54 protein-coding genes and 3 riboswitches (2 of these 57 only partly in view) are annotated in these 57,671 nt (G+C 47.9%); of the genes, 20 read left to right on the forward strand and 34 right to left on the reverse strand.

What is annotated here, in order from left to right; all coding sequences use genetic code 11:
* The 3 genes in view from KNP91_RS10980 to KNP91_RS10990 are tightly spaced (at most 39 nt apart) and all read right to left on the reverse strand, a layout consistent with a single transcriptional unit that may run on beyond the window.
* On the reverse strand, positions 1–122 hold the start of the coding sequence (locus KNP91_RS10980; RefSeq protein WP_214850088.1) for an ABC transporter permease subunit. It extends 685 nt beyond the left edge of the window; the window shows 122 of its 807 coding nt (coding positions 1–122); it begins with the start codon at positions 120–122; its stop codon lies off the left edge, out of view.
* The gene (locus tag KNP91_RS10985; protein WP_214850091.1) at positions 119–1,000 is read right to left on the reverse strand and encodes an ABC transporter ATP-binding protein; all 882 of its coding nucleotides are present in this window, start codon (positions 998–1,000) and stop codon (positions 119–121) included. Before KNP91_RS10985 ends, KNP91_RS10980 begins: the two co-directional genes overlap by 4 nt.
* 39 nt (positions 1,001–1,039) lie before the next feature.
* Positions 1,040–1,672, reverse strand: a complete 633-nt coding sequence (locus KNP91_RS10990; RefSeq protein WP_114596725.1) for a methyltransferase — start codon at positions 1,670–1,672, stop codon at positions 1,040–1,042.
* 85 nt (positions 1,673–1,757) lie between these two features.
* On the opposite strand from KNP91_RS10990, the gene KNP91_RS10995 reads away from it, so the two are divergent.
* From KNP91_RS10995 to KNP91_RS11010, 3 genes are all read left to right on the forward strand, one after another.
* Complete coding sequence (locus tag KNP91_RS10995; RefSeq protein ID WP_214850094.1) at positions 1,758–2,090, forward strand: heme oxygenase; 333 nt, start codon at positions 1,758–1,760, stop codon at positions 2,088–2,090.
* A gap of 148 nt (positions 2,091–2,238) precedes the next feature.
* Entirely contained in the window at positions 2,239–2,979 is a 741-nt protein-coding gene (locus KNP91_RS11000) for a uracil-DNA glycosylase family protein (protein WP_114596727.1), read from the forward strand.
* 68 nt (positions 2,980–3,047) lie between these two features.
* A riboswitch (Lysine riboswitch) is annotated at positions 3,048–3,223 on the forward strand.
* A 105-nt stretch (positions 3,224–3,328) separates the two neighbouring features.
* Positions 3,329–4,912, forward strand: a complete 1,584-nt coding sequence (locus KNP91_RS11010) for a Na+/H+ antiporter NhaC family protein (protein WP_114596728.1) — start codon at positions 3,329–3,331, stop codon at positions 4,910–4,912.
* Between the two features lie 80 nt (positions 4,913–4,992).
* Here KNP91_RS11010 and htpG read toward each other — a convergent pair whose 3' ends face one another.
* Positions 4,993–6,858, reverse strand: coding sequence for a molecular chaperone HtpG (gene htpG / locus KNP91_RS11015; protein WP_214767278.1), 1,866 nt, complete (start codon positions 6,856–6,858; stop codon positions 4,993–4,995).
* An 83-nt stretch (positions 6,859–6,941) separates the two neighbouring features.
* Positions 6,942–7,814 (reverse strand): hypothetical protein, encoded by an 873-nt coding sequence (locus KNP91_RS11020; protein WP_214850095.1) that lies wholly within the window; start codon positions 7,812–7,814, stop codon positions 6,942–6,944.
* Positions 7,815–7,961: 147 nt separating this feature from the next.
* Between KNP91_RS11020 and KNP91_RS11025 the strand changes: the two genes are divergently transcribed.
* Positions 7,962–8,783 (forward strand): SDR family oxidoreductase, encoded by an 822-nt coding sequence (locus tag KNP91_RS11025; RefSeq protein ID WP_214767282.1) that lies wholly within the window; start codon positions 7,962–7,964, stop codon positions 8,781–8,783.
* 171 nt (positions 8,784–8,954) lie between these two features.
* Positions 8,955–10,112, forward strand: a complete 1,158-nt coding sequence (locus tag KNP91_RS11030) for an ArgE/DapE family deacylase (protein ID WP_214850096.1) — start codon at positions 8,955–8,957, stop codon at positions 10,110–10,112.
* 157 nt (positions 10,113–10,269) lie between these two features.
* Here the strand turns inward: KNP91_RS11030 and KNP91_RS11035 are convergent, their stop codons facing one another.
* Positions 10,270–10,626, reverse strand: a complete 357-nt coding sequence (locus KNP91_RS11035) for a WapI family immunity protein (protein ID WP_214850097.1) — start codon at positions 10,624–10,626, stop codon at positions 10,270–10,272.
* Positions 10,627–10,722: 96 nt separating this feature from the next.
* On the opposite strand from KNP91_RS11035, the gene KNP91_RS11040 reads away from it, so the two are divergent.
* Positions 10,723–11,145: a DUF1801 domain-containing protein gene (locus KNP91_RS11040; RefSeq protein ID WP_012371847.1), complete on the forward strand. Its 423-nt coding sequence runs from the start codon at positions 10,723–10,725 to the stop codon at positions 11,143–11,145.
* Between the two features lie 70 nt (positions 11,146–11,215).
* Here the strand turns inward: KNP91_RS11040 and KNP91_RS11045 are convergent, their stop codons facing one another.
* Together KNP91_RS11045 and KNP91_RS11050 are read right to left on the reverse strand one after the other, a co-directional pair.
* Positions 11,216–12,454, reverse strand: a complete 1,239-nt coding sequence (locus tag KNP91_RS11045) for an MFS transporter (RefSeq protein WP_131973547.1) — start codon at positions 12,452–12,454, stop codon at positions 11,216–11,218.
* 15 nt (positions 12,455–12,469) lie between these two features.
* A complete protein-coding gene (locus tag KNP91_RS11050; protein ID WP_012371849.1) occupies positions 12,470–12,925 on the reverse strand; it encodes a CBS domain-containing protein in 456 nt (151 codons plus the stop codon).
* Between the two features lie 199 nt (positions 12,926–13,124).
* On the opposite strand from KNP91_RS11050, the gene KNP91_RS11055 reads away from it, so the two are divergent.
* Positions 13,125–13,547: a MarR family winged helix-turn-helix transcriptional regulator gene (locus KNP91_RS11055; protein WP_214850098.1), complete on the forward strand. Its 423-nt coding sequence runs from the start codon at positions 13,125–13,127 to the stop codon at positions 13,545–13,547.
* A 90-nt stretch (positions 13,548–13,637) separates the two neighbouring features.
* Here KNP91_RS11055 and mmuM read toward each other — a convergent pair whose 3' ends face one another.
* From mmuM to KNP91_RS11075, 4 genes are all read right to left on the reverse strand, one after another.
* Positions 13,638–14,570, reverse strand: coding sequence for a homocysteine S-methyltransferase (gene mmuM / locus KNP91_RS11060; protein ID WP_214766812.1), 933 nt, complete (start codon positions 14,568–14,570; stop codon positions 13,638–13,640).
* Entirely contained in the window at positions 14,545–15,945 is a 1,401-nt protein-coding gene (locus KNP91_RS11065; protein WP_214850100.1) for an amino acid permease, read from the reverse strand. Before KNP91_RS11065 ends, mmuM begins: the two co-directional genes overlap by 26 nt.
* Before the next feature lie 80 nt (positions 15,946–16,025).
* A riboswitch (SAM riboswitch) is annotated at positions 16,026–16,127 on the reverse strand.
* Between the two features lie 108 nt (positions 16,128–16,235).
* Complete coding sequence (locus KNP91_RS11070; protein ID WP_214850104.1) at positions 16,236–17,654, reverse strand: polysaccharide pyruvyl transferase family protein; 1,419 nt, start codon at positions 17,652–17,654, stop codon at positions 16,236–16,238.
* 199 nt (positions 17,655–17,853) lie between these two features.
* Positions 17,854–18,762, reverse strand: coding sequence for a ketopantoate reductase family protein (locus KNP91_RS11075; RefSeq protein WP_214850106.1), 909 nt, complete (start codon positions 18,760–18,762; stop codon positions 17,854–17,856).
* A gap of 182 nt (positions 18,763–18,944) precedes the next feature.
* Between KNP91_RS11075 and KNP91_RS11080 the strand changes: the two genes are divergently transcribed.
* The 7 genes from KNP91_RS11080 (at position 18,945) to KNP91_RS11110 (ending at position 27,206) form a co-directional block, all read left to right on the forward strand.
* The gene (locus tag KNP91_RS11080; protein WP_114596740.1) at positions 18,945–19,661 is read left to right on the forward strand and encodes a GntR family transcriptional regulator; all 717 of its coding nucleotides are present in this window, start codon (positions 18,945–18,947) and stop codon (positions 19,659–19,661) included.
* A complete protein-coding gene (gene gntK / locus KNP91_RS11085) occupies positions 19,654–21,195 on the forward strand; it encodes a gluconokinase (protein WP_114596741.1) in 1,542 nt (513 codons plus the stop codon). Before KNP91_RS11080 ends, gntK begins: the two co-directional genes overlap by 8 nt.
* A gap of 23 nt (positions 21,196–21,218) precedes the next feature.
* Positions 21,219–22,565 carry a GntP family permease gene (locus KNP91_RS11090; protein ID WP_214850109.1) on the forward strand — a complete coding sequence of 449 codons (1,347 nt, stop codon included), beginning with the start codon at positions 21,219–21,221 and terminating at the stop codon, positions 22,563–22,565.
* Between the two features lie 18 nt (positions 22,566–22,583).
* On the forward strand, positions 22,584–23,984 hold the full coding sequence (gene gnd, locus KNP91_RS11095; RefSeq protein ID WP_214766806.1) for a decarboxylating NADP(+)-dependent phosphogluconate dehydrogenase: 1,401 nt from the start codon (positions 22,584–22,586) through the stop codon (positions 23,982–23,984).
* A 220-nt stretch (positions 23,985–24,204) separates the two neighbouring features.
* Positions 24,205–24,768 (forward strand): alkyl hydroperoxide reductase subunit C, encoded by a 564-nt coding sequence (gene ahpC, locus KNP91_RS11100; protein ID WP_012371860.1) that lies wholly within the window; start codon positions 24,205–24,207, stop codon positions 24,766–24,768.
* A 14-nt stretch (positions 24,769–24,782) separates the two neighbouring features.
* Positions 24,783–26,312: an alkyl hydroperoxide reductase subunit F gene (gene ahpF / locus KNP91_RS11105; protein ID WP_214850113.1), complete on the forward strand. Its 1,530-nt coding sequence runs from the start codon at positions 24,783–24,785 to the stop codon at positions 26,310–26,312.
* A gap of 351 nt (positions 26,313–26,663) precedes the next feature.
* Positions 26,664–27,206: an ECF transporter S component gene (locus tag KNP91_RS11110; protein WP_214850116.1), complete on the forward strand. Its 543-nt coding sequence runs from the start codon at positions 26,664–26,666 to the stop codon at positions 27,204–27,206.
* 63 nt (positions 27,207–27,269) lie between these two features.
* On the opposite strand, the gene KNP91_RS11115 is transcribed toward KNP91_RS11110, so the two are convergent.
* Positions 27,270–28,763 (reverse strand): malate:quinone oxidoreductase, encoded by a 1,494-nt coding sequence (locus KNP91_RS11115; RefSeq protein ID WP_214850119.1) that lies wholly within the window; start codon positions 28,761–28,763, stop codon positions 27,270–27,272.
* Between the two features lie 237 nt (positions 28,764–29,000).
* Between KNP91_RS11115 and KNP91_RS11120 the strand changes: the two genes are divergently transcribed.
* Positions 29,001–30,527, forward strand: coding sequence for a cryptochrome/photolyase family protein (locus KNP91_RS11120; protein WP_214850121.1), 1,527 nt, complete (start codon positions 29,001–29,003; stop codon positions 30,525–30,527).
* A gap of 78 nt (positions 30,528–30,605) precedes the next feature.
* On the opposite strand, the gene KNP91_RS11125 is transcribed toward KNP91_RS11120, so the two are convergent.
* Positions 30,606–31,973 (reverse strand): amino acid permease, encoded by a 1,368-nt coding sequence (locus KNP91_RS11125; protein WP_012371864.1) that lies wholly within the window; start codon positions 31,971–31,973, stop codon positions 30,606–30,608.
* A 162-nt stretch (positions 31,974–32,135) separates the two neighbouring features.
* A riboswitch (glycine riboswitch) is annotated at positions 32,136–32,211 on the reverse strand.
* Between the two features lie 218 nt (positions 32,212–32,429).
* Between KNP91_RS11125 and KNP91_RS11130 the strand changes: the two genes are divergently transcribed.
* Positions 32,430–32,984 (forward strand): histidine phosphatase family protein, encoded by a 555-nt coding sequence (locus KNP91_RS11130; RefSeq protein WP_214766798.1) that lies wholly within the window; start codon positions 32,430–32,432, stop codon positions 32,982–32,984.
* 239 nt (positions 32,985–33,223) lie between these two features.
* Positions 33,224–33,586 (forward strand): hypothetical protein, encoded by a 363-nt coding sequence (locus KNP91_RS11135; protein ID WP_214850122.1) that lies wholly within the window; start codon positions 33,224–33,226, stop codon positions 33,584–33,586.
* A 102-nt stretch (positions 33,587–33,688) separates the two neighbouring features.
* Here KNP91_RS11135 and KNP91_RS11140 read toward each other — a convergent pair whose 3' ends face one another.
* From KNP91_RS11140 to KNP91_RS11150, 3 genes are read right to left on the reverse strand one after another with little or no spacing between them, the layout of a single operon-like run.
* Positions 33,689–34,207, reverse strand: a complete 519-nt coding sequence (locus KNP91_RS11140; protein ID WP_214850123.1) for an NUDIX hydrolase — start codon at positions 34,205–34,207, stop codon at positions 33,689–33,691.
* A complete protein-coding gene (locus KNP91_RS11145) occupies positions 34,208–34,717 on the reverse strand; it encodes an LURP-one-related/scramblase family protein (protein WP_214850124.1) in 510 nt (169 codons plus the stop codon). It lies immediately after the preceding gene.
* A 17-nt stretch (positions 34,718–34,734) separates the two neighbouring features.
* Positions 34,735–35,220: an LURP-one-related/scramblase family protein gene (locus tag KNP91_RS11150; protein ID WP_119923408.1), complete on the reverse strand. Its 486-nt coding sequence runs from the start codon at positions 35,218–35,220 to the stop codon at positions 34,735–34,737.
* Between the two features lie 223 nt (positions 35,221–35,443).
* On the opposite strand from KNP91_RS11150, the gene KNP91_RS11155 reads away from it, so the two are divergent.
* Entirely contained in the window at positions 35,444–36,439 is a 996-nt protein-coding gene (locus KNP91_RS11155) for a tRNA dihydrouridine synthase (protein WP_026827057.1), read from the forward strand.
* 50 nt (positions 36,440–36,489) lie between these two features.
* On the opposite strand, the gene KNP91_RS11160 is transcribed toward KNP91_RS11155, so the two are convergent.
* From KNP91_RS11160 to KNP91_RS11175, 4 genes are all read right to left on the reverse strand, one after another.
* Entirely contained in the window at positions 36,490–37,014 is a 525-nt protein-coding gene (locus KNP91_RS11160) for an SF0329 family protein (RefSeq protein ID WP_214766789.1), read from the reverse strand.
* A 60-nt stretch (positions 37,015–37,074) separates the two neighbouring features.
* Positions 37,075–39,849: a glycoside hydrolase family 3 protein gene (locus KNP91_RS11165; protein ID WP_214850125.1), complete on the reverse strand. Its 2,775-nt coding sequence runs from the start codon at positions 39,847–39,849 to the stop codon at positions 37,075–37,077.
* Between the two features lie 4 nt (positions 39,850–39,853).
* Positions 39,854–40,948 carry an alpha/beta hydrolase gene (locus KNP91_RS11170; protein WP_214850126.1) on the reverse strand — a complete coding sequence of 365 codons (1,095 nt, stop codon included), beginning with the start codon at positions 40,946–40,948 and terminating at the stop codon, positions 39,854–39,856.
* Between the two features lie 254 nt (positions 40,949–41,202).
* A complete protein-coding gene (locus KNP91_RS11175) occupies positions 41,203–42,399 on the reverse strand; it encodes a DUF4317 domain-containing protein (protein WP_026827054.1) in 1,197 nt (398 codons plus the stop codon).
* A 318-nt stretch (positions 42,400–42,717) separates the two neighbouring features.
* Here KNP91_RS11175 and KNP91_RS11180 point away from each other — a divergent pair, with 318 nt between their 5' ends.
* Both KNP91_RS11180 and KNP91_RS11185 read left to right on the forward strand, forming a co-directional pair.
* On the forward strand, positions 42,718–43,350 hold the full coding sequence (locus KNP91_RS11180) for an HNH endonuclease family protein (RefSeq protein WP_026831610.1): 633 nt from the start codon (positions 42,718–42,720) through the stop codon (positions 43,348–43,350).
* 15 nt (positions 43,351–43,365) lie between these two features.
* Positions 43,366–43,608 (forward strand): hypothetical protein, encoded by a 243-nt coding sequence (locus KNP91_RS11185; protein WP_214850128.1) that lies wholly within the window; start codon positions 43,366–43,368, stop codon positions 43,606–43,608.
* 369 nt (positions 43,609–43,977) lie between these two features.
* Here the strand turns inward: KNP91_RS11185 and KNP91_RS11190 are convergent, their stop codons facing one another.
* The 13 genes from KNP91_RS11190 to dnaB form a co-directional block, all read right to left on the reverse strand.
* A complete protein-coding gene (locus tag KNP91_RS11190; RefSeq protein WP_214850129.1) occupies positions 43,978–44,982 on the reverse strand; it encodes a hypothetical protein in 1,005 nt (334 codons plus the stop codon).
* Positions 44,975–45,514: a hypothetical protein gene (locus KNP91_RS11195; protein ID WP_214850131.1), complete on the reverse strand. Its 540-nt coding sequence runs from the start codon at positions 45,512–45,514 to the stop codon at positions 44,975–44,977. The genes KNP91_RS11190 and KNP91_RS11195 overlap by 8 nt, the downstream gene beginning before the upstream one ends.
* Positions 45,515–45,545: 31 nt before the next feature.
* Positions 45,546–46,772, reverse strand: a complete 1,227-nt coding sequence (locus tag KNP91_RS11200; RefSeq protein WP_214850133.1) for a hypothetical protein — start codon at positions 46,770–46,772, stop codon at positions 45,546–45,548.
* Between the two features lie 134 nt (positions 46,773–46,906).
* Complete coding sequence (rlmH, locus tag KNP91_RS11205; RefSeq protein ID WP_012371884.1) at positions 46,907–47,386, reverse strand: 23S rRNA (pseudouridine(1915)-N(3))-methyltransferase RlmH; 480 nt, start codon at positions 47,384–47,386, stop codon at positions 46,907–46,909.
* A 72-nt stretch (positions 47,387–47,458) separates the two neighbouring features.
* Positions 47,459–47,620: a CxxH/CxxC protein gene (locus tag KNP91_RS11210; protein ID WP_012371885.1), complete on the reverse strand. Its 162-nt coding sequence runs from the start codon at positions 47,618–47,620 to the stop codon at positions 47,459–47,461.
* A gap of 356 nt (positions 47,621–47,976) precedes the next feature.
* Positions 47,977–49,269, reverse strand: coding sequence for a S1C family serine protease (locus KNP91_RS11215; protein WP_214850135.1), 1,293 nt, complete (start codon positions 49,267–49,269; stop codon positions 47,977–47,979).
* Positions 49,270–49,375: 106 nt separating this feature from the next.
* On the reverse strand, positions 49,376–50,167 hold the full coding sequence (locus KNP91_RS11220) for an MBL fold metallo-hydrolase (RefSeq protein ID WP_026827048.1): 792 nt from the start codon (positions 50,165–50,167) through the stop codon (positions 49,376–49,378).
* A 10-nt stretch (positions 50,168–50,177) separates the two neighbouring features.
* Positions 50,178–51,014: a two-component system regulatory protein YycI gene (locus KNP91_RS11225; RefSeq protein ID WP_214850137.1), complete on the reverse strand. Its 837-nt coding sequence runs from the start codon at positions 51,012–51,014 to the stop codon at positions 50,178–50,180.
* A 6-nt stretch (positions 51,015–51,020) separates the two neighbouring features.
* Positions 51,021–52,337, reverse strand: coding sequence for a YycH family regulatory protein (locus KNP91_RS11230; RefSeq protein WP_214766770.1), 1,317 nt, complete (start codon positions 52,335–52,337; stop codon positions 51,021–51,023).
* A complete protein-coding gene (walK, locus tag KNP91_RS11235; protein ID WP_114596768.1) occupies positions 52,334–54,184 on the reverse strand; it encodes a cell wall metabolism sensor histidine kinase WalK in 1,851 nt (616 codons plus the stop codon). Before walK ends, KNP91_RS11230 begins: the two co-directional genes overlap by 4 nt.
* Positions 54,185–54,186: 2 nt before the next feature.
* Positions 54,187–54,897 carry a response regulator YycF gene (gene yycF, locus KNP91_RS11240; RefSeq protein ID WP_012371891.1) on the reverse strand — a complete coding sequence of 237 codons (711 nt, stop codon included), beginning with the start codon at positions 54,895–54,897 and terminating at the stop codon, positions 54,187–54,189.
* 247 nt (positions 54,898–55,144) lie between these two features.
* Positions 55,145–56,437, reverse strand: coding sequence for an adenylosuccinate synthase (locus KNP91_RS11245; RefSeq protein ID WP_012371892.1), 1,293 nt, complete (start codon positions 56,435–56,437; stop codon positions 55,145–55,147).
* 218 nt (positions 56,438–56,655) lie between these two features.
* Positions 56,656–57,671, reverse strand: the 3' portion of a protein-coding gene (gene dnaB / locus KNP91_RS11250; protein WP_012371893.1) for a replicative DNA helicase. It continues 337 nt past the right edge of the window; the window shows 1,016 of its 1,353 coding nt (coding positions 338–1,353); its start codon lies off the right edge, out of view; its stop codon occupies positions 56,656–56,658.

The following is a 57,671-nucleotide window of genomic DNA, read 5'->3' on the forward strand; positions in this document are numbered from 1 at the left end:
CCCGTCTTCATCATCGACGGATAAAGTGCCGCAAGCATCAAGAGATACAGACTTGTCCCGACCGCATAAGCTGTGATCGGTTTGCCGTTATGCTTGAGCAAAGACCAAACGATCGTCATCATGATGGTTCCTCCTCACTATAATAATGTAAGAAGACGTGTTCCAAATCATCTGCTGAAGTTTGAATCGCCCGGACATCGTATTCGGTCAACAGACGAATGATTTGATTTAATGTCCGTTCGTTGCTCGTAAAAAAGGAAACATGATTCTGAAACCGTTGACTTCCGATCTGAAGCGCAAACTGTTCAGCGTGTGCTTCGAGCCCAAATTCAATCGTGTACTGTTTTCGGCTCGACCGGACCAATTCATGAATGTCTGCTTCGATGATGATCCGTCCTTCTTTAATCAGCGCTGCCCGGTCACACGATTTTTCCATCTCCGGAAAATGGTGTGAACTCATTAAAATCGCTTTTCCGCGCTGCCGTTCCTTGTCGACCAGATTTAAAAAGCGTTCCTGCATCAACGGATCAAGTCCGCTCGTCGGTTCATCGAGCAGATAAACGGGAGCATCCTTCATGAAACAGCCGACCAATGCCAATTTTTGCTTCATCCCTTTCGACATCTTCCGGATTTTCGTTTTCGTTTCAAAAGGAAACTGCTCGAGTAACTCCGACTGACGTTCCGGTTTACTTTGGTGGAGTTGTTGCATCAAATGCAAAATCTGTTCACCCGTAAAATCACCGGGCAGATTAATCTCCCCCGGTAAATAACCGACGATTCGTTTTACTTCCTGAGATTGATTCCAACAGTCGTATCCACCGATCGTCGCATGACCAGAGTCCGCTTGAATCAATCCCATCAATTGTCGGATCGCCATTGATTTCCCGGCCCCGTTTGGTCCGATAAAACCGAACACCATGCCCGGTTCAACCGTAAAGCTGACATCAAATAAACCTCGTTTCGGCGCAAATTCTTTCGTCACGTGTTGCAAATGAATCATCCGAATCGCCTCACTTTTCTGGTGATTGCCGTTAGTACCTTATACCCGTTTTGGTACTTCTTGGGACAGATCCACCCGATAAATCACGAACCGTTCGTCGTGATTTTTTTCGAAAAGTTCTTTCAGACGGACTTCTTCCACCTGTTCGAAAATCGTCTGATGTTCTAAATAATACCGGTATTCGTCTGCCGGATAATACAAAATTAAATCCAGCGGACGGGGACGTCGTTCAACGGATGCCAAGATTTGATCGACCACCTTCATGAAAATCTGGACGGAAAACGGATTAAAGAAGTAACATTTCGTGACATCATCCGGAATCGGATAGCTTTCCGCATACGTATGTTCAAAACGGATGCTGCCCTGACGTCGCTTCATTTTTTTCATGTAAGCCGCTTGATTCCTCAAAGCGTCTTCATAAAACTGTCCGTTCATCTCAACACCGATGACGGAACAATCAAACCGGTCATGCAGATAAAAGTTCAACCGACCTTTCCCGCAGCCGAAATCAATGACCGTATCCGTGTAATCGAAAGGATAGACGGCACATAACTCTTCCAGCGCTGCATAAGGCGTCGGTTCATAGCGATTGTAATGGCTGAACGCATTGTAAAGATGCTGAACATCAATCGTCTCGATGCGCAACCGTTCTTCGTACTCTTTTTCATTCATAATTGATTCCTTCTTTCAAGCATTGTTGGTTTCATCGTACTATACTATGAATGTACACATTTCATTCTATAAGGGGGATAATCCAATGATCGTCGTTACGAATCGGATTAAAGTCAAAAAAGGAATGGCCGCCGCAATGGCACCACGTTTCACCTGTCCAAGCGGTCTTGATACGATGGAAGGATTTGTTCGTGTTGAAGTACTCTTGACGCAAGGACTCGAAGAACATGATGAAATGAATGTCAACATGTACTGGGAAGACATGAAGCATTTTGAATCCTGGCGCAACAGCGATGACTTTAAAGCTTCTCATAAACGTCCGGAACCAACAGACGGAAAACAGGAAGAATCGCCGATGCTCGGCAGTGAAATCATCACGTATGAAGTCGCTTCTGTCAAAGAACGGACTTCTTTATAATTCATGTCAGAACCGCCTTGCCTCCAATTTGGTCGCAAGGTTTTTTTAATTCTTAAGAGACCCCTCACTATATTGATATGGGTTTAAATTGTATGTAATACCATTATTTGTTATCATAAATCCCATACAGAAAGAGAGAGGATTTATTATGCTGAATTCATTATCGATTTTTGAACAGGCCATCCGGTCTTTACCGATTGATCGGCCTCTGACCCGCCAGGATTTGTGTGTGGACAGTTTTTTATTACAACAGGAACAGGATTTATCCGTTTATTATTCACCGATCGGCGAATACATCAATCCTTCCGCGAAAGTCGTTTTCATAGGGATTACTCCCGGATTCGAACAGATGCGAATTGCTTATGAAGAAGCGGCTGATGCCTTCCATCATGGCGCGACAATCGAAGAAACATCGAAAATCGTCAAATACAGTGCCAGTTTTGCCGGTCCGATGCGCCGTAATTTGACAACGATGTTAGACGAACTGGAACTGCATCATCTGCTGAATATTTCTTCAACCGCCACGTTATTTCATACAAATCAGGAACTGTTACACACGACTTCGATTCTGAGACATCCTGTTTTTTACCGAGATAAAAATTATACGGGACATCAACCGAAGATTGACCGGACACCACTGTTGCAACATTACGCTTATGAGCATTTTGCGGCGGAATTAAATCAGTTACCCGACCCTGTCATTTTGGTCCCGTTCGGACGCGTCGTCGAATCGACGGTCCGGACATTGCTTCATCAGGGACGAATCAAAAAACATACCGTTTTGTTCGGTTTCCCCCATCCTTCCGGAGCAAACGGACATCGGAAGCGACAGTTTGAAGAAAATAAAGACTATTTGATGAAGCAATTGAATTCTTATTTCAATACCTAACAAACATCCTTAATTTTTTTTTTGGAATGCGATAAAATTTTATTATGAAAAGAATATGACTATTTTATCGATGAGGTAGAGGCGCGGTCTTGATGAGTATTTGGTCTGAGGATGACAACGAAGACGATCGAAGAAAGGTGAGACCGCCGAAGTATCGTCATGTGTCAGACATGACGATGCTGGTCGAACCGGGAAAGACCCGTTCGATTGCCATACGCGTATTGTATGGAGCACTCCAATTCGGCTAAGAAAGACGCATCCAGCAAGGGTGTCGGCTTTGTTGCCGGTGCCCTTGCTTTTTTCTGTGCAACGGGTCTCATCTTCTAAAAAAGGAGGAGAAACCACAACCATGGTCAATTATTCAGATTCTATCGTCGCACTCGTACCAGCACTTGTCGCCATCGTTTTAGCGATCGTTACACGCAAAGTCGTCATCTCACTCGGTGTCGGGATTTTGATTGGTGCCTTGCTGCTTCACAGCTTCAATCCGTTGGATACTGCAGTTTATCTCGGGAAAAACATCTTCAGCCTGTTTTGGGCAGACGGTGCGTTAAATGAATGGAATGTTTTATTACTTGTTTTCTTACTATTACTCGGTGTCTTGTCGACACTGATTCAAACATCCGGCGGTGCCCATGCCTTCGGTGAATGGGCGACGACGCATGTCAAGACGGCACGTGGTGCAAGACTCGCTGCTTTCGGGTTAGGGATTTTGATTTTCATCGATGATTACTTCAACAGTCTTGCTGTCGGAAACGTCAGTCGTCCGTTAACGGACCGTCGTGGCGTCTCACGTGCGAAGCTGGCGTATATCATCGACTCGACCGCTGCACCGGTCTGTGTCATCAGTCCGTTATCGAGTTGGGGTGCCTTCATCATCTCAATCATTGCCGGTATTTTAACGACGCATTCGATTACGGATTACTCGGCGTTCAGTGCCTTCATGATGATTGTGCCATTGAACTTTTATGCTATCTTTGCTTTGTTACTGACGCTCTACATTGCCTATACGGGAATTGCTGTCGGACCGATGCGGACGCACGAGTTGCGGGCTTTACAAGGCGAATTGTTTGATTCCAACAAAGGGACACCGATGGGAATGGCGGAAGAAGTCAAGGAACACGACGGCGGAAAAGTCCGCGATCTGGTTGTTCCGATCATCGTCCTAGTCATCGCGACTGTCACAGCACTCCTTTGGACAGGTGCACAAGCCCTTGCGGCGGACGGCCGATCCTTTACATTAATCGGTGCTTTTGAAGCGACGGACGTGACACGTTCCCTTGTTTCCGGTGTCGTCATCAGTTTAATCGTTGCGTTCCTGATGCTGATCGGTCGAAAAATTCCGGCACGTGATTACCGTATCAGCATCTGGGCAGGGCTAAAATCGATGTGGCCCGCTGTCGTCATTCTGTTGTTCGCCTGGACGATCATCGCAGTTATCGGCGATATGAAAACCGGGGATTATTTAGCCAGTTTCGTCAGCAAATCGATTCCTGCTTCTTACCTGCCGTTCTTATTGTTCTTGATTGCCAGTGTCATGGCGTTCTCAACCGGAACGAGCTGGGGAACGTTCGGGATCATGTTACCGATCGGAGCCGATTTGATCATGGCAGTCGATCCAAGTCTATTGTTACCGACACTTGCAGCTGTTCTTGCCGGATCCGTTTTCGGTGACCACTGTTCACCGATTTCCGATACGACGATTCTCAGTTCGACCGGTGCCGGTTCACATCATATTGACCATGTCACGACACAGCTACCGTACGCGTTGATCGGCGCAGCAGTATCCGCTGTCGGTTACCTCATTCTTGGTGTCACCGGTTCATCCGTATTCGGCTTCCTCGGTGCACTCGTCGCCTTCGTGATTTTCCTCGTCATGTTGAATGTTCTGTCACGCCGCGGTGAAGTGCCGTCGCAACTTCGCTCGGAGTAAGACGAAGTAAACAAGCCATCCAAAAAAGCCGGACCTGATGAATTCATCGGGTCCGGCTTTCTTTATACGATCTTTTTATGTCAGATCATCAAGGCGCAGACTTCATTTGCAAAGGCAACCGGATCTTCAATCGGCAACCCTTCCATCAACAACGCCTGTTGATACATCAGCTTCGTGTACCGTTCAAATTTCGAACGGTCTTCTGTATACGCTGTCTCAATCGCCTGGAAGACGTCATGTGATGTATTCAACTCCAGGATTTTGACCGCTGCGACATCCTGGTTGTTCGGCATCGCTTTGAGGATTTTCTCCATCTCGATCGATACTGCACCATCCGTCGCGAAACAGACCGGATGTGATTTTAGTCGGGTCGAAGCTTTGACTTCTTTGACGTGTCCTGCGAGTACTTCCTGCATCGCTTTAAACATCTCGGCTTGTGTTTCCGTCGTTTCCGCCTGCTCCGTCTGTTCAATCCCGAGATCACTGCTCATGACGGACTTGAATTCTTTTCCGTCATAGTTAAGGAGCATTTGAATCGCAAACTCATCGATTTCTTCCGTGAAGTACAGGATATCAAATCCTTTGTCTTTCACGAGCTCGGATTGCGGCAACTTATCCAGCCGGTCCGTACTTTCACCTGACGCGTAATAGATGTACTTCTGATCTTCCGGCATCGCAGCAACGTATTCGGCGAGCGTCACCAGTTTTTTCTCCTTGGCCGAATGGAACAGAACAAGATCTTTCACCGTATCTTTTTGCATGCCGTAGTCGTTGTAGATACCAAACTTCAGCTGACGACCGAACGCTTGATAAAACGTCTCGTATTTTTCACGATCATCACGCAGCAACGCTTCGAGTTGTGTCTTGATTTTGCTTTGGATGTTCTTCGCAATCAATTTCAACTGCCGGTCGTGTTGCAACATTTCACGCGAGATGTTGAGCGATAAATCTTCCGAATCGACCATTCCTTTGACGAAGCTGAAGTGATCCGGTAAGAGATCACTGCATTTTTCCATGATCAGAACGCCGTTCGCATACAGTTCGAGTCCTTTCTCGAACTCTTTCGAATAATAATCAAATGACGGTTGCTCCGGAATGAACAAAATGGACTGATAACGGACGGCCCCGTCGGCACTGATATGAATGTGTTTGATCGGTGCGTCAAATCCGTATCGTTTTTCCTGATAGAAGTTGCGGTAATCTTCATCCGTCAGCTCCCGTTTGTTCTTGCGCCAGATCGGTACCATACTATTGACCGTCTTCATGACCGTCACTGACTCTGTTTCATCTGATCCCTCGACCGGACGCTGTTCCGTCTCCTCCATCTCAATCGGATAGCGGATGAAGTCGGAGTATTTCTTGATGATGCTCCGGAGGCGGTACGGTTCTAGGTATTCATCGTAGTTCTCTTCTTCTTCGTTCGCTTTGATGTGCAACGTAATCTCTGTTCCGACTGCCTCTTTTTCGACCTCTTCGATCGTATAGCCGTCGACTCCGCGTGACTCCCACTTGTAGGCGACGTCACTGCCAAACGGTTTCGTCACGACCGTCACCGTATCTGCAACCATAAATGCGGAATAAAAACCGACACCAAACTGTCCGATGATGTCATGGCCGTCTTTCGACTCATTTTCCGCTTTAAAAGCGAGCGATCCGCTTTTGGCAATCGTTCCGAGGTTTTCTTCGAGCTCGTCTTTTGTCATCCCGATTCCTGTATCGCGCAAAATCAGCTGACGTGTTTCTTTATTCGGTTCAATCGTAATTTTATAGGCATCCTTGTCGAACGTGATTGTCTCGTCCGTCAACGCTTTATAATAAATCTTATCCATGGCGTCACTGGCATTCGAAATCAACTCACGTAAAAAGATTTCCTTATGTGTGTAGATGGAATGAATCATCATTTCGAGCAATCGTTTCGACTCGGCTTTAAATTGTTTCGTTTCCATTTTCGATACCTCCTGTTCATGTTTAGCACTCTATCAATAAGAGTGCTAATTCATTTCCATTATTACGGATACGAAAACGACTGTCAATCCTCTGCCTCATAGAATGCCTCGAGTTTTTCGCGGACATGTTGTCCGATCTCCCGCAGCCCGTTCGCCGAGCCATACGTCCCATGACTTCGTCCATTTTCATCGACGCGGCTGCCGAGACCGAGGAACTGTTCGCTCGGTTTAAAATGAAGTCCGATGACAGGCAAACCAAGTTCAGCCGAATATCCGAATTCGACGACAGCGTCCGGATAATCGGGTAAAGAGAAGGGATTTTCCCAGACTGTACTTGAATCAAGCTTTCGAAACCGGTCCGTATGCTCCCGACCGAGTAAAATGATGCCGTGCAGGGAAAACAGCGCCAGTAGTTTCATGAAAAAGGTTTGTCCAAAAACGGATTGCTCCAGTTCATGCCGCATCGAAATCGTCCCCATATACCGTTTCGTCGGGAACGGAAAGAAATCGGTATGGATGACGGACTGGAGAGAGGAATCGTACAGGGACGCACCCAGTCCGTTTAAGAATCCTTCCAGTTTTCCACCCTGTTCTTTTCCGAACCAGGTTTTGTAGATATCTTTTTGTTTAAAATAGTCATTAAACTTACGGATGCTTTGTTCCAGATTGTCATCGGTTAGATATGTCTCTAAAGACATGCCCGGATCCAGTAAAAAGAACGGTCCCGTCGAGTCAAACCGCAGCGTTCCATCCTTTTTTAAAAACTGTCCGGCGGATGGATTCGTCGCCACCGTCAACCAGCTTTTTTTAGTCGCATCACCAAACCATAAGACCGGTGTCGTTCCCTCAATCAGTTCTTCTTTCATCCGTCCATTCTTCAACTCGATCTGATGCTGAACGGCTTCCGTTAAGAGTTTTTTTGCTCGTTTTAACTGTCCGGATGTCAGCGTTCTCATTCCCTTCCTGTTGCGCTTTCCTGTTTGAGTTGTTCCCTTTCCTCCAAAACGTTAGACAGTTTGATGGGTTTAGCACGATGGACGCAGGGAATGTTTCATAAGGTGAAGCACAACAACGGACATTATTTTTTTAGGAGGAGATTTTTTATGAAACGACTTGAAAACAAAGTAGCCGTCATTACCGGCTCAGCCACAGGAATCGGTCAGGCAACGGCACTCGTCTTTGCCGAACAGGGTGCGACTGTCGTCTGCGCGGACGTTGATCTTGAAAAAGCACAAGTAACGGTCGAAAAAATTAAGAAGGCCGGCGGAAACGCAGAAGCCGTTCATGTCGATGTCTCACAAGTCGACAGCGTCAAACAACTTGCCGACCATCTAGAGTCTACATATGGAACGGTCGACGTCCTGTTCAACAATGCCGGGATTGACCAACAAGGCGGGAAAGTCCATGAATATCCGATCGAACTGTTTGATCAAATCATCGCCGTCGATTTACGCGGGACATTCTTAACGAGTAAATTCGTCATTCCATTGATGCTGAAGAACGGCGGATCAATCATCAATACGTCATCGATGTCGGGACGTGCAGCCGACTTGAATCGTTCCGGCTACAATGCCGCAAAAGGCGGCATTGCCAACTTCACACGGGCGATGGCGATTGATTATGCCCGCGACGGCATCCGTGTCAACTCGCTTTCTCCAGGGACGATTGAAACACCGCTCATCGATACACTCGTCGGTGGAAAAGAAGAAGAACAAGGCAAACAGTTCCGCGACGCCAACGCCTGGATTACACCGCTCGGCCGTCTCGGGAAACCGCGTGAGATGGCGACGGTCGCTCTGTTCCTTGCGTCAGATGACAGCTCTTACGTCACCGGCGAAGACATTACGGCCGACGGCGGCATTATGGCCTATACGTGGCCGGGTGAAATGTTAATCGACGATAAATGGAAAACAGACGCGGAATAAACGGCTACGGTTTTCTGTTCAGCACGGTTCCTACTTGTGGAGCCGTGCTTTTTTTGTTCATTTTTGAACGGTTTGAGCCTAAGAAATTCGGTGCGCTTAAATGTTTTGGCCATTAGTTTACCTCACTGAACTACTTTTGAACGGGAAAAGTAAAACAAAGGGGGAGAATCTATGCTTACAGAACCGATTACTTATTTACAGCGTTGTTTACAAATTCCAAGCACAAATCCACTCGACGGGGAAGAGAACGTGGCCGCGTACGTCTATGATTTACTGACATCACACGGAGTCAAAACCGACTGGATTGAGGTGTCACCGAAACGGGTTTGTCTTGTCGCCACGATTGAGGCCGGTGCTACTGCCGTTCACCCGAAAACGATCGGTTTCTCGGGTCACCTCGATACGGTACCGGTTAAAATCAGTGAATGGACAAAAGATCCGTTCGGCGGTGCAATCGAAGACGGACGCATCTATGGACGCGGTGCTTCCGACATGAAATCCGGTGTGATGGCGATGGTCAGTATGATGATCGAATTAAATCAACACGATGACTTGCCGAACCATCTGAAATTGCTGATTACATCGGATGAAGAAAATGGTATGACCGGTGCCCGTCATTTAACAGACCGTGGTGACGCCGATGATTTGGACGCTCTGTTGATTACGGAACCGACAAGCGGTTATCTCGGCTATGCGCAAAAAGGGGTTGTCGGCGTCGAAATATCGTGTACGGGTAAAAGCGCTCACAGCTCTTCGCCACAGCTCGGTCAAAACGCCATCGATGATTTGTATCGTGTGATTCGAGAAATCAAATCCGACCGGTTTACGATCACCGATCACAGCCATCCGGAGCTCGGTCCGGTCGTCGCTTCCATTACGTCGATCACAGGCGGCGAAGGACCGAACGTCATTCCGAGTCGGGCTTCCTTTTATATGGACATTCGAACGATACCGGGCTTTGGACGGGAGCAGGTCCTGCAGGCGCTCGAAGCCGTCAACCAACGGCTGTCTCAACAGGACGACACTTTCTCGATGGAGGTGACAGTCATTAAAGACATTCCCTCCTGCGAAACAGATCGTGACGATCCGTTCTTACAGATCGTCGCGGAAACGATGGAATCCATCCGGAAGCAGCCAACGCAGCGTGTCGCGATTCCTGGCGGGACAGACGGTGCCATGTTCAGCCAGGCGGCCCGGAACTTCCCGATTGCAGTGGCTTCGTTCCACGATTTCCGGTTGGCGCATCAAATCGATGAGTCGATTCCGCTGTCGGAATATGCGGAAACAATCGAATTGTGTAAGCGTCTTGCCCTGAAAACATATGTCTGAAAAGAGGCTGACTCAAAAAGGAATCTCTCGTCTTTTCACGCCCTTTCCTGTAGGAAGTGCATGAAACAGTGATTTCTGTTTAAACGAAAAAAGGGCGGCAGAATTAGAATCTGCCACCCTTTTGTTTGTAGAGACTGACTTTTGAGTCAGCCCCTTTTTAAGTATAGACGCCAATCAAAGCAAGGGCTTGTCCGATGTAACTTTGATCGGACGGCAGTACGTGTTTCGATTCACCGGAAAGGCTCCATTCAATCCGGACGTGCCCAAGCCGGTCGTAAATCAATTCAAAGACAAACTCACTATTTTTAAAAGAAACGCTTCCCGGAAACCGTTCGTGTACCGTCCGGAACTCACCGGCAAATCGGTCATACTCTTCAAACGACAACGTCATCTGATGAATTTTTTTAGCCTGATGCCAAACTTCGATTTTTAATACAGCCGACGCTTGATTCACTTCCGTGATGTGCCACGCCAACGTTTCGTTATATCCTGCAAACGGGATGATATGTTTCAACAGAATCACCTCTTTTTGAATGAATGCCTGTCAGACAGGGAATGGTTTTATATCGAACTCGAGTATAGTTTGTCCTCTTACGAAAGGAGACTTCCGATGAGTACATCACAAAAGACGTTGCCGACAGATCAGAGTGTTGATGCCTTTTTAAGTCAGATTACACCTGTCACGAAACGAACGGACTGCGAACAGTTACGCCAGATTTTCGAAGAAATGACGGGGCAACCGGCCGTCATGTGGGGAGAAAACATCGTCGGATGCGGACATTACCATTACCATTATGCGTCCGGTCACGAAGGCGAATCGTTTCTCGTCGGGTTTTCGCCGCGCAAGACGAATATCAGCCTTTATCTTGCGACTGGTATTGAGCGGGACCAGTACCTCGCGCGCCTCGGCAAACACACGAGCGGTAAAAGCTGCATCTCTATCACTAAATTAGCAGATGTCGACCTGCTTGTCTTAAGAGAACTAATTGTCCATTCGGTCGCTTTTCTCGAAACAACCTATCCGAAATACTAAGCTCCCCAAAAAAACGTCCCTGCTTCCGCTGATTTGGCGAAAGAAAGGACGTTTCGTTTACTGTTTCAATTTAATGCCCGCTATCTGCTGTGTCGATATGACGAATATGTTTGAGATTAACCCCGATGATGACAACAGACAGTAAGACGAACGCACTGCCGACATAAAACGGCAGGTTAGCATTGTAGATTTCAGCCAATTTACCGGCCATGAATGGCGCGATGGCTGCCCCGAGAAAACGTAAGAAACTGTATGCAGCGGATGCTGTCGAACGTTCGACCGGTGCTGCATCCATGACGGCTGTCGTAATCAAGGTGTTGTTATTCCCGAGAACTGCCCCAGCAAGAATGACACAGACGATGACGACAGCTGGTGTTTCCGTAAAGATCCCCATTAACAATAACAAGACAGCAAACAGGAGAAGCATCAGTACCATTGCTTTAATTGTGCCGAGCCATTGTTTTAATTTTGGTGCTGTTAACACGGATGTCAACGCAAGCAACATTCCCCAACCGAGGAAGACGAAACCGAGTCCTTTTGCCGGTAATTTCATGACGAACGGTGCATAGGCCATGATCGTGAAGAATCCGACGTTATATAAGGCGGCGACGATTCCGAGCGTCAGTAAAGACCGGTGTTTCATGGCCTGGAACGGCGCAATCAACGAAATCTTTTTCGCCGGTGTTGCGGTTGCGACCGGTTTCGGCATCAGGAATAACAAGACGAGGAACGCGATGACCATGATCGTCGCAACACCCATGAAAGGTGCGCGCCATGTGATTGAACCGAGTGTTCCGCCGAGCAGTGGACCGATTGAAATCCCGAGACCGACTGCTGCTTCATATAAGATGATTGCTTTCGCCGTTCCGCCGGATGACAGCGAGACGATTGCTGCAAGTGCTGTTGCAACGAACAGTGCATTCCCGAGTCCCCAACCACCGCGTAACGCGACGAGTGTCCAGATGCTGTCGGCTTGTGATGCAAAACCGGCAACCGTAGCGATGACGGCAATCCCGAGCATCAGTGTTCCTTTTTGACCGATCCGCGAAGAAATCGCACCGGTGATCAGCATCGCAAACGCCATGACGGCGTTATAGCTTGTAAATAAGAGTGTGACTTCACTTTTGGAAGCTTCCAGGTTTTCAGCAATCGTCGGTAAAACCGGATTGACGAGCCCCATTCCCATGAATGCCGTGATACTGGCAAAAAATACGGCCCAAACAGCAATCGGTTGATGCAGCAAACCGTGTTTACTTTCCGCTAAGACTGTTTCAGGCGCAAGTGTTGTTGTTTTTTCAGCAAGAGCCATATAAATCCTTCTTTCTTAAATAAACTGTTTGAAGGAGTGACGGATGACGTCACCGCGACTGATGATTCCGACGAGCTTTCCGTCTTTGAGAATCGGTAATTTTTTAATTCGTTTTGCGCCGAGTGTCGCCGCAATTTCTTCCATTTCCGTTTCTGTCGTAGCCGTCACGACTTTCCGGCGTGCCATCTCCATGACCGGTCGCGTCAAGATGTGACGGACCCGTTCTTCGTAATTTTCGTCATCACCTTTGATGACATCGACGTACAAAAACGTATCGACAATGATGTCTTTATGTTTGCCGATGGCCCGCATGATATCGCCGTCGCTGATATAGCCGACGACTTCCTGCTCTCCGTTGACGACCGGAACCCCACTGATACCGGACGTGATAAAACGTTCAACCACCGTGCGGATCGTATCCTGTTCGTTGACGGTAATGACTGTTTCTTTCATCGATTGATAAGCTTTCATCGGAATTCTCCTTCATCAGATGCTGTAATTAAAAGATGTAATTAAAATAAGTTCATAACAATAAGTTTCACGATACAATTAAATAACATTTATGATTGTATAATACAACTATAACCTTGTCAAGAAGCCTGCCTTTGATTGACAGAGGACAGCTCGTGCGTAATGATGAGGGCAATGAATGCTAATGAGAGGTGACAACATGTCGAATCAATCCCTGGAAACAATCGAACTGGAACTGGCGATTCTCATTCGCCGTTTAACGACGGCAACGGCGGATAATCGGAACTTGGACCGTGCTTCCTACCTGCTTTTGCGCCAGTTATTACATTCTGGCCAAGTCGGTGTCAAAACCCTTGCCCGTGAGTTACAACTTGACGTCTCGACCGTCAGCCGGCAAGCTGCTGCGCTCGATCAGAAAAAATTAGTCGAAAAAATAAAAGACCCGACAGACGGCCGGGCCTTCTTTTACAACATCACAGATTACGGTCAACAAGAGCTCGAAATTTACCGGACAGCCCGTTTAACAAGCATCGAACGGTTATTACATGACTGGCCGGATGAAGATGCCGAATCGTTCGGTCGGTTGCTGAAACAGTTCAACCAAGCGTTACGGGAACGGTGAGTTTCTGAAAATACGAAATATCAGTCTAAAAAGAGGACGGATGCAAAATTCCGCTCTCTTTTTTTGTCCTTCATTAGATACGACTTCCGGTTAACCGATTGTCACCTTTTGCTGAATCCGCTCAATCTGCTCCGGTGTCGTCCGACAACATCCGCCGATTAACCGGGCACCTGCGGCATACCATTCCGGAGCAATGTCTTCAAACGCTGTACACACTGTTTCACCGGACCAGGTCTTGCTGACCGGATCATACTGCTCACCGGAATTCGGATAGACGATAATCGGGACATCCGTCAGTTGTTTTAATGTCGTGATGAACTCTGTCGCAATCGATGCCGGAAAACAGTTCGCGCCGATCGCCGCCAGTTGCGGATGATCTCCTAACGCTTCGATACATTCACTCAACGGTGTTCCTTCACTGATGTGTGTTGCGTCACGCAGGGAAAAGGCAAGCCAGGCCGATTGTTCCGGAAACTCCTCGAGCAGCCGGAACAGCATTTTCGCTTCCTGCAAGGAGGGAATCGTCTCAAATGCCAACACGTCCGCCCCTGCCGCGATTAACGCTTCCAGACGAGGACGGTGGAAAGCTTCAAGTTGCGCATCGTCGACTCCGTAATGACCGATGTATTCGGATCCGTCCGAGAGATAGGCACCATAAGGACCAATCGATCCCGCAATCAAAGCGTGATCCGCTGCCGGTCCGGTTTCCGCACGTGCCTGCTGTGCCAGATAGACCGTTTGTTTCATCAGCTCGATCGCTTCCTCTTCTTTAATCCCCCGGCTGCTGAAGCCGGCGACACTCGCTTGGTAGCTGGACGTGATGGCGCAATCCGCCCCGATTTTAAAATAATCCGCATGGACGCGGTGAATCTGTTCCGGTTCTTCAAGCAGTACCCGGGCCGACCAAAGCGGATCATCGAGATTTCTCCCATGGCGTTCAAGTTCCGTCGCCAGTGCTCCGTCCAATAAAATATAGGGTTTTTCTTTTAACAGTTGTTCAACTGGATTGTTGTTCTTTGACATCTTCCACACTCCGTTTCCATGATGTTTTTGTCAGATGATGAACGATGTAACAGACCGCGATAAACGGAACCCCGAAATAGAGGGCGACCCGTTGCGTCGGATCAAAGGCGATTCCGATCAATGAAGCCAAACACATTAAAAACGACAGAATCGGTACAAACGGATACCAGGGCGTCCGGTAAACCAAATCGTTTAGATCATGCCCCTCTTGCAGATAGCGCTTGCGGAACATGAACTGTGAGGCGCTGATACTCATCCAGACAACGACGACTGCCAGTCCCGAGATCGAGACAAGCGCAATGTAGACGGAACCCGGTGCATAGACGCTGGAGAACAGGGCAAGCAGACCACCGAGCATACTGAAGAGAACGGCACGTGTCGGTACTCCGCTCGCATTTAATTTAGAAAAGTACGGCGTAATCATCCGTTGATCGGATAAAGACCAAAGCATCCGTGATGCGGCGTACAGACCGGAGTTCGCTGCCGATAAAATCGCTGTCAGGATGACGAAGTTCATGATGTCTGCTGCAAACGGGAGACCGATCCGTTCGAACACGGCAACGAACGGACTTTCGAGCACTCCTTTTGAGTCATTCGGTAACAGAATCGCGAGCACAATGATCGTTCCGACAAAAAATAGCACGAGCCGGAAGACAGTCGTTCGAATGGCCAGCGGCACCGTTCGTTTCGGATCAACGGCTTCACCTGCCGCAATCCCGATCAACTCTGTTCCGGAATAGGCAAAGTTGACCGCGAGCATGGTCATCAAGATGGCGAATGCTCCGTGTGGAAACAGTCCACCCTCCGTCAAAGGAGCAAGCATCGGAGCCTGAGATCCCTCGGCAAGCGGTAAAAATCCGACGATTGCCGCTGTCCCTAAGACGATGAACACTAAAATCGTCAGCACCTTGACGGCGGAAAACCAAAATTCGACTTCTGCGAACAATCGAACCGTCAAGACGTTAATCCCTAAAATCATGACAACGAATAACGTGCTGAACAGCCAGACCGGAACGTCCGGAAACCAGCGTTGCATCAATAAACCGGCCGCCGTAAACTCTGAACCGAGCGCAACCGTCCAAGTCAGCCAGTAGAGCCAGGCGACGGTATAACCTGTTCCGGACCCAAGATATTTTGTCGCGTAACTGTGAAAGGCACCGGTTTCCGGCATATGTACGCTCAACTCTCCTAAACAGAGCATGACGAGATATACGGCAAGCGCTCCGACCAGGTACGATAAAATCGTGCCGACACGCCCTGCCTGCTCCAGCGTATACCCTGTACTTAAAAATAATCCCGTCCCGATGACACCGCCAAGTGACAGCATGACGATATGCCGGGATTCCATTTTCCGACGAAACGTTCCTTCTTTCATTGCTCCTCCACACTCCTCTTTCTCTCATAAAATAAAAAACGCACCCACATACATGGGTGCGTCGGTCGACAATAAAAAGAAGCTTATCGATCGGGTACGGCACCCGCAGGAATTAGCACAGTATCTTTCGACCTGTTGCTGAGGCTTCAAAGGGCCAGTCCCTCCACCTCTCTGGATAAGAATGTAATTTTTCATAACAGTACCAACCCCGTTCTGATATTGTCAACACAATTCAGAATTTATCATACAAAAAAACGTCTTACACCAAATTGGTATAAGACGTCTGTCGCTTATTTTTTCGCAAACAAATCGGCAGTCTTCAATGCCATTCGAACCGCTTTCCGGTTCAATGTGCCTTGTTGATGCTTCATTTCTTTTGTTTGATTGTTCAACTTGCCTTGAAGTGACTTGATTTTCTTATCTTTTTCAGCCATTTTTGCTTTATCGCGTTTTTGAGCAGCCACGATTTTTTGCTCTTCGGCTGGGAAGTATGATTCAAAACGTGAAACAGCTTCTTCGATGCTGATTCCTGTGATCGGTTTAACGACCGGGAGCAACTCTGCTTTTGCCATTTCGCGATCAAACGGAACGTTCTCCGGATAGTTCGTTTCTTTATAGATGTGCTCTAAATCATTTGTGTTCAAGAAATCAACGAAGTTGTCGAAGTTACGTGCCTGAACACGTGTCGGGCTTTGGAAGTCCGCCGACTCAATCACATCCGACAAGCGTGTGCTGTCCGTGATGTCATTTGCCCAGATGTGTGTCAATTGGTGATAATCCGTTAATTCACGCATCCGTGCATCTTTCGGAATCAGGATACTTGGTGTTCCGGCAAGTGTTGCCGTGATGTTACCGTGAAGACGTGCTCCGAAGCTGAAGTCAGCTTCTTTCAAGAAGTCGATCCATGTCTGTGCGTTCAGGAAGAAACGGACACGGTCGTTCATGTAAGTCGGATCCGACATCTTGACCGGATAGTTCGTGACCGATAAGTCAGCAATCGGATGTGTCCCTGTGTACGTCAAGCGTAACTCTTTCATCCATTGCGGGATGAAGTAATGGTTCGGGTACTCTTCCATTCCGCGTGTGATGAAGTTAAGGACGTTTTGCGGTGCAAGACGTGACGAGTTGACACCGATCATTGAATCTTTTGTGATATTCGTTTCACGAATTTTCAAATCACGACCAAACGCATACATCGATGGGCAACCGATGACTTTGTGATCGATTCCTTCGCGGAAACCAAGACGCGTCAAATATTTTGATGTGATTTCGCCGCGAAGTCCAAGCATGCTTGAGCGCTCAAGAACTGCGCTGACAAACGCTTTAACGTCTTCATCAAATGAGAAACCGTCGTTTAAATTCGCTTCAAACGGTGCGCGTAAACCGACACCGATGACGACGACCGGAATCTTTAGTTTTTTAATCAATTTTGTATATTTACGAAGTGTCGGGACGAATTCTTTACGGAATGCATCAGCGAGTGGAATGACATATAAATCGAAGTTCGCATTGATTTCATCTGCACGCTCTTCTTCATAGTAGTAGTAATCCGGTGTGATCGTCGTGCCCTCTGTCATCAAGGTGCGGAAAATACTGTATTGATAAATCAGGTTTCCGACGTTCCCTCCGATTGAGTTATGCTTCATCAAATATTCTGCGTCGAACTGTTCAAACGGTGTCATACCCGCACGGATAATAATACGTTTCATGTAAAATAATTCCCCTCTCACTTCTGTTTTCATTTAAAAAATATAAAATATATTTTGCTTTTTTAACCATCTTGTCTTTTCAAGGATAGTTGAATGCAATTCAGCAAGTCAACGAATAGCTGAAAATTACACATTATTGTGGATTATGAAAAATATAGGCTCAATACAACCTAACAAATGTTCCCTATATAACAACTAGTTAAACATCTTTTCTCGACATACGATAAATTTTGAGATTTGCATAAATCGCCGGCAACATCACTTGCGTCGCTTCATCTTTCGAAAGAAGTGTGCCGAACAAATGAGCTGACTCGACTTCATTACCTTTCTCCATGTCACGTTGTAAGGACGACTTCATCGTTTCATCCATTTGTGCGATCTGTTGCTGTTGAATCTGTTCAATCCCATCACTGAACACAGCACCTTGGCGTTCCATCGCTTCTTTGGCTTCCGTTGCCAGGCGGCGGATCATCATCATTCCTTCTTCCTGCGAACGAATCGGACCGATTGCTGAACGGAAAAGCGACGTCACACCGGAAAACGTCGTGATGAACAGATACTTATTCCACATATCGCGGATAATCGTATCTGAATAGTTGATCGGAGCCGCTGTTCCGGTCAAATGCTGTTTCAATTCTTCCAAGCGGTCTGTCCGCGTTCCCGGCAATGGACCAAATAACAGATGGTGGGACGGACTCGTCTGTACGATGTGTCCTTTTCCATCAAGCGTTGATTCGATGAAACAGAGTCCGCCCAGCACACGTTCCGCTCCGAAGTGTTGCTCCAGTTGCTTTAAATGGGCCATTCCGTTTAGCAACGGCAAAATATATGTATCGGTTGCGACGAACGGTTCGATGTCCTCTAACACCTGCTCCAGATGATAGGCCTTGGTCGATAAAAGAATGACATCAAACGTTCCTTTTTCTCCGGTCCGGATCAGACGCGGAGAACAGGTAATATCTCCATGCAGACTCTTGACCTGAAGTCCCGCACGCAATTCCTCAAACCGGCGTTCACGGACTAAAAATGTGACGTCTTCCCCTTTTTCCGCCAATCGTGCCCCGAAATAACCACCGACGGCACCGGCACCGACTACTAAAATTTTCATTTTATCCCTCCATCTGACTGATGTCTTCCGATCTGTTCTACGCTTTCGTTCTCTAGCCTATCACATCGAAAAGCCGTAATTTTGATAAAGATGACAATTTAATTAAAGCGCTTGCATTTTAGTTTTCCTCGTTTATACTACTTGTATACAAGTATACTTATTCGACAAAGAGGGTGTTTTTTATGTCTGATCTTTTATACCCGATTAAATGGTTATCAAAAGCATCCGCCGGTGATCGTGTCGCCCATGAACTGCGGATGCGGATCATTTCCGGCAAGATCGAGAGCGGTACCGTCCTATCCGAAAACAAACTGGCTGCTGATTTTTCCGTCAGCCGGTCTCCTGTCCGGGATGCCCTGAAGGTATTGGCGTCAGAACGCATCATCCGGTTGGAACGCATGGGCGCCGTCGTCGTCGGACTGTCCAAACAAGACATCCAGGAAATTTACGATGTCCGTCTGTTAATCGAGACGTTCGTCTTCGAGCGGATCGTTAAGATGGATCGAAAGGACCTGGTTCGTGAACTGAGCAAGGTGCTCGAAATGATGAAAATTGCCGTCAAATACAAAGACGCAGATGAATTTTCCTATCAGGATGTTTTGTTCCATGAAACAATTATCCGGTCAATTGACCACGGATACGTCAGCATGATGTGGCAGAATCTCAAACCTGTCATGGAAAGCTTCATCCTGCTGTCGATGCGTCAACGAATCGAAGACGATATAGAAGATTTTGACCGGATTCTCGAGAACCATGCCCTCTACATCGAAGCAATCGAGACCGGCGACCGCAAACGAATGATTGCTTCGCTGCATCAGAACTTCGATGATGTGCAAGAAGTTGAGGATTTATGGAAATCGCAACAACTGATGACGAAAGGAGTCGAACCACATGACTGAACACATGCTAGGGATTGATATCGGGACGACGAGCACCAAAGCCGTACTCTTTACGACAAAAGGGGAAGTCGTCGGACAAACGAACGTCGGTTATCCGCTGCACACGCCGAATCGTTCGACGGCGGAGCAGGATCCGGAAGAGATCTTCCATGCCGTGCTCGAAAGCATCCGGTTGATGACGAAACAACATCCGACCGAGCAACCGAAGTTCGTCGCCTTCAGCAGTGCGATGCACAGCTTGATTGCGATAGATGAACACGATCAACCGCTGACCGCCTGCATCACGTGGGCCGACAGCCGGAGCGAAGTCTGGTCGAACCGAATCAAGGAACAGTACGGTTACTCGATTTATCACCGCACCGGAACTCCGGTCCATCCGATGTCGCCGCTCAGTAAGATTTGCTGGCTCGTCGAAGAACATCCGGACATTGCCGCGCGGACGAAAAAATACATCGGCATCAAGGAATTTGTCTTCCAGCGTCTGTTTGGACAATATGTCATCGACCATTCACTCGCTTCAGCGACCGGTTTATTCAACATCCATGATCTCGACTGGGATGCGGAAGCGTTACAGGTCGCAGGCATCGATGCAACCAAATTGTCGCGACCGGTTTCGACGACAACGTCCTTTACCGATTTAGCACCGGAATACGCCAAACAAATTGGCCTAGATCCTTCTACACCGTTCCTGATCGGGGCAAGCGACGGCGTCCTGTCGAATCTCGGGGTTAACGCGATCCGGAAAGGCGAAATCGCCATTACGATCGGAACGAGCGGCGCCATCCGGACGATCATCGACCGTCCGCAAACGGATGAAAAAGGCCGGATCTTCTGTTACGCCTTAACCGAGAACCATTGGGTCATCGGTGGACCGGTCAATAACGGCGGCATGGTCTTACGCTGGATTCGTGACGAACTGGCCTCGGCGGAAGTCGAGACCGCGAAACGTCTTGGTATTGATCCATATGCCGTCCTGACGAAAATCGCCGAACGCGTCCGTCCCGGATCAGACGGTTTACTGTTCCACCCGTATTTGTCAGGCGAACGGGCTCCGCTTTGGAATCCGGATGTCAGCGGTTCTTTCTTCGGCTTGACGCTGTCACACAAAAAGGAACATATGATTCGGGCCGCCCTCGAAGGTGTCATTTATAACTTGTACACTGTCTTCCTGGCGCTCATCGAATGTATGGATGGTCCGGTCACACGGATTCAGGCAACCGGGGGGTTCGCCCGTTCTGAAGTGTGGCGTCAAATGATGGCGGATATTTTCGAATCGGAAGTCGTCATTCCGGAAAGTTTTGAAAGTTCATGTCTCGGGGCCTGTATTCTCGGATTGTATGCGACAGGGGAAGTCGATTCGTTCGAAGTGGCAGCAGACATGATAGGCGATACACATCGCCATGTGCCAAATGAGGAAGCAATGCACGAATACCGTCAGTTACTGCCGATCTTCATCAGTTTGGCACGTGTCCTGGAAACGGATTATCGACGCATCGCTACGTATCAACGGGGTCTGATTCAAAAAGAAATTTAATTTAAGTTTTTGGGGGAAGTCACATGCCATTAGTCATTGTTGCTATCGGGATTATTCTGTTACTCGTTTTAATTATGGGGTTAAAATTAAACACGTTCGTTTCTTTAATCATCGTCTCGTTTGTCGTCGCTTTACTGCTTGGAATGCCGCTTGATCAAATCGTCACGACGATTGAAGCCGGTCTCGGCGGCACGCTTGGTCACCTCGCCTTAATCTTCGGACTCGGTGCCATGCTCGGGAAATTGATTGCTGATGCAGGCGGTGCGCAACGGATCGCGATGACGCTTGTCGCGAAGTTTGGGGAAAAGAACATTCAATGGGCTGTCGTTGTCGCCTCATTCATCATCGGGATTGCGTTATTCTTTGAAGTCGGCTTGGTGTTGTTGATTCCAATCGTCTTCGCCATCTCACGTCAGTTACGCGTCTCGATCTTGTATCTCGGGATTCCGATGGTTGCTGCCCTTTCCGTCACACACGGTTTTCTTCCGCCACACCCGGGCCCGACCGTTATTGCCGGAGAATACGGAGCTGACCTTGGTCAAGTTCTCTTATACGGCTTTATTGTAGCCGTACCGACCGTCATCATTGCAGGACCCATCTTTACAAAAATTGCGAAACGAATCGTTCCGGAATCCTTTAAAAAGACGGGCAACATTGCGTCACTGGGGGAACAAAAAGAATTTAATTTAGACGAGACACCAGGATTCGGTATCAGTGTCTTCACAGCGATGCTGCCTGTCCTCCTGATGTCGATCGCAACGATTTTAACGTTATTGCAAAAAACGCTTGGTTGGGAAAGTAACAGTGTTTTATCTGCCGTTCAATTCATCGGAAACGCATCGACGGCGATGCTGATTTCCTTGCTTTTCGCTATCTACACGATGGGACTGGCGCGTCAGATTCCCATTAAAACCGTCATGGATTCTTGTACGACGGCCATCACACAAATCGGAATGATGCTACTGATCATCGGCGGCGGCGGTGCCTTTAAGCAGGTCCTGATTGACGGCGGTGTTGGTAAGTTCGTCGCTCAGATGTTTGAAGATACGACATTATCACCAATTTTACTCGCATGGATCATCGCCGCCATCTTACGGATTTCACTTGGTTCGGCAACCGTCGCTTCACTGACGACAGCCGGGCTCGTCATTCCGTTGCTTGGTCAATCGGATGTCAATCTCGCACTTGTCGTCCTCGCAACGGGAGCCGGCAGTTTGATCGCTTCACACGTCAACGACGCCGGGTTCTGGATGTTTAAAGAATATTTTGGATTAACGATGAAAGAAACTTTCGCGACGTGGACCTTGCTTGAGACAATCATTTCCGTCTTCGGACTTGGATTCGTCCTCCTGCTCAGTCTCGTCGTCTAAAAAAGGAGTCGGTATACTATGCTACATTCAATCGGAGTCATCGGACTGGGCGTCATGGGGCGCAACATCGCCCTCAACATGGCAAGTCATCAGGAAGACGTCGCTGTCTATAACTACACCCGTGATTTAACGGATGACTTAATGGCACATAACGAAGGATTGTCGCTACATCCTTATTACGAGGTCGCAGATTTTGTCCAATCCCTTGCCCGTCCACGAAAAATTTTCGTCATGGTTACGGCAGGAAGTGCGATTGATTCGGTCATCGAGTCCCTGATTCCGCATCTTGAAGCAGGCGACATCATCATGGACGGTGGAAACTCGCATTTCCATGATACGGAACGCCGCTTTGATCAGTTGCAACAACACGGAATCGAATACATCGGTGTCGGCGTCTCCGGCGGTGAAGTCGGTGCGCGAACCGGCCCTGCCATCATGCCGGGCGGTACAAAAGAAGCCTACGAACAAGTCGCGCCGATTTTGACGAAGATTGCGGCACAAGTGAACGGCGAACCGTGTTGCGTCTACATCGGACCAAAAGGGGCCGGCCACTTCGTCAAGATGGTTCACAACGGGATCGAATATGCCGACATGCAGCTGATCGCGGAAGCGTACAGTTTCCTCCGGGTTCGTCTCGGACTCGACGTCGAAGAAATCGCGGATGTCTTCGCATCTTGGAATGAAGGCGAGCTGAAAAGTTATCTGATCGAGATTACAGCTGATATTCTCCGCAAAAAAGATGACGAAACCGGTCTTCCGTTGATTGATGTCATCCTGGATCAAGCCGGTCAAAAAGGGACAGGCAAATGGACGAGCATGCAATCGATTGATAACGGGATTGCTTCGTCCATCATTACGGAAGCCCTCTTCGCCCGCTATCTTTCTGCCGTCAAAGAAGAACGTGTCGCTGCTGCTTCCGTCCTCGGTGGACCGGAAGCCCGTGAGATGCTCGATAAAGACGTCTGGATCGAACGGATCCGCCAAGCGCTCTACATGGGGAAAATCGCGGCTTACGCGCAAGGGTTCACACAGTACCGGACGTCATCCGAACTATACGACTGGAACTTACGTCTTGAAGAAATCGCCTTGATTTTCCGAGGCGGCTGTATCATCCGTGCCGAGTTCCTCAATGTCATCAGTGAGGCGTTTGCGAAAGACGAGTCGCTTGCGAACTTAATGCTTGCACCGTACTTCGCGGACAAAGTTCAGGCCTATCAAACGTCACTGCGTCAGGTGGTCGCTGAAAGTTCATTATCCGGACTCGCTGCTCCGTGTCTCAGCACATCGCTGACCTATTACGACAGCTACCGGACGGCGAACTCCAATGCGAACATCTTGCAAGCCCAGCGTGATTATTTCGGAGCCCATACGTATGCCCGGACCGATCGCGAAGGAACGTTCCATACGGACTGGCAGTAACTTATACAGCTTTCATTTCCTGTTTCATTTAAGGAAATGGAAGTTCTTTTTTTGTTCACACTTTGTTTATCAGAATAGGAAATTGCAGGTTATGTCTTGACAAAACTAAGCGTCTATATGAAATTAGTATTAGATTAGAATTATTCTAGTGTGATAGATACAGTTTTTACTTTCTACTAGAACAGATTCTTAAATAGAACCCAACAGGAGGATTTTTATCATGTCTTTAATCGGAAGTGAAGTAAAACCATTTAGTGCATCAGCATTCCACAACGGAGAGTTCGTCGATCTTACAGATGCCAACCTTCGTGGAAAATGGAGTGTCGTTTGTTTCTACCCAGCAGACTTTACATTCGTTTGCCCGACTGAGCTCGAAGATCTTCAAAACCAATACGCAACACTCAAAGCGCTCGACGTTGAAGTGTACTCAGTTTCAACAGACACGCACTTTACACATAAAGCATGGCACGAAACTTCAGAAACAATCGGTAAAATCGAGTACGTCATGATTGGTGACCCGTCACACGTCATCTCACGTAACTTCGAAGTCTTAAACGAGCAAGACGGACTTGCAGACCGCGGGACGTTCATCATCGATCCAGACGGTGTCATCCAAACAGTTGAAATCAACGCTGGCGGAATCGGCCGTGACGCAAGCACACTCGTCAACAAAATCAAAGCAGCACAATACGTACGCAACAATCCAGGCGAAGTTTGCCCAGCTAAATGGGAAGAAGGTTCTGCAACACTTACACCGAGCCTTGACCTCGTCGGAAAAATTTAAGGAGCGGATTTGAGATGGCTTTAGCAGCAGATATTAAAGCACAACTCGCTCAATACCTCGATTTATTGGAAGGAGATCTTGTCCTCGCGGTCAGCGCCGGGACAGACTCCGTTTCTCTTGAGATGAGCGAGCTCGTCGAAGAAATCGCGAGCATGTCACCACGCATCAGCATCGAACAGGCGGCCTTGCCGCGGACACCAAGCTTCAGCGTCAACCGTGTCGGGGAAGAGAGCGGGATTACGTTTGCCGGGATTCCACTCGGTCACGAGTTCACGTCCCTCGTCTTGGCGTTACTCCAAGTCAGCGGTCGCGCGCCGAAAATCGACGCCGCACTGATCGACCAGATCAAAGGTATCAAAGAAACGTATCATTTCGAATCGTACATCAGTCTCAGCTGCCACAACTGTCCGGATGTCGTTCAAGCCCTAAACGTCATGAGTGTTCTGAACCCGAACATCAACCACACGATGATTGACGGCGGTGCCTTTAAACAGGAAGTCGAAGCAAAAGAAATCATGGCTGTCCCGACAGTCTTCGTCAACGGCGAAGCGTTCGGAAACGGTCGGATGTCGCTCGAAGAGATTCTCGCAAAACTCGGCACAGGTGTCGACGCTTCTGATTTTGCGGACAAAGACCCGTACGACGTTCTTGTCGTCGGTGGCGGTCCTGCCGGTGCCAGTGCTGCGATTTATGCGGCACGTAAAGGTATCCGGACGGGAATCGTCGCGGAACGTTTCGGCGGTCAAGTCATGGATACAATGAGTATCGAGAACTTCATCAGCATGAAGTATACGGAAGGTCCGAAACTCGTGGCGAGTCTTGAAGAACACGTCAAAGAGTACGGGATCGATGTCATGAACCTTCAACGGGCGACACGTCTTGAGAAAAAAGACCTCGTTGAGCTGGAGCTTGAAAACGGTGCGGTCTTGAAAACAAAGAGTTTGATTCTCTCAACAGGAGCACGCTGGCGCAACATCGGTGTGCCGGGCGAACTTGAATTCAAGAATAAAGGGGTTGCGTACTGTCCTCACTGTGACGGTCCACTCTTCGAAGGAAAACGTGTCGCTGTCATCGGCGGCGGGAATTCCGGTGTCGAAGCGGCCATCGATCTTGCCGGTCTTGTCAAACATGTGACGGTGCTTGAATTTGCACCGGAACTGAAAGCGGACGCGGTCTTACAAGACCGTCTCGCGAGTCTTCCGAACGTCACGGTCGTTGCCAACGCCCAGACGAAGGAAATCACGGGTACGGATAAAGTGAACGGCATCACGTATGTCGAACGCGAAACAGGTGCTGAGCACCATGTCGAGCTCGAAGGCGTTTTCGTCCAGATCGGTCTTGTGCCAAATACAGACTGGCTCGGCGAAATAATCGAACGCAACAAGTTCGGTGAAATCCTTGTTGACCGTCATGGCGCAACGAACATCCCGGGTGTCTTTGCAGCCGGCGATTGTACGGACAGTGCTTACAAACAGATCATCATCTCGATGGGATCAGGTGCTACCGCAGCACTCGGTGCTTTCGATTATATGATTCGTAACTGATTATCGAAACGCTTTGCTTCGGCAAGGCGTTTTTTGATTGTAAAATCTAGTATGAACAGAATCGCTACGAACAAAAGAGAATTTTTCCCGTGCTTTTCTCGGGCGAGGCGCAAGCCGCGGCTTTGGCGACCAACAGGTCTTAAAGCCGGGTCTCGCCTGCCTCTACCAGCGCGTAAACGCGCTTTTTCCCGTAGAAGTCACGGAAAATCCCCTTTTAAGTTTGTACTTTCATTAGTAAAGATTCAGATTTAAACTGACCCCTATAAATTGGTCGAAATTGATACTTTTAGCTAGTCCAGAAATCTGATAGATTGAGAGTATTCAAAATCTATCATAAAGAAGGTCTGACACATGCAAAAAGCAGCATCGTATTCAAGCACTCGTACCCGGCAACTCGTCATCACTTCAATGTCGATTGCACTTGTTCTGATCACAACTCTGCTCGTTAAAATCCAGTTACCGATTGCTCCAAACGGCGGATTTGTCCATCTTGGAACAGCAATGTTATTCCTGATTGCGATTCTCTTCGGACCCCGGACGGCAATGATTGCCGGTGCAGTTGGAATGGGACTCTATGATATCCTGACCGGCTTCATGATTTGGTTCCCTGGAACATTTATCGCACGCGGTCTTCAAGGTTTAATCGTCGGTTGGATCGCATGGTCGGGCGGACGAAACGGAAATAACGTCAAATTTAATCTACTCGGGATGATTTTATCGGTTCCGGTAATGCTCGCTGTGTACTTTGTCCATGAAGGAATTGCCTTCAGCAGTTGGACAGCTCCAGTTGGTTCAATTCCGGGTAACCTCATCCAAAACGTCGTCGGAATTCTCGTCGCGATTCCAGTCGGGATTGCCCTAAAGAAAACACGTTTCTTCCGTCAACGCGGCTGATTTCACACAAACAACCCCGCTCTCTTCAAGAGAACGGGGCTTTTTTTGCTTCTTATGATGTGTTTAACGAATCGGTTGTGCTTCCGTTAATTCAAGTGTTTTGGTTGTTTCGGCGTGGATCTGATCAAAGAGTTCCGGATTCGCGACGAGTGACGTGCCGTACGATGGAATCATTTCTTTGATTTTTGCTTCCCAGCCAGGCAGTTGATCCGGGAAACACTTGGCCAGCACTTCCAGCATGACCGGTACGGCTGTTGAAGCGCCTGGTGATGCGCCGAGCAACGCTGCAACCGAACCGTCTGCCGCACTGACGACTTCCGTTCCGAACTGAAGTGTCCCCTTGCCTTGCGGTGTATCTTTGATGACCTGCACCCGTTGACCGGCAACGACGACATCCCAGTCTTCCGTCTTCGCGTTCGGAATGAACTCACGCAGTTCGTTCATCCGTTGCTCCGTCGACAGTAAGACCTGTTCGATCAAGTACTTCGTCAGTCCCATCTCTTTTGCGCCTGCCGCCAACATCGTCAAGACATTGTTCGGTTTGACCGATGTGATCAAATCAAGATTCGATCCCGTCTTGAGGAACTTCGGCGAGAAGCCGGCGAACGGTCCGAATAAGAGTGATTTTTGACCGTCGATGTAACGTGTATCCAAGTGCGGGACAGACATCGGCGGTGCGCCGACTTTCGCTTTCCCGTAGACTTTCGCATGATGACGCTCGGCGATTTCCGGGTTTTTACAGACGAGGAACAAGCCGCTGACCGGGAATCCGCCAATCTGTTTCGACTCCGGAATCCCTGTTTTTTGAAGCAACGGCAGACTGCCGCCACCACCGCCGATAAAGACGAACTTCGCGGTATGATGTTCAATCCGGTTGTCGCGTTCGTTTTTGACTTTGATTTCCCAGCCGCCGTCGACCCGTTTCAAGTCTTCGACCCCGTGACCGTAGTTGATTTCGACATCGAGTTGTTTCAAGTGATCAAACAGGATCCGTGTCAGTGCTCCGAAATTGACGTCTGTTCCCGAATCGATTTTTGTTGCTGCGATCGGCTCCGGTGACGTCCGGCCTTCCATGATTAACGGAATCCACTGCTTCAGCTGTTCCGGATCTTCCGAAAACTCCATCCCTTTAAACAACGGATTAGCTGATAGCGCTTCCAATCGTTTTTTCAGGAACGTGACGTTTTCCGCGCCTTCGACCATACTCATATGTGGAATCGGCATGATGAATTCTTTCGGATTCGGCAAAACTTGTTCTTTGACGAGGTGCGACCAAAATTGGCGCGACAGTTGGAACTGTTCGTTGACCTTAACGGCCTTGCTGATGTCGATCGTTCCGTCGGCATTTTCCGTCGTATAGTTCAGTTCGCAAAGTGCTGCGTGACCTGTCCCCGCGTTGTTCCATTCATTTGAACTTTCTTCCCCAGCACTCGCTAACTTCTCGAATACTTTAATATTCATGTCTGGCGCAAGCTCTTTTAATAAGACCCCTAGTGTTGCGCTCATGACTCCGGCACCAATTAAAATAACATCTGTTTGTTTAGGCATACTGCTCATGATATCCTTCCTATCCCCGTTTGATATTATGGACCTGTCATACCAGTTGAAAGCGCTCGTATGACGACAACTTACCTTTCCAGTATAACCCTATCACAGGTCGTTCATAAATTAAAATATCGGGTGTTTCCCACTAAAAATAAATCTGCTTTCCCTGAATTGAATACGCACATCCTGAGACATACTTTCAGGGAAAGCGGATATATACTCTTATAGAAGAAAAAGGGGGAACGATTCATGGCGACACGCTGGATTTTCGGCAATCAACTCAGTCACAGCTTACCGCTTCTGACGGAAGCCGATCCGAAAGAGGACATCATCCTGATGGTCGAAGCAACGTCCCGCTCGACCTGGAAAGCGTATCATAAACAAAAACTGGTGCTGATTTTTTCAGCGATGCGTCATTTCGCAGACGAACTTCGGGACAAAGGATTTACGGTCGATTACCGGGAAGCGGACTCGTTTGACGAAGCGTGGAAGCAGCACCAAAAGACGTACCAACCGACGCATCTCCTGTATACAGCTATCACAGACGAACCGATGCGCCGTGCCCTGCAAAAATTTCAGGATACTCTCGCGAAAACGATCACCGTCGACGTCTGTTCCGACGTTCCGCTCTTTTTATTGACGCAGGACGAAGCCATCGCACTGCTAGGGGATAAACCGTGGAAGATGGACCGGTTTTACCGGCAGCTTCGCAAAGACCATCGCTTGTTGATGAATGGAAATAAACCGGTCGGCGGAAAGTGGTCGTTTGATGCGGAGAATCGGAAATCGGCGAAGGATGGTGTGGATTTTAAAGCACCGATCCGATTCCGACCGGATCAGATCACGCGTGATGTCATCCACAAAGTCGAGACGACGTTTGCCGATCATCCAGGTCAGATTAAAACGTTCCACTGGCCGGTCACCCGAACAGAAGCCCAGCGCGCGCTCGCCCGGTTCATTGAGGAACGGCTAGAGACATTCGGCACTTATCAGGATGCGATGCTAACGGGAGAGGATACGTTATCGCACTCCCTGCTCTCTTCATCAATCAATATCGGGTTACTGTCACCTAACGAAGTCATCAAAGCGGCGGCCGCCGCACTGGAAGAGCAGGACGCACCTCTCAATGCCGTCGAAGGATTCGTCCGGCAGATTCTCGGTTGGCGCGAATACATGCGGGCGGTTTATTTAAGTGAAATGCCGGGGTACGAACAGGTCAATGTCCTCAAACACAACCGTGACTTGCCGGACTTCTTCTGGGATGGTGAGACAACGATGACGTGTGTCGCGGAGTCGCTGCGACCTGTCATCGAAAATGCGCACAATCACCACATTCAGCGGCTGATGGTACTCGGGAACTTTGCCAATCTGTTTGAGATTTTCCCGCAGCAGACGGCGGATTGGTTCAACGAAATGTACATCGATGCCTATGACTGGGTCGTCCTATCGAATGTGCTCGGGATGGCCTTGCATGCCGACGGCGGTCTCCTGTCGACGAAACCGTATATTGCCTCGGCGAACTATATCCATAAGATGAGCGATTACTGCGGGAACTGTCCCTTTAACCAGAAGGATGCGCTTGGCGACAATGCCTGTCCGTTCAACGCCTTATACTGGGACTTCATCGCCCGGCACGAGGAACGTTTCTCCGGCAACCAACGGATGTCGATGATGTACCGGCAGTGGGCAAAACGGGACAAAGCGGATCAGCAGGCGATTCGCAAAAAGGCGACCGCCTTGAAGAAACAGCTGGCGGATGGAGCGTTTCACAGCTGAGTATCGTCTCAACAAATAAGACCCGGTTCCCTGCCTTACTTGGCGGGGAATCGGGTCTTTGTTTATTTCCTTGATGCATTACGCACTGTGACGCTCTGCTTTTTGATGTTTTTTCGTCCGCAGCTGATACAGGATAAACAATCCGATGAACCAGACCGGTGTCAGGAGCAAGGCCGGACGTGTTTCGTCCGCGACGAGCATGACGATTAAAATCAGTGTAAACAGACCGAGCACGAGGTAGTTGACGAACGGTGTCAACGGCGCTTTGAATGTTGAGGCGGCATGCAATTCCGGCTGTGTTTTCTTGTATTTCAAGTGACAGACGAGAATGACACCCCAGACCCAAATGAAACAGATTGCACTGATCGTTGTGACGATGCTGAACGCTTGTCCCGGAAGTAATTTACTCAACAGAGCCCCACCCGAGACGACCAGCGTCGAGACGAACAACGCATTCGCCGGCACATGATTTTTATTGAGCTTTGAAAATGATTGAGGTGCCTGTTTTTGATTCCCGAGATTATAGAGAATCCGGCTCGTTGAGAACATTCCGCTGTTACAAGCAGATGCGGCTGATGTCAGAACGACGAAGTTGATGATTCCGGCCGCGACCGGAATCCCGATCAGACTAAACGTTTTGACGAACGGGCTTTCCGTTGCGTTCAGTCCGGTCCACGGATTGATCATCAAGAGGACAAGCAAGGCACCGACGTAGAAGAACAAAATCCGTAGCGGAATTTTATTGATTGCGGACGGAATGTTCTTTTTCGGATCAGCCGTTTCGGCGGCCGAGACACCGACCAGTTCCACTCCGACATAAGCGAAGACGACCATTTGGAACGACAACAGGAATCCGGTGACACCGTTCGGGAACATCCCGCCATGCTGCCACAAGTTCTTGACCGTGACCGGTCCTGCATCCGTATTAAAGCCGATCACGAGCAAGACGATTCCGACGCCAATCAAGGCTAAAATCGTGACGACTTTGATCAAGGCGAACCAAAACTCGAGTTCTCCAAACAGTTTGACCGTCAGGAGATTAAAGCCGAGTAAGATCAACAGGGCGATAACGGCCGGAATCCATTGCGGGATATCAAACCAGTATTTGACGTAAACACCAACGGCGATCACGTCGGCCATCGCTGTCATGATCCAGCAGAACCAATACGTCCAGCCGGTTACGAACGCGGCGCGCGGTCCGAGATAATCTTCCGCGATATCCGTCAGGGACTGATAACCGGCTTTTGACAACAGTAACTCTCCGAGTGCCCGCATGACGAAGAAAATCGCAATCCCGACAAGCAGATAAGCAAATACGATTGACGGTCCCGCCAACTGAATCGCTTTCCCAGACCCTAAAAACAACCCTGTTCCGATCGTTCCACCAATCGCAATCAATTGGACATGACGATTCGATAAATCCCGCTTTAATCCTTGCTGTTCCAAACCTGAACTCCTCCTTTGATGATCTCTCTGTTTTCCCCCGGTCAGACTGTTCTGTCAGTCCAACAAAAAAAGAGACTGGACGGGTGTCCAATCTCAAAAAAATCATCAGAATAACAAATAATCATTTTCCGGTCGGCAAAGCCAACACAAAAAATAAAGATTTAGTACTCTTCTGTCCTTTTGCCTGAGATTGTGAACCCTTCGGCGCCGTTTACACGGTCTCTCCAGAAGCTGCTCCTGCCATAGTGTGACCCATGACAATCATAGCTTTCTCTTTTTATTCGGTTACTGAGGTGACATAATCACCTGAATTGTTTCTAATACTAGTAATCTTATGATTGTTTGTCAACCGTTTTATTTTATTTTTTCATTTCTTCTTTCATAACGTGAAACAGGACTTTGCGTACGTTTTCCAGAAGTCTCCTACAAAGACTACAGCAGGAGGAGGAACTGATCGTGAAGACATATTATGTCATCCGCCATTGCGAAGCAACCGGACAAGCACATGATGCTCCGTTGACGAAACAAGGTTACAAACAAGCAGACGCACTCACCGGTTTTTTCAAAACCATCCCAGTCGACCGGATTTTATCCAGTCCGTTCCGCCGGGCACAGGAAACGATTTTACCTGTCGCCGCTCTCCAGGATTGTCCGGTTGAAATCGAGGATCAGCTCCAAGAACGAATCCTCAGCACCTCGCCATTAAGCGATTGGTGTTCCGCTTTACAAGAAACGTTCGTCGATTTCGATCTCCGCTTTCCCGGCGGTGAATCGAGTCGTGAAGTGATGGAGCGGATGACGTCTGTTCTGAAAGAAGCATCGTTGCATCCGGCCCGTCATACAGTGCTTGTGACACATGGAAACGCAATGGCTTTATTGTTGCACACCATCGATTCAACCTTTGGCTACGATGACTGGCAGCAATTGCAGAACCCTGATGTGTACCGTCTCGTTCAGACTGCCGACGGGATGACCTGTGAACGGATGACGCTTCATCAAACCAAAACGTAAACAAGTGACAGACATTTTTTCAAGTATTCGATAAACGCATACAATTACTTTTGATCTATTCTTTTAACTTATGGAAAACATAAGAATTATCTATTTTACTTCCCCTTCGAACTCGACTACATTTAACGAATTGATAACAAAGTGAAGTAGTTCGAATCCCTGTCAGACAGGGATTTATCTTAAGAATAGAAGGCGTACATTAGTCTACACAATCTAATCATGCACGAAAAGGGTATTTGATGATGGCCGTTCTCTGGTTCGCTTATGCGACGTTCACCATGAATCGGGTCGCCGGGTCTTCCTTGACACCACAGATCACGGTCCATTTTTTCGATGACCGGACCGTCAATCCGTTGATTTCGCAACTCGTCAACTATTCGATTACGACGGCACGTGTCTTCGCGAACATCTTGGCGGCACTCATCCTGATGAAGCTCGGACCAAAAAAAAGCACCGATGCTGGCCCTGTTGTGCCTGATGATGTCAATCATCGCCACCTATCTTCTAAACTACTGGGCGTATACGGCAGCCCGGATGATCATCGGACTTGGGGGCTCGATGGTCGTCGTTTTCCTCAGCTGTTCGACGTACCTGATCTTTAGTTTCTTTTTACCGGAAACCAAACCGAAACAATCGGTTCCGGCTTCGAAAAAAACAGCCTGATTGCAAACGATCCCCAGTGTCGCACGCGACCTGGGGATCGTTTATTTTTGGTGGGCGCCGTATTGATGGCGCAGTATGAATAACAACCGGATCAACGGTTCATGGTACGAAATGAACGTTCCTTCCCGTATGCCGGCAATGATGTCGTCTTCCGTCACCCACTTGACGGCTTGGACTTCTTCTTCCTGTAACGTCAGTGTCGTCAGATCAACGTCTGTTTCGATTAAGTAATAGTCGTCAAACCCGACTTCAAACGGAACCGTCAACTGCGGACGCCGTCCGGCGAACGAAAGGGACAATCCGAGTTCCTCAAACAATTCGCGTTCCGCCGCCGTTTGACTCGTATCGCCCGCTGTCGCACTGCCGCCGACGCTGAGGTCCCACATGTTTGGCCAGCCCTCTTTGAACGGCTGACGGTGCTGAATCAACATCTGTCCTTGTTTATTGAACAAGCAGATGTGGACAGTAAGATGGTAATCTCCGTCTTTTAATTCTGTTCCGCGCGGCCAGGTCCGCCCTGTTTTTTCGCGGTCTGCCGTATAAATATCCCATCGTTCCATTTACTTCTTCCCCCCTGCCCAATTGTCCGCAAACAGCGTCGCGACAGTTTTGTCTGCTTTCGCCCGATCGAGTCCGAGGACGACACTTAAAAACAGTGTCTCCGCCGCCTCATCAAACAGTGTCAGTTCGTACTGTTTTCCGAAACGGACCCACCGTCTTTTGCCTTGCCCGATTTTATTTCCCTGATACGTGACACTAAACGTCATCGTCGCCCAGTTGATGTCGATTTGCAGGTCCCGACTGTCAATCCGATAATCCGTAAACATCAAAAATCCTGTTTTTTGAATGGTCGCAACGACACGCCCGTCGACTTCCACCAGGATATGCGGCAACATGCTGAATGTCTGTTTCGTTACGCGACCGACCTCGGCTTCTTCCTGTACGAGTTGCCAGTTTTTCTGCATTTGCAACAACTGTCCGGTCACTTCATGCGTGACGTGTCCGGCTTCGTCTTGGATTGTAAAACGTCGTTTCAACTCCATCGTCTGGTTCATCAAAAGTGATTTCATGCTTCTCTCCTGTTCTGTTAAGATGATGCGTTTGCCGCATCATCTGCCTTCACACAATCAATCGCAACGACGAGTGCAATCAGAATCGTCTCCATCGCGGCATCGATTACCTGAATTTCATAGCTGTCGCCAAACGACAACCACTTTTTCTCAACCTGTCCAACGACTTCCCCTTGCCGCTTGACCTGGAAATCCATGTCCCACCAGTTTCCGTCAATCTCGATTCCGGCTGCGTCAATCGTATAACGGGCTTTGAACAACGAAAATTCCTTTTCAATCGTCATCGTTTGTCCATCGACCTCAACAAAAAACTTCGGTCGGAGGCTGAGCGTTTTTTTCGTGATTGTCGCAATTTCTTCTCCGTCCGTCGTCGTAATCGAAAACGACTTCGGAATTTTCATGAAGCTGCCCTCGACGAGATACCGATCCTGCTCCTGTTCATTCTTGATCGAAAAACGACCTCGTAAACTGAGTGCTTTTTGTTTCATGTACAACGTATGCACCGGGCATCATCCTTTCGTAGCAACTGTGTTACACCTATTACGATATGAACGGACTAAAAGATTCATCCCTGACTTCCTTTATCTGGTTTCGACAAACGGCTTCAATATCCCCGCCTGTAAAGCTTGTCTCCTTGCACTTTTTGTCCAATACGCTTAAAGTATATAGTTGATGAAATTTTAATTGAGCAAAACGAATTACCTTAAGGAAAGGGTTTTATATACGATGAAAAACAACTTTTGGCAGGACCTGCCACGACCATTTTTTGTACTTGCACCAATGGAAGATGTCACCGATGTCGTCTTCCGTCACGTCGTTGCGAAAGCAGCGCGACCGGATGTCTTCTTTACTGAATTTACGAATACGGAAAGTTATTGTCATCCGAAAGGCAAACAGAGTGTCCGCGGACGACTCGAGTTCACGGAAGATGAACAGCCGATGGTTGCCCACATCTGGGGCGACAAGCCGGAATATTTCCGTGAGATGAGTATCGGGATGGCGGAAATGGGCTTTAAAGGTATCGATATCAACATGGGCTGCCCGGTGCAAAACGTCGCCGTCAACGGAAAGGGATCGGGACTGATCAATCGTCCTGATGTCGCCGCTGAACTGATTCAAGCCGCAAAAGCCGGCGGTCTGCCGGTCAGCGTCAAGACACGTCTCGGCTATTCGAAAGTCGAGGAGTGGCACGACTGGTTACGCCATATTCTCGAACAGGATATCGCCAACCTCTCGATTCACCTGCGGACGCGTAAAGAAATGAGTGCGGTCCCGGCGCACTTCGAACTGATTCCGGAAATCAAAAAACTTCGGGATGAAGTGGCACCGCAAACCCTCTTGACGATCAATGGAGACATCAACGACCGGCAACACGGGCTTGAACTCGTCGAGCAGTACGGTGTCGACGGTGTCATGATCGGCCGCGGCATTTTCCATAACCCGTTTGCCTTTGAAGTCGAAAAGAAAGACCATTCGAGCGAAGAATTACTTGATTTGTTACGTCTGCAACTCGACCTACACGATCAGTATTCAGCTGAATTCGAGCCGCGTCTTTTCAAGCCGCTCCGCCGGTTCTTCAAGATTTATGTCCGCGGTTTCCGCGGGGCGAGCGAATTACGCGCCCGTCTGATGGATACGAATTCAACGGATGACGTCCGGGCACTTCTTGACGAATTCGTCGAACAAGAAGGCATTCACGCCGTCAATTCGTTTTCGATTTAACTTAATCATGCAAAAGAGCAAGGCTCCGCGCCTTGCTCTTTTTTTTGGCGTTAGTTCACTTCCGCTTCCAATCGAATCTTTAAACAGGTCAATTCAAATGGTGTATCGCATGTCAATCGCTCCAAACGCCGTTTTCCGACGCGCCGGTCGAGCAACGCAAAACCGCGGATGAAGGCATGGGGATGCGTTAACGCTTCCTCAATCGAAAGCGTCGGATACAGCAGCAAATCCTTTTGCACGTCGTAACTGGCATGCCATCCCTCTTCCTCCAACTCACGTTCAATCTGCTCATATAATACACGTGATGTGTTGAACCAATCCGATTGAAAAATCTCCAGTGTAATTCGCTCCGGTTTTTCCGGCAAGCGCTTCTTCGCCAACGCATAACGACGGTCCGCTTCGAACGTAAACCGCAAATCCTCCGCCCGGAAAATTTCTTCCCCGTCCAGTGTCATCCAGACTCGGGCTTCGCCGTCATGAAAATGCCGGTCAACTGTGGCATACAAATCGAGACGCGGTCGAAGTGACGGCGCGACGAACGATAATATCTGCTTTTTCATTTTTGAGAATTGCATCGGGTCCTCCTTTAAAACGCGTTAAACACCAGGCAGCAACTGACTGCCTGGTGTTTAAGTTTACCCGTTTTTCATATGGAACGATTCCGTTAACGTAAAGGTGATGTTTTTGAGCTCAAGCCCGCCAAGTGCAAAATACAGCTTGAAGTAGTTGTGTGGATTAAAGACAAAGACATCTTTTGTCTGCGTCACCCATTCGCCGTTTGTCCCGTTAAACGTAAACGTCGCGACCGGCATGTTGTTCGCAAACAATGTCACCGGCATCTGCGCGAGTTCCCCGGCATACGACCGGGCTTCAAACGTGACGTGGTACATCCCGGTTTCTTCCGCCGTCACGGCGAAGACATGACTGCTTCCGGTCGACGTGTCGAGTTCATCAAACACGATCGGGACACCGCTTTGAAGTTGCTGATGCGTCACGGCCTGTTCGTTCAAATCATCTGCCTCTTCCGGTAATCCGGTGACGTCGACTGTCGCTTCCTGACCAAGTGTCCGCTCCATGACCAGTGACCGCAGGATGAACTGACAGATGTTCGCCGCACTCCGCAACAACTCTGCCCGTGTCAACGTCCCGTCCGCAAGCGATGACAGGGTATCATCCTCAAACGGATTCGCCCCCGGTTCTCCAACGACCATGTAAAGGTCATTTTGGGAACGGACCATCGTCGCTGTCTGTTGACGGTTGGCTTCCGTTCCTTCGGCATTGATTTTCGCCCACCAGTCGGTCATGACGACACCGTCAAAGCCCCACTCGTCACGGAGAATCCGTGTATTCTGATCGTACAATCCAGCCGTCCAGAGCCCGTTGACGGCACCGTATGTCGTCATGATGGCATACGCCTGTCCCCGTTTGACGGCGTGCTCAAATCCTTTTAGATAAATTTCCCGCAAGGCCCGTTCCGAGACGATCGAATCGAGATCATGGCGATGGAATTCCTGATTGTTGGCACTTAAGTGTTTGAGCGTTCCGGTCACGCCGACCCGGTGCATCCCGTCGAGCTGGGCGACGGCCATCATCCCGGTCAGATGCGGATCTTCCGAGAAGTATTCAAAGTTTCGTCCGTTGAGCGGATGACGATGGATGTTCATCCCCGGTCCAAGCAACGTATCGATGCCGTTTTTCCGGAGTTCGAGCCCGGTCATCTCAAATAAGTCCGCCACCAACTCGACGTTGAACGTCGACGCGACAAGCGTTCCGTTCGGCAGCGAGAAGGCTTTCGTTCCGATATCCATCCGGATTCCGGACGGACCGTCGGCACAGCAGGCTGCCGGAATCCCGAATGCCGTCAGCCGGTCGGTCACGCCGCCAAAAGCAGCCGCTGTTCCCGGTGTGACGCGCGGTGAGTTCATCCCTTCGCCGCGGACGATCGCTGCCAGATCCTCATCCGTCAATTGATCGAGGAACACGTCGAGGGACGTCTTCTCTTCATAGACATCCTTCAGTGTCAGACCTTGATCTTCCGAATACGTGCGTGCTGCCGGTCGTTCAGCGAGACGGCGGGCTTCCGGATCGATTGTCCGCAGCGGTGTCGCTTCGTACGTGACGTCATAACCGGTTTCCGTCTTGTGCGGCTTCAGGCGGTCAAACGCCGTGACCGGAGCCATGTTTTCGCTTAACGTCTCGGTGACACGTAACGTGTCGATTGTTTGTGTCGCCACGTGCGCCGCAGTCCGGACGTCCGTGCCGACGTACAGATGATAGGCCCCCGCTTCAATGACGTAAGACGATTTATGCCCCGTCGCACCGGCGTCATCGTAACTTGCATATTCCGTCAGCGGAACGGTCAGTGTCAACGTCTCCTGTTGGCCCGGTTCAAGCTGTTGCGTTTTCGCAAACGTCACGAGTCCGCGTGCCGGATTGCCCAGTTGTCCCTGTGGTTTTTCAAGATACACCTGGACGACTTCTTTCCCGCTACGCGTCCCTGTGTTCGTGACGGTGACTGTCAATGTAACCTGCTGCTCCGTCATGTCGACCGTATCGGTGACGACGTCAAACGTCGTATACGACAGACCAAATCCGAACGGATACAGAACGTCATCCTTTGCAAATGTCTCGAAGTAACGGTACCCGACGTAGATGTCTTCCTTGTAGATCGCCCGGTCTTCGTGACCGAAGTACGGCGTCGACGGATACGCGTCGAGTGAACGGACAATCGTATCCGGCAGTTTCCCGGATGGTGTGACCGCCCCTGTCAAGAGATCAACCAAAGCGTTACCGCCTTCCATCCCGCCTTGCCATCCGTACAGGATTGCACTCGGATTGAAATCAAGCGCCCACTGCATGTCGATGACATTGCCGACGTTTAATAAGACGACGGTCTTCGGGAACGCTCCCGAGACTTTTTCGATCAGTGTCAATTCGACGTCCGTCAGCAGGTAACTGCCGGGATCCGCTGTATTATCGCGGTCTTCACCGGCCGTCCGGCCAATCATGATGATGGCAACGTCCGATTGCGACGCTGCGTCTGCGACGACTTCATCCGTAACCGGCATTTCTTCCTGTGACCATGGTTCCGCCGCCCAGCCTTCGCCTTTATCAAACGGATGATCTTTCAGCCAGACTTCATAGACGTCGAGCAACGACTGGTTTACCGTCACATCCGGATGTTGTTGCAACGCTTCGAGCGGACTTGTCACGTGCGTGACGTTGACCATTCCGCCGGACCCTGTTCCGCTTTTATAATAATTGAACTGATTACGTCCGAACACCGAGACTGTTGTTCCTGCAGGCAACGGCAACGTCTGCTTGTCATTTTTCAGCAGGACCGCCCCTTCTGCGACCGTCTGCCTTGCCAGTGCCGTATAGGCGTTCCAATCTAATGTATATGTCGTCATCGATTTATCCTCCTGTTGGTTGTGTAGTCGCAAACCGTTTCTTCAGACCGTTTGCAATTTCCGTGATGCAGTCTTCCGCTTGCGGATACTGCCCGAGCTTTTCGATAAAGGCATGATCCATGCCGTTGTATTGAATCCGTTTTGTCTTCACGCCTGACCGCGCGAGTTTCCGCCCATAGGCTTCGCCTTCGAGACGAAGATAATCGTATTCCGCCGTGATGATCAATGCGTCAGGCAGTCCTGCCAGCTTGTCGCTGAAGAGTGGCGACACATGCGGATCCTGCACATCTGTCGTTCCTTGCAGGTATAACCGGTTCAACAATCCATCCGTGTCTGCAAGGGCTGTGACGATGCCTTCAAGTAACTCCCGATTCTCATTCATTTCGTAGTCGTCAAGACGCCAGTTGAAATCATCCGTCGGTAAGGCGGCAAGATTGACGACTGGATAGAGCAGGACTTGGTACTGGATCATCTCTGTCTGTTGTTCGCGGTCAAGCAGGGCACAGACCGTCGCTAAGTTTCCACCGGCACTGTCGCCGGCGACAGCCAATTGTTCACGGTTAATCCCGAGTTCTTCCGCCTGTTCGTAGACCCATGTGACAGCCGTAAAACAGTCGTTCAGACCGGCTGGAAATGGATGTTCCGGTGCGAGTCGGTAATCAATCGAAATCACGACAACGTTCGCCCGCTCCGCCAACAACCGACAAGGGTGTTCAACCGGTTCAAGCGTTCCGCCGAAAAAGCCGCCGCCGTGGAAATAGACAACCGCCGGTAACGGTTCCGTCGACCGGGGACGATAGATCCGCGCCGGAATCGGTTGTTCGGCACTTGGAATGACAATTTCTTCCGTCGTGATATCTGTCGTCGTCAGGTCGGTATTGATCCACCCCATCCCGGCCCGTGCTGCTTCGAGTGAAAAAGGGCCGGCCGATGAACTGTCCTGCTGTTGCTGTGTCATGACTTCCAAGACGCGCGGATCGAGTACCCCACTTTCCGTCCGGTCCGGTACCGGCTTGATCACGACTTCGACATCGTCTTGTCGTTCGCTAATCGTTTTTTCGGCTAGCCGATCGACCCATTGCTGATAATCCTGTCCCATGCTTATTCCTCCTTTAACCGAATCATTCACTTGTTTATAAGAAATCATTCATTTGTAAAAATAAGTATCGAAACCGCTTTCGTAAATCATTAAAAAAATACTGGATATCTCATTCCTTCAAAAGATACCGCTTACAAAACCAATCATACGCATCTTTATCCGATTAATCAATCATTCTGGATGATTCCAAAAAAGCCACTTGTCTTTCACATGTTTTCCTTATCGGAATGACGTGAAACGAGTGGCTTTTTGACTTAACTTAAAATATTTTCTTCCGAGACGAGTGTAAATCCGTCAATGACGGTATCCTCCTCGACTTCGATCAACAGACATTGTTTGCCGTTGTAATTGACCTGCTTAATGTACTTCAAGTCTTGGGCACTGACGGAGATATTCGCGACTTTCGTATTGATTTTAATTGATTTCGCTTCATAGTTCGGGACGATGTTACTCGCCTTCATTTCGTATGTCGTATCATCGATGACTGTCTTGAAAGCCCGTTCGACCTGTTCCGTACTGACGTCTTCGATGCCGCTCGCTTTTAAGACCCGTTCGACTTCTTTAACGTCCAGCATCGGAATATCTTCCGGCTCGTCTTCCTTTTCGTCCTCAACGACGAGCAGGTGATTGACTTCCTCATAGACACCCGCGAGTGTTTTTGAATCGACCGATTCGCCGATGACCAGTTTGACGATCTCTTCAAATACCGCTTTGTCTTCTTCCGCCGTCACGATTTGATCACCGTTCAGGACGTTTTCGATGAACAGCAGGTCCGGTTTATTCGGTTTGCTTGCTGTGTAAAGGACACGGTTGACGTCCGCCGCATTATCCGTGAAGCACGGGAATAAAAAGCCGCCAATTGGTGACGCCAGTTTGATGACCGGATTGATCAGCAGGTTCGACTTGAACTCGAGATCGACGTAGTCGAAGACAAGCGACTGTTTCGGCAGTTCCGTCTGGTTGAGACTGCTCAAAATGAACGGTGTCGTATAGACTTCATCGTTCTTGTCCACTTCCGTCTCGTCCGCCTGACGTTTCGTCGTTTTGTAATACTGTCCCCGGATGAACGTGACGACGATATCGTTTTCGTACTGCACGTCCTGGACCATCTTCAGCGCGATCTGTTGCATCTGCTCCGTCCAGTCTTCCGTCTCTTCCGTGTACAGGCCTTCGTACAACAGTTGTTGCGTATGTCCGGTCGCGCCTTCTTCCGGCTGCTGAAACTTGACCTCAAACAGCTTGATGTCGAGTTTCCCGGTCAGGACTTTCTTGAAGTTCGCGAGGAACAATTCCTGTTGCTCGAGTTCAAGAAAGGCAAACGGCCGGCTTTCCTCATAGAAGATTTCACTCGTTTCTTTGCGGATATATACATTATAAATTTCGTTGATTTTAAGTAGTTCCGAGTCGACCTTAAAATGGCGACGGATATCACTGATGTCTTGTTTGTTCATGGTAACGTTTCAGCTCCTTAGCGTTTGAATTCCTCGTGGCTCCTAAAAAAGGAGTGCCTCCTGTCCAAATCGAACAGAGGTACCCCTTTACTATACAAGAGTTGAATTTTTTTATGTTGAAAGTCTCCGCAATTTTAATTTTTCCAAGTAACTTCTTTTTTATATTACTTTAGTCTTATTTTTAAAAAAATATTTTTAATCAAAAGTATTCAACTTTTGTAATGTTTACATTATTTTAACCCTATCCAAAATATTCGGTGGCATACTGAGTGAGTTGAGAGGATTCTCTCATCATACTTACATAAGAGGAGGCAATTCATGTTCCAGAAAATCAAGCTACTCGCCGTATCGTTTGTTTTGTTTCTCACTGCGTTTCAGTTCGATCTCTCACCCGTTTCCGCACTCCCGTCCGGCATCCCGTCAAAAGCGACGGCTCAATCTGAGCTCAACGCACTGACAGTCAAAACCGAAAGTACGATGACCGGTTACTCCCGTGATCTCTTCCCACATTGGAGCAGCCAAGGAAGCGGCTGTGATACCCGTCAAGTCGTCTTGAAACGCGATGCGGATTCATACGTCGGCAGCTGTCCGGTCACGTCCGGCTCATGGTACAGTTATTATGATGGACTGACATTCACGAACCCGTCCGATCTCGACATCGATCATGTCGTGCCGCTCGCGGAAGCATGGCGTTCAGGTGCAAGCAGCTGGACGACAACGACACGTCAGGCATTTGCGAACGACCTCAACGGTCCGCAATTGATTGCCGTCTCTGCAAGCTCAAACCGTTCAAAGGGTGACCAGGATCCATCGACATGGAAACCAACTCGTGCCGGCGCAAGCTGTGCCTACTCGAAGATGTGGATTAATACGAAAAGTCGTTGGGGCTTAAGTCTCCAATCCTCTGAAAAAACAGCACTGCAAACGATGCTGAACACGTGTACATACTAAGAAGGAGTCGATTCGATGGGAACGAAAAACTCTACTTTCACCGCCACACACGGCGTGATGACGAATGAAGTCGGCGTCATCAGCGGCGAACTGGAATTACGAACAACCTGCCAGGAAGACGGCACACTCGAACTTGCCATTTCCTACGTCGGCTCAACCGACGTTTACACATTACCCGGCAAGGATTATCAGCTGCATGATCTTCGCGATCACGAAGTCGTACACCGGATGTTAGCGACGGTGCTGGAACGGACGTAACAAGAATTGAAATTTCCACAAAAAACACATATCGAACTGACTCCGCTGTCTGTTCGATATGTGTTTTTGATTTTTCTAATAAACGCAATTAAAAATTTTGAAAGGAATCTCCTATGAGAGAAATTTTGATCAAATTAAGTATAGCGTTAACTAGTATCAGTATTTTAATACTGATATATAGACATATTTCAAATACATTATACTTAAGGCATATATGATTTCAAATGAATTAAGGTTGGAACCATCTTGATTCTTGACAGTGACATAGAAAAATTTAGTAGTTGTATTGTAACTGATTGGCATAAAAATCAGATGATAATTTATGTTCAGTACGCTATTTCAGAAATTTAATATGGATGTTTTATTTTCTCAATTAATTTTAAATTTTTCTCCCTTACCTAGTTGAGGTGTAACTTCTATCGTATTTTTCAATTCAAATATCTGTTTATCTAATGTTCGCTCTATTTTTTTAATCGGATAAATTTCTATTTTATTTCGATTTATATTTATCTTTCCTGAAAAACAATTGAAATTTCTTAGTGAATTAGAAATATAGATTTGCACTTCAGATTTGTTCATCTCTCTTAATAAATTAAACAACCCTAAATCACTTTGATTTTTTAAGTTATTTTCGAAAGAATGTATATGAAAAACTCTTTTCGATTCAAATAAATCTTGATTCAAATTAATAATAAGGCGCTTATCTCCATTGTTTAAAATAACTATACAAGTGAGATTTGATATTTTAGAACTCATGCTATAATTTATTTCTAAAATTGTATCAAATTTAATATTTATTCTAGGGGATAAAAATCTTAAAATTATATCGCTATCGACTAAATTTGTATTTTTTTTAAAAAAATCGATAAAATCTTTTAGCTCTATATACCCTTTTTCATTTAACTTTATCGGCTGATTTTTATTAAAACCTTTTAAAATTTCTGGCAAGTATATGAAGGGTAACGATATTAATATAGTAGACCCTATTATTATAATTTTATCTATTAAAGTTTTGGCATCGTTTAAATAACCAACTAAAGAAAACCACCATAAAAAGACAATGAAGTATGATAAATAAGTAAATAGCTTCATTGTCTTATCGTATATTGATGTATTTGATAATAGATAAATCATATGATCATAATCTTCCTTGATAATATTTTCTTCACTTTTATCAAATTCTTTATTCAAGTAATTCCTGATTGATCTAGCAATGTCATTTGACTTTTGAATTGAGCGTTCATTAAATTGACTAAAAACAATAGATGTTAAAGCTAACATTGCTACTACAATTGCAGTTGCCCATCCTAGATATTGAACTGAATAAACTGAAGCACCATTAAAAAAATCACAAATGCAAAATTTATCAAACATTAGCCTCACACTCTTCTATAAGTTTCTTAGAATCTAATATTATTTTTTTAATTACATCAATATTATCTGTCATCCTGTAAGTGATTAGACCATTGGTATACACTTTAAGTGCACTTCGATAATCATTATAATTAAATAATGCAGTAATACCGAAGTGTTTATTGATATTTATTTCTTCTAAGTTACTATAAGAATTAATATTACTTAATTCTGCGTTTAAAGGAGTTTTCAATACTTTTAGTGAGATATCTTCTTGAAAAATTTCTTTCAAGACCTTAGAAAAAACTATTTTATTATCTGTTGATGATGTAAAAAGATAGAAAAAATTATTTTCCCTAAGAAATGAAATCATATTCATTTTTCCATATTTGAAAGAGTTAGTCCAATGTAACTCTCCAGAATTTTTTTCAATTGAATCAAAAGAAAGAGAGTAAAAAGCACCATTGTCTTCATAGTCTATATTTTTTAATTTGGTATTTAAATCTTTATCCGTATTAATTTTTAAAATCAATAAACTAGATGACATAATCAATTTACTCTCCTCCTTTTAATTTCAAATTAATTTATTTCCGTTTAATTTTTTCTTGGAAAAAATACTTTTCGATTTCTTGAACTTTATCTGCTAATAAAATTTTTAAATCACTCTCAATTTTATCAATATAAAAATCATAAAATGTTCTAGCTTTAAAAGCATTAGGTAATAATTTATCAGTAAAAATTGTTGTACCTTCTGTTTGAGTGTCTTCACTGACAATTAATTGATTAATTAAATGAAATATCTCATGCGTTATTTCATTTAATTCATATTCTATAGATGTTGATTCATTTAATATTATTTTCAACATACCCCTAAAATCAATAGTTAAATCAGCTTGTACATTTCTATCTTCCTCAGGGTATTCTTTTGAAATTTTGATAGAAACCGATGTGATTCTATCACCATTACTTATCCTTTCAATTATATCTGAGTCTTGAAAAAGGTCAATCCCTCCTAATTTTGCATTTTTTATTCTAGGAGCTCCATTATTGTAAAAAATCAACGAATTTACACCTTCTACTATATAACTGGCTTCTTCTAATTTTTTAAATACTAAATTAATCACAAGTAGTGTTAAAGGATCATATTCAATTTCTAATGCCTTGTTTCGCATTCGATTTTGCGCATAAAATCCTTTGATGACAGCCTTACTCCATAAAGCACCATTCATAACCTCAATTATTTTATTTACAGCCTTGTTATAACTCGATTTAGTCGTAATTAATAATTTACTATCAAAATCAAATTGTACAGTCAAATTACCACTAAGAAGTGATCTCTCTTTTTCTATATGATCTGTCAAAGGATTTAGATAATACTCTGTATACCGACAAGTGATAGCAATGTACTTTTCTATCAAATCTTTAGTGATTTGTATATCTGTGAATTCAAACGAATCTTGCGAAAGAGCAGTTCCATCAAATTTTTGGCTTATAATTTCTTCTAATGCTTCGAATGTCAGTCCTTCTTCAAAGTCTACATTTGCAATAAAGAAGGGTTCTCCAATAGAATATCTATCTTCCAAGATAGCAAGTATTTCATTAAACACTGCTTCTTCAGAAACGTCATCATCTTGAATAAACTGCATAACAAAAGCTAGGCACTTATCCTGATCGTCTTCAAAATCAACTTCTAAATCATGCTTTTCTAAAAAATAACTTTCAATAGCTTCAATTCTTTTTTTTGTATTATGTTTAGTTTTACGCGTAAATACGGATTCGAATTTTGTTATAGACAATTTAAGCTTCCCCATTTCATAAATTTCACCATAGTATTCAATATTTTCACATTATCTATTATTTCTATATTTTAGATTATAATCCTTTATTCCTTTGTCTAGATTTGAAGAGGAGTTTGATAAGATAAATATATGTCTATTTTTTAGATTTATTTATGATAAGGCTCATTCCGATTAATCCGATATGCTCGGTAAATCTGTTCACACAGAATCATCTTCATCAATTGATGGGGAAATGTCATCTTGGAGAACGAAATCGTATCGTTCGCCCGTTGCATGACTTCCGGTGCGAGACCAAGTGATCCGCCGATGACAAACGCGATTTTACTTTTGCCGTACGTCGCCAGTCGGTCGAGTTCTGTCGCAAACTGTTCACTCGTCCGTTGCTTTCCTTCGATAGCAAGTGCGTAGACATGAACATCCGGTCCAATCTTCGCTAAAATCCGTTCGCCCTCTTTTTTCTTCACTTGCTGCATCTCGGCGTCACTTAGTTGTTCCGGTGCTTTTTCGTCCGGCACCTCGATTTCTTGAATCGAACAATAGGCGCCAAGACGTTTCGTATATTCGGCAATCCCTTGCTTCAAGTACTTCTCTTTCAGCTTTCCGACCGTGATAATGGTAATTTGCATCATTTTTCTCGCTTTCTGACAGAAAATTCAGGAGTTATCCACAGAGTTATCCACATGTCCACATGTTGATAATTATTTTTTGCTTGACACAAGATATGTCGCGGGCTGGTCACAGTACTCACATGTGACGTTTTTTTCTGCCGGCACCTCTTCCAAAATCGGATACTCTTCCGTTTCATCGACTACTTCGTCGAGCGCTAACTCGACGTGTTCTAAACAGACATATTTATCCACAGGTCTTTTCCTCCTTTTAAGTTATCCACATTTATCCGCTACCAGTATAACAAAAATTGACTTCTCCGACCGAAAAAAGTTATCCACAGCACTGACGTCACTCCGTTCACTGCTCGACGACCTCCTCCATTTCATCGTATCCGCTGCACGTGACTCCTACAGGAAAAAGCGCGGCTCGCCCGCGCTGTCAGAGGAAAACGAGACCCGGGCGTCGACGCCGACAGGCAAGCAGTCCGCGGCTTGTTCCTCGCCTGAGGAAAGCGCGTGCCAGCAAGATACGATGAGAACCAGAGATACTATCTTTTCTGTGCACAAAAAAACTACCCGCACGTATACGAGTAGTTGATCTGAATCTGTTATTGTACCGTCGCCGCTTGCGCCGACAGTTTGACATCGAGTGTCTGTTTCTCGCCGCCCCGGTAGAACGTCACCTTGACGTTGTCGCCGACTTTCGCATCCCGGTACAGGACACTTTTCAGATCGGCAAACGAGTTGATGTCCTTGCCGTTGATTTCAACGATGACATCATTTTCTTTCATCCCTGCTTTTTCCGCTCCGCTGTTGCCCGTCAAACCGACGACGACAATCCCGCGAGTGACGTCATTTGGTAACTTCAGACGATCTTCCCGGAAACCGCTCGGGAATTCCTGAACGTCCCGGATCTGAATCCCGAGTTGCGGGCGAATCACTTCACCGTTTTGTTCAAGATCTCGCATGATCGGTAACGCTTCGTTGATTGGAATCGCAAAACCGACCCCTTCGACACTCGCTTCGGCAATCTTCATCGAGTTGATTCCGATCAATTGACCGGACGTATTGATGAGCGCTCCGCCTGAGTTCCCCGGATTGATTGCGGCATCGGTCTGAATGACTTCGGTGTTGAAGTCCTGCTGACCGTCCTTGTTCGTATCAACCGGCACCGTCCGTTCCTGGGCACTGATGACACCGCGTGTCACCGAGTTTGCGAAAATCCCGAGCGGATTTCCAATCGCAAGGACCGTTTCCCCGGCACGTAACGTATCCGAATCACCGAGTTTCACGACTTGTGTCACTTTTGAAGCATCAATCGACAAGACGGCTAAATCGTACGTCGGATCTTCTCCGAGGACTTTCGCTTCGAGTGCCGTTCCGTCCGATAACGTGACCGACAAGCGGCTGGCTCCTTCGACGACGTGATAGTTCGTGACGACATAGGCTTTGTTGCCATCTTTTTTATAGATGACACCGGATCCGGCACCTGTCTCTTGCGCACCGCCTTGAAACGAGTTTTGCAGGTTCGTCACGCTGACGACGGCTTCTCTCGTCTGACTGACGGCGCCGACGATATCGTTTTCCGATTCCGTTGCGTTTGATGCCGCTTGCTCCGGTGTTGCCGTCGAGACCGGTGCCGGACTCGTCATCTCGTCACGGACGAACGGCCAGGCAATCAAAGCAATCAACAGCGCGCCGATGATCCCGCCGATCAGGCCGACAAAAAAGGCCTTCCCGCCGCCGCGGCGTTTTGGTTCCTGCGGTTCTTCTTCATATGGTTCACGATAAGGACTGACCGGCTCGTCTTCACTTGGTCGTCGCGGCGGAAAGCCGCTCGTCTCATCGGTCGATGCGTAAGGCTGATCTGATTCATTCCGTGGTTCTTCTGGTCGATCCATCGACACACGCCTCCTTCTAGACTCTCTTTACACAAGTATACCCCCATCACGTGGCGAGTTAGCCAAATGTGGGGGTCTTTTGAGCATATTCAGTAATTTCCCATAATCAAAGCTTCAAAAGCGGTGTCGGAATGACCGGATCCGTGTCGAGCAACTGGATTTTGCTGAGGTCGACATCGCGGCTTGCGAGCGTCTGTGAGACACTCATCCGGGCCAGTTCCTTCATGTTGTTGTCCTTACTCAAGTGGGCCATGTGGATCCGTTTCGTCCGGTCGTCGAGCACTTCGCTCATCGCGATGGCGGCATCTTCGTTTGAAACGTGTCCGTAATCGCCGAGAATCCGACGTTTGACGCTCCACGGGTAATGCCCCATCTGGAGCATCCCGATATCGTGATTCGCTTCAAAAATATAGGCATCGGCGCCACGGATGACACCTTTCATCCGGTCCGACACGTAGCCCGTATCCGTGATGTGGGCGAGCCGTTTTCCGTCGTGGGCAAACTGGAAGAACATCGGGTCGGCTGCGTCATGACTGACGTTAAACGATTCGACTTCGATATCTCCGAACTGTTTGACCTCGCCGACTTCCCAGAGGAACTTCAGTGCGGGATCAATCTTGCCGATCTTCGCTTCCATCGCTGCCCACGTTTTTTCGTTCGCATAAAGCGGGATGTTGTACTTCCGGGCCATGATGCCGACACCTTTAATATGATCGGAATGTTCATGGGTGACGAACAAGCCGTCGATTTTTTCCGGTGACCGGTGAATCTGGTCGAACAGCGCAAGCATCGCTTTCCCGGTCAATCCGGCGTCAACGAGCAGGCGGGTCTGTTCACTTTCGATGTAGAGGGCATTCCCCGTCGAGCCACTGGCAAGGACGCTGTAGTGTAGGCTCATCGTGCATTCCTCATTTCTCTGAAACGGTATCAAGCCGTTCGATGGTCTGGACTCCGCCGTCGATTGCATTGACGAAATACAGTTCTTCTCCGTTCAGTTCAATCTGCCACGTCGGCGGTAAGATCTGCACCGATTTTGTCCCTTCCGTCACGAGACAGAAGTACCCGAGTTTTTGGCTCGTCATTCGTTTCGAAGCGGGGAAGAGACCCTGCTCCGACAGTTGGATGACGGATTCACTCGCCGATAATAACGTGACATCCTGCGCCTGACGGACGACTTTGTTTAAGTGACGTTGTTTGTAGCTGACGATTTCCTTCTGCTCGTTCAACTGGAGCACCAGCAGGGACGGGCCGATCATCGCGTCATCTTCGCGCGACTGTTGCGGCGTCGAGTACAGCGGTTGCTCCTTGTACGTCTGAACAAACGTCATCTCGTTGTGTTTGCTGTCATATTTCCAAAACGTATAGTCTGTCCCGTACGCAGCCGACGACTGGACAAACGATGTCGCGGAATCGCGCATCGCTTTCGCTTCGAGCGGGAACGGTTTCGTCAGACGAACCGACCACTCGATTTGATTTTTGACAGACGTGACGGCATCTTGAATCGGTGAACCTGATTTCGGCGTCAATGAACTCGTATCGACTTCCGCCGTCAAATAACCGATGTCTTTCGAGACGGTCTGCAGTTTCTTTTCATCAATTTTTCGTTCTTTCAAAACAGTTTTCCCGTCCGCGTTCGTCGTGACGATTCGGGGATCGATCATTCGGTCCATCAACTGAACGGCAAGATAGGCGTTCAGGATCAGGAACGTCAAAATCAGTAACGTTTTTGCTTTACTCCAATCCATGAATCCTTACCCCTCTTTTCCGATAGCTTGATCGACCGTCGTCCATTTTCCGTTGTGTTTGACGAACCAGGCCGGCTTAAACAAGGCATAACGACTCGTTTCAATTTCGTATGTCATCTCATACCCCATCCGGATGCCGGAAATCTCATCTAACAGATCAGCGGATTGAAGCTGTTTTTTTATCTGATCGATCGACGGCAAGGTCGTTTCCCGAAGCAACAACTTCCGATCCGCCCGAATCATGCTGCGGCTGAGCGAACGGATTTGATTTTCTTCGAACGTGACTTTGATGGTCGCGAGATCGAAGTCCGGTTGTTCGAGCAACGGTCCTGTTTCACCGAAAATCGGATACCGGTTCAAATACAATCGGAACATCGCCGCCTGTTCTTCATCTGCTTTCGACATCTGATCAAAGTAATACCGGAAGCCGCTGCGTTGCGTCACAGGATCGAGCCATCCGCCATGGATGTTGATATAACTGACAATCGTACTGTAATCAATGGAAGAGGTCTGGGTGTTCGGCGACAACGTATTGAAACGGAACGCATTATAATCCCGGTCATAGGTCGAGACACTGACACCGTCCGTCAGAACGTCCAGATCATCCCGGCTTTTGATTTGCTGCACGTTCGAGTTTTCCGTAAAGAACGCACTCTCGATCCGGCTGAGCGGCTTCGGATCCTGCGAAACATCATCGTAGACGAATACTTCTTCCAGTTTCGTCGCACCGCTCGGGACATACGTGTAGTCACCGCCCTTGAGCTCGACTTTCGTCATCGGTTTTTTCTTGTCATAAGCGAATAACCGTTTTAAGACCGTTTCATCACCGATTAACTTAAAGTCTTTAAATCGTCCGGTCGTCGACTCCAGCCGAAGAATCGGTCCTTCATAATCAAGCAGATAGAGCCGTTTGATCGGTTCCGACATCGCAATTTGTTTTTCCCCGAGTAATTCCTCGAGCATCTTCGAACTGATCGGCGTCGGGAAAATCATCTCGACGCTCCGCTTACTGACCGGAATGTTGGATGCCTTATCGGTCAAAACCAGGACACCGACATCAAACGAGGCGCCGATCCGGTTCAGAATCGTCCGACCGATGATTTGGGTCTGATAGGCACTTTCACCGTCCGAGTAGACGACAAGTTCCGGATTGATCAGCTGATTTCCTTCGACCGTCTTCGAGGCATCGATTTCATTGAACGACACCTGTTCCTGCTCAATCGACTCACTGCTCGGATGATACGTCCATAACATCGCCGTCTGGACAATCGAAGCGCTGACCAGAAGAATCAACGCGATGGATTTCAGTCGCTGTTTCGTCATCCGATATCCACCTCTTCGATCACCTCATACGGAAGCGTAAAGTAAATCGTCGTGCCGCGTCCCCATTCGCTTTCTGCCCAAATGTCACCACCGTGTGCCGAAACGACGTCTTTGGCAATCGAGAGACCGAGTCCGGTTCCGCCAATCTTCCGGGCCCGTGCTTTATCGACGCGGTAGAAGCGTTCAAAGATTTTCTGCAGGTTCGCTTTTGGAATCCCGACTCCTTCGTCTTTGATGCTGATGACGATCCGTTTCGCCCGTAACATCGTCCGGACGGTGATCGTACCGCCTTCCGGTGAATACTTGATCGCGTTCGTTAAGATATTATCCGCGACCTGAATCAACTTATCCTGGTCCCCGCGGATGTAGACTTTCCGTTTCATGATCTTGCGGCGGAACTGAATCCGTTCCGGTTTCGTCATATCGTGGCGATCGAGAATATCATTTAAGAATTGAATGTAATCAAAACGAACTTTGTTCATCTTGTATTCCTTGCTGTCCATTTTCGACAGTTGCAACAGATCGGTGACGAGGCGGATCATCCGCTCCGTTTCGTTTTGTGTCGTTTCAAGGAAACGAGGTGCCAGTTCTTCGTCCTGGTATGCGCCTTCCGCCAGGGCTTCCAGATAACTCCGCATCGTCGTCAGCGGTGTCCGGAGTTCGTGGCTGACGTTCGCGACGAATTCGCGTCGGTCCTGCTCGACCTGTTCCTGCTCCGTGACGTCATGCAGGACGATGATCATCCCGGTAATCGGACCACTGTGCTTTTTGACCGGCGAGAAGAAGGCCCGGACAAGGAACAGTTCATCCTCACTGCTGAAATCGAGCAGACGGGGCGGCATCGTTCCGTCTTCCGGAATCATGAAATCGTCTCCAAGTGCGAGGAGATCCTTTAAGTTCGTCCCGACGATACCAGATTCATCGACACCGACGATATCCTTCGCCTGGTCGTTCATCAGGATAACCCGTAATGTCCGGTCTGTCGCAATCACGCCATCCGTCATATTTTCGAGGACGCTCGTCAATTTCCGCCTCTCGGCTTCCGTCGTCGCGTTCGCTTCGAGCAATTCATCCGTCAGTTCGTTGAAGGAACGCGCCAACTGACCGATTTCATCGTCGGAATATACTTTAACCTTCCGCGAGAAGTTCCCGCGCCGCATCTCGATCGCTTGACGCCGCATGTCCGAAATCGGACGGGTGATTGTCCGCGATAACAGGACACCGAGAATCGAGGTGATGACAAGTGCAATCACTGTCCCCGTTGCCAAGATCCGTGTGACTTGCTGCATTTGAGAATAGATCGACTCCATCGACGCCCGGACATAAATCATGCCGGTCGTCGCCCCGGTCCGTTCAGAGGTGACGGGGACGGCAAAGATGCGGATCTTGTCTTCCGTCGTCGGATCAAGGACGGTATCGACACGAGACGAACTCGTGGCCTGTGCTTTTTTTATCAGTGAATTTGTTGCCCGTTGTCCGACCGCTGACTGATTGTCTTCGTCGGATGTCGCTTGAATGATCGAGTCCTGATCAATGATTTGTACTTCGAGAATATCGTTCCTTGACGTCGAGCCACTACTAAACTCAGACAGCAGCTGTCCAAGAGATTCAGACAACTGCCGTTTGGAGGCCTCATCATCGCCTGTCTTATCGAATTCCTTCCCGACATTGTACGCGACAAGTCCGGCCCGGTCTTCAACAGATTTTGAGAAGTTCGTAATGTACTGTTTTTCAAGAGAACGAACGAAGTAAACCCCAATGACTTGCATCGCGACTAAAATCAACAACGCATAAATGACGACAAGCTTCCACTGGATCGATTTAAAGAAGTTCGTTCCTTTTAACATCGTTATTCATTCTCCCCGTCTTGGAGATAGTAGCCGACACCGCGGCGGGTCATGATATAGATTGGTGTACTCGGGTTGTCTTCGACTTTTTCACGCAGACGGCGCACTGTGACGTCGACGGTCCGTACATCACCGAAGTAGTCGTATCCCCAGACTGTTTGAAGCAAGTGTTCCCGGGTCATGACTTGCCCGATATTTTTTGCCAAGTAATGCAACAGTTCAAACTCACGTTGCGTCAGCTCGATTTTTTGATCTTGTCGTGTAACGGTATGAGAATTCGTATCGATATACAGTTCTCCTACTTTGAGCGGACCCGGTCCTGCATTGGCAGGTGCCGCTTCGACGGTATTGACGTTCCGCAAATGCGCCTTCACGCGTGCTAATAATTCGCGTGAGCTGAACGGCTTCGTGACGTAATCATTGGCACCAAGCTCAAGGCCGAGGACCGTATCGATTTCGGAATCCTTTGCTGTCAGCATGATGATCGGAACTTTTGAAGTTTTCCGGACTTCCCGGCAAACTTCCATGCCATCCATCAAGGGCAACATGATATCCAGCAAAATCAAATCGGGATTGAACTCTTCGACTTTCTCGAGTGCTTCCACTCCATCATTTGCTACGGCGACACTATAACCTTCTTTTTCTAATTTAAATTTTAATATATCGGCAATCGGTTGCTCGTCATCGACGACGAGGATTTTACGTTCCGTCACTGGGTGTTCCCCCTTAATAATTTCTATTCAATCTATTTTACCTGTTTTTCAGGCATATAGAAAGGTGGCGACGGAAACTCCCGACGCCACTCTGTTGACTTCATCATACGTTCACGTCATGCGTTCCACGTGAAACATTATCTTCATTATACGCCCGTTCCATCGATCTTGTGAATGATTTCGCTTAATCAGAGATGAAAAAAGCAACTCCAGATTCAAAAAATCCGGAGTTGCCGTCTTTAAAACATTAAGCTTCTTCGTATAAATCACGGAGAACGACCGTTTGTTCACGACCCGGTCCGACCGAGAACGTGACAAGCGAGATCCCAGTCAAATCCGCAATCCGTTTGACATAGTTCTGTGCATTGATCGGCAGATCTTCAAACTTACGGATATGCGTGATGTCTTCTTTCCAACCCGGTAGCTCTTCATAGACCGGGACACATGCTTCGAGATCACGGAAGCTTGCCGGATACTCATCAATCTGTTTGCCGTTGAATTCGTACGACGTACAGATTTTAAGTGTTTCGATTCCTGTCAGGACATCGATCGAGTTGAGTGAAAGATCCGTCAAACCGCTTGTGCGGCGTGAGTGACGCACGACAACCGAGTCAAACCAGCCGACACGGCGCGGACGGCCTGTCGTCGTACCGTATTCACGGCCGACTTCACGAATCTGATGACCGATTTCGTCAAACAGTTCTGTCGGGAAAGGACCATCACCGACACGTGACGTGTACGCTTTGCAGACACCGACGACGTGATCGATCCGGGCTGGACCGACGCCGACACCTGAAGCGACACCACCGGCTGATGCGTTCGATGACGTGACGAACGGGTACGTTCCGTGGTCGAGGTCGAGTAAGACACCTTGTGCGCCTTCGAAGAGGACTTTTTCCCCTTTATCGAGGCTGTCGTTGACGACGACCGATGTATCGCAGACATACTTCGCGAACTCTTGACCGTACGCGTAGTATTCTTCGAAGATATCGTCGAACGCAATCGCTTCCGCATCATACATCTTCGTGAACATCCGGTTTTTCTGTTCGAGGACAATTTTTAATTTTTCAGCGAATGTTTCTTTGTCGAGTAAATCAGCCATCCGGATTCCGATCCGTGCTGCTTTATCCATGTAGCACGGTCCGATTCCTTTGAGCGTCGTTCCGACTTTCGCATCGCCTTTTGCTTCTTCTTCAAGCTGATCCTGCAACTGATGGTACGGCAAGATGACATGCGCACGATTCGAAATCAGTAAGTTATCCGTTGAAACACCACGATCGTGCAGATACTTCAGTTCCTTGACGAGCGATTTCGGGTTAACGACGAGTCCGTTCCCGATGACACATTTCTTGTCCGAGTAAAAAATTCCAGATGGAATCAGGTGTAACTTATACGTCTCATTATTAAATACGATTGTATGTCCGGCATTGTCTCCACCTTGATAACGAGCAACGACATCGGCTTTTTTCGAAAGAAAATCGGTAATCTTTCCTTTTCCTTCGTCGCCCCATTGTGTTCCGACTACTACTACTGATGACATATTCTCATCCACCTCCACGTACGATTCAAAACCACGACTAAGTGTAACGCGGAAAAAAAAAGAAGTCAACCAAATACCGAACAATTAAATGTTACATTTCTTTTTCGTTCGTTTAAAAGACGTTTTTAATTCATTTTTTTCCTTTCTCTTCAAGATATTCAAACATAATGATTGAAAAAACGCCTCTGTCCCGGAAGACAGAAGCGTTTTGAACCTGTTTAGGCGGGCGGGGCATACGAATTATTCGGTTCGAGGTCAACGAACTTGTTGAACTCTTTCCGGAAGGCGAGTTTGACGGTACCGGTCGGACCATTCCGCTGTTTCGCGATAATGATCTCAATCGTGTTCGCATCTTCCGTTTCTTTGTTGTAATAATCATCGCGGTATAAGAAAGCGACGATATCGGCATCCTGCTCGATTGCTCCGGATTCCCGGATATCGGACATCATCGGCCGTTTATCCTGCCGGCTCTCAACTCCCCGTGACAGCTGCGATAACGCAATGACGGGGACTTCAAGTTCACGGGCGAGCGACTTCAAGGACCGGGAAATCTCAGAGACTTCCTGTTGCCGGTTATCGCTTGAACGGCCGTTTCCTTGAATCAGCTGCAGGTAATCAATCATGATCATTCCGAGACCATGTTCCTGCTTCAGACGGCGGCATTTCGCCCGGATGTCGTTGACACGGATACCCGGTGTATCGTCGATGTAGATGCCGGCTTGTGACAGACTGCTCATCGCAAGCGATAACTTACCCCAGTCCTCGTCTTCAAGTTGTCCGGTCCGGAGACGCTGGGCATCGACATTGCCTTCTGCACAGAGCATCCGCATGACGAGCTGCTCCGCACCCATCTCAAGGCTGAAGATGGCGACATTCTCATCAGCACGGGTCGCGACGTTTTGCGAGATATTCAAGGCAAACGCCGTCTTCCCGACAGACGGACGGGCGGCCACGATGATTAAATCATTGCGCTGGAATCCGGCCGTCACTTTGTCGAGATCACGGAAGCCGGTTGGAATTCCGGTCGTCTCGCCGCTCTGTTTGTGCAATTTATCAATCGTCGCATAGGCACTCGTCAGGACATCCGAAATCGGAATGAAACTGGCACTGCCTTTTCCTTGTGATACTTCGAGAATCTTCCGTTCCGCTTCATTCAGCAGGACGTCGACCTCATTTTGCCGTTCATAACCATCCGTGACGATTTCATTGGCGGTCCGGATCAATCGGCGCAAGG

Source organism: Exiguobacterium sp. s138 (assembly GCF_018618775.1).
GTDB classification, from domain to species: domain Bacteria; phylum Bacillota; class Bacilli; order Exiguobacteriales; family Exiguobacteriaceae; genus Exiguobacterium_A; species Exiguobacterium_A artemiae.

Coding starts and splice junctions, on each gene's coding strand:
- rlmH (WP_012371884.1), bottom strand. CDS start 47,386: ATGCAAATTACCATTATCACGGTCGGAAAGCTGAAAGAGAAGTACTTG.
- KNP91_RS11055 (WP_214850098.1), top strand. CDS start 13,125: ATGTCGAATCAATCCCTGGAAACAATCGAACTGGAACTGGCGATTCTC.
- KNP91_RS11065 (WP_214850100.1), bottom strand. CDS start 15,945: ATGAAAGAAGGAACGTTTCGTCGGAAAATGGAATCCCGGCATATCGTC.
- KNP91_RS11160 (WP_214766789.1), bottom strand. CDS start 37,014: ATGCAATTCTCAAAAATGAAAAAGCAGATATTATCGTTCGTCGCGCCG.
- KNP91_RS11110 (WP_214850116.1), top strand. CDS start 26,664: ATGCAAAAAGCAGCATCGTATTCAAGCACTCGTACCCGGCAACTCGTC.
- KNP91_RS11190 (WP_214850129.1), bottom strand. CDS start 44,982: ATGTTTGATAAATTTTGCATTTGTGATTTTTTTAATGGTGCTTCAGTT.
- KNP91_RS11170 (WP_214850126.1), bottom strand. CDS start 40,948: ATGGGACAGGATTATCAGCAATGGGTCGATCGGCTAGCCGAAAAAACG.
- walK (WP_114596768.1), bottom strand. CDS start 54,184: ATGTTAAAAGGAACGAACTTCTTTAAATCGATCCAGTGGAAGCTTGTC.
- ahpF (WP_214850113.1), top strand. CDS start 24,783: ATGGCTTTAGCAGCAGATATTAAAGCACAACTCGCTCAATACCTCGAT.
- KNP91_RS11245 (WP_012371892.1), bottom strand. CDS start 56,437: ATGTCATCAGTAGTAGTAGTCGGAACACAATGGGGCGACGAAGGAAAA.
- KNP91_RS11220 (WP_026827048.1), bottom strand. CDS start 50,167: ATGAGCCTACACTACAGCGTCCTTGCCAGTGGCTCGACGGGGAATGCC.
- KNP91_RS10990 (WP_114596725.1), bottom strand. CDS start 1,672: ATGAATGAAAAAGAGTACGAAGAACGGTTGCGCATCGAGACGATTGAT.
- KNP91_RS11010 (WP_114596728.1), top strand. CDS start 3,329: ATGGTCAATTATTCAGATTCTATCGTCGCACTCGTACCAGCACTTGTC.
- KNP91_RS11090 (WP_214850109.1), top strand. CDS start 21,219: ATGCCATTAGTCATTGTTGCTATCGGGATTATTCTGTTACTCGTTTTA.
- KNP91_RS11165 (WP_214850125.1), bottom strand. CDS start 39,849: ATGACGACATATACATTAGATTGGAACGCCTATACGGCACTGGCAAGG.
- KNP91_RS11215 (WP_214850135.1), bottom strand. CDS start 49,269: ATGGATCGACCAGAAGAACCACGGAATGAATCAGATCAGCCTTACGCA.
- KNP91_RS10995 (WP_214850094.1), top strand. CDS start 1,758: ATGATCGTCGTTACGAATCGGATTAAAGTCAAAAAAGGAATGGCCGCC.
- mmuM (WP_214766812.1), bottom strand. CDS start 14,570: ATGTCAAAGAACAACAATCCAGTTGAACAACTGTTAAAAGAAAAACCC.
- gntK (WP_114596741.1), top strand. CDS start 19,654: ATGACTGAACACATGCTAGGGATTGATATCGGGACGACGAGCACCAAA.
- KNP91_RS11225 (WP_214850137.1), bottom strand. CDS start 51,014: ATGGATTGGAGTAAAGCAAAAACGTTACTGATTTTGACGTTCCTGATC.
- KNP91_RS11040 (WP_012371847.1), top strand. CDS start 10,723: ATGAGTACATCACAAAAGACGTTGCCGACAGATCAGAGTGTTGATGCC.
- KNP91_RS11140 (WP_214850123.1), bottom strand. CDS start 34,207: ATGGAACGATGGGATATTTATACGGCAGACCGCGAAAAAACAGGGCGG.
- KNP91_RS11115 (WP_214850119.1), bottom strand. CDS start 28,763: ATGAGCAGTATGCCTAAACAAACAGATGTTATTTTAATTGGTGCCGGA.
- KNP91_RS11030 (WP_214850096.1), top strand. CDS start 8,955: ATGCTTACAGAACCGATTACTTATTTACAGCGTTGTTTACAAATTCCA.
- KNP91_RS11020 (WP_214850095.1), bottom strand. CDS start 7,814: ATGAGAACGCTGACATCCGGACAGTTAAAACGAGCAAAAAAACTCTTA.
- KNP91_RS11075 (WP_214850106.1), bottom strand. CDS start 18,762: ATGAAAATTTTAGTAGTCGGTGCCGGTGCCGTCGGTGGTTATTTCGGG.
- KNP91_RS11000 (WP_114596727.1), top strand. CDS start 2,239: ATGCTGAATTCATTATCGATTTTTGAACAGGCCATCCGGTCTTTACCG.
- htpG (WP_214767278.1), bottom strand. CDS start 6,858: ATGGAAACGAAACAATTTAAAGCCGAGTCGAAACGATTGCTCGAAATG.
- KNP91_RS11175 (WP_026827054.1), bottom strand. CDS start 42,399: ATGAACAAACAAGACATCAGTGATATCCGTCGCCATTTTAAGGTCGAC.
- ahpC (WP_012371860.1), top strand. CDS start 24,205: ATGTCTTTAATCGGAAGTGAAGTAAAACCATTTAGTGCATCAGCATTC.
- gnd (WP_214766806.1), top strand. CDS start 22,584: ATGCTACATTCAATCGGAGTCATCGGACTGGGCGTCATGGGGCGCAAC.
- KNP91_RS11155 (WP_026827057.1), top strand. CDS start 35,444: ATGAAAAACAACTTTTGGCAGGACCTGCCACGACCATTTTTTGTACTT.
- KNP91_RS11185 (WP_214850128.1), top strand. CDS start 43,366: ATGGGAACGAAAAACTCTACTTTCACCGCCACACACGGCGTGATGACG.
- KNP91_RS11120 (WP_214850121.1), top strand. CDS start 29,001: ATGGCGACACGCTGGATTTTCGGCAATCAACTCAGTCACAGCTTACCG.
- KNP91_RS11200 (WP_214850133.1), bottom strand. CDS start 46,772: ATGGGGAAGCTTAAATTGTCTATAACAAAATTCGAATCCGTATTTACG.
- KNP91_RS11145 (WP_214850124.1), bottom strand. CDS start 34,717: ATGAAATCACTTTTGATGAACCAGACGATGGAGTTGAAACGACGTTTT.
- KNP91_RS11080 (WP_114596740.1), top strand. CDS start 18,945: ATGTCTGATCTTTTATACCCGATTAAATGGTTATCAAAAGCATCCGCC.
- KNP91_RS11050 (WP_012371849.1), bottom strand. CDS start 12,925: ATGAAAGCTTATCAATCGATGAAAGAAACAGTCATTACCGTCAACGAA.
- KNP91_RS10985 (WP_214850091.1), bottom strand. CDS start 1,000: ATGATTCATTTGCAACACGTGACGAAAGAATTTGCGCCGAAACGAGGT.
- KNP91_RS11025 (WP_214767282.1), top strand. CDS start 7,962: ATGAAACGACTTGAAAACAAAGTAGCCGTCATTACCGGCTCAGCCACA.
- KNP91_RS11180 (WP_026831610.1), top strand. CDS start 42,718: ATGTTCCAGAAAATCAAGCTACTCGCCGTATCGTTTGTTTTGTTTCTC.
- KNP91_RS11045 (WP_131973547.1), bottom strand. CDS start 12,454: ATGGCTCTTGCTGAAAAAACAACAACACTTGCGCCTGAAACAGTCTTA.
- KNP91_RS11070 (WP_214850104.1), bottom strand. CDS start 17,654: ATGAAACGTATTATTATCCGTGCGGGTATGACACCGTTTGAACAGTTC.
- KNP91_RS11230 (WP_214766770.1), bottom strand. CDS start 52,337: ATGACGAAACAGCGACTGAAATCCATCGCGTTGATTCTTCTGGTCAGC.
- KNP91_RS11135 (WP_214850122.1), top strand. CDS start 33,224: ATGATGGCCGTTCTCTGGTTCGCTTATGCGACGTTCACCATGAATCGG.